General features: G+C 38.5%; 41 protein-coding genes, 1 tRNA gene and 1 riboswitch (1 of these 43 running past the window's edge). Of the genes, 29 read left to right on the top strand and 13 right to left on the bottom strand.

Annotated elements, in window-relative coordinates:
- The 8 genes from NE664_02900 to NE664_02865 all read right to left on the bottom strand — a co-directional run.
- A protein-coding gene (locus NE664_02900; protein ID MCQ4725610.1) for a thiolase family protein crosses the window boundary here: on the bottom strand, positions 1 to 300 show its start. Its footprint begins 879 nt before the window's first position; 300 of the gene's 1,179 nt are visible here — the first part of the coding sequence; the start codon lies at positions 298 to 300; its stop codon lies off the left edge, out of view.
- A 120-nt stretch (positions 301 to 420) separates the two neighbouring features.
- The gene (locus NE664_02895; protein MCQ4725609.1) at positions 421 to 1,422 is read right to left on the bottom strand and encodes a fumarylacetoacetate hydrolase family protein; all 1,002 of its coding nucleotides are present in this window, start codon (positions 1,420 to 1,422) and stop codon (positions 421 to 423) included.
- A 46-nt stretch (positions 1,423 to 1,468) separates the two neighbouring features.
- Positions 1,469 to 2,359, bottom strand: coding sequence for a DUF6282 family protein (locus NE664_02890; GenBank protein MCQ4725608.1), 891 nt, complete (start codon positions 2,357 to 2,359; stop codon positions 1,469 to 1,471).
- A 50-nt stretch (positions 2,360 to 2,409) separates the two neighbouring features.
- Positions 2,410 to 3,696 carry a TRAP transporter large permease gene (locus NE664_02885; GenBank protein MCQ4725607.1) on the bottom strand — a complete coding sequence of 429 codons (1,287 nt, stop codon included), beginning with the start codon at positions 3,694 to 3,696 and terminating at the stop codon, positions 2,410 to 2,412.
- 5 nt (positions 3,697 to 3,701) lie between these two features.
- On the bottom strand, positions 3,702 to 4,199 hold the full coding sequence (locus NE664_02880) for a TRAP transporter small permease (GenBank protein ID MCQ4725606.1): 498 nt from the start codon (positions 4,197 to 4,199) through the stop codon (positions 3,702 to 3,704).
- Positions 4,200 to 4,234: 35 nt separating this feature from the next.
- Entirely contained in the window at positions 4,235 to 5,308 is a 1,074-nt protein-coding gene (locus NE664_02875) for a TRAP transporter substrate-binding protein (protein MCQ4725605.1), read from the bottom strand.
- A 495-nt stretch (positions 5,309 to 5,803) separates the two neighbouring features.
- The gene (locus NE664_02870; GenBank protein MCQ4725604.1) at positions 5,804 to 7,159 is read right to left on the bottom strand and encodes a hypothetical protein; all 1,356 of its coding nucleotides are present in this window, start codon (positions 7,157 to 7,159) and stop codon (positions 5,804 to 5,806) included.
- Positions 7,160 to 7,899: 740 nt separating this feature from the next.
- On the bottom strand, positions 7,900 to 9,918 hold the full coding sequence (locus NE664_02865; protein ID MCQ4725603.1) for a sigma 54-interacting transcriptional regulator: 2,019 nt from the start codon (positions 9,916 to 9,918) through the stop codon (positions 7,900 to 7,902).
- A gap of 903 nt (positions 9,919 to 10,821) precedes the next feature.
- Between NE664_02865 and rfbF the strand changes: the two genes are divergently transcribed.
- The 8 genes from rfbF (at position 10,822) to NE664_02825 (ending at position 23,005) form a co-directional block, all read left to right on the top strand.
- Positions 10,822 to 11,595 carry a glucose-1-phosphate cytidylyltransferase gene (gene rfbF / locus NE664_02860; GenBank protein MCQ4725602.1) on the top strand — a complete coding sequence of 258 codons (774 nt, stop codon included), beginning with the start codon at positions 10,822 to 10,824 and terminating at the stop codon, positions 11,593 to 11,595.
- Positions 11,580 to 12,665 (top strand): CDP-glucose 4,6-dehydratase, encoded by a 1,086-nt coding sequence (gene rfbG / locus NE664_02855; GenBank protein MCQ4725601.1) that lies wholly within the window; start codon positions 11,580 to 11,582, stop codon positions 12,663 to 12,665. Before rfbF ends, rfbG begins: the two co-directional genes overlap by 16 nt.
- Positions 12,658 to 13,995, top strand: coding sequence for a lipopolysaccharide biosynthesis protein RfbH (gene rfbH, locus NE664_02850; GenBank protein ID MCQ4725600.1), 1,338 nt, complete (start codon positions 12,658 to 12,660; stop codon positions 13,993 to 13,995). Before rfbG ends, rfbH begins: the two co-directional genes overlap by 8 nt.
- 296 nt (positions 13,996 to 14,291) lie before the next feature.
- Complete coding sequence (locus tag NE664_02845) at positions 14,292 to 15,209, top strand: NAD(P)-dependent oxidoreductase (protein ID MCQ4725599.1); 918 nt, start codon at positions 14,292 to 14,294, stop codon at positions 15,207 to 15,209.
- Positions 15,210 to 15,211: 2 nt separating this feature from the next.
- Complete coding sequence (locus tag NE664_02840) at positions 15,212 to 16,144, top strand: glycosyltransferase family 2 protein (GenBank protein MCQ4725598.1); 933 nt, start codon at positions 15,212 to 15,214, stop codon at positions 16,142 to 16,144.
- 1,566 nt (positions 16,145 to 17,710) lie between these two features.
- A complete protein-coding gene (locus NE664_02835; protein ID MCQ4725597.1) occupies positions 17,711 to 18,934 on the top strand; it encodes a YfhO family protein in 1,224 nt (407 codons plus the stop codon).
- A gap of 937 nt (positions 18,935 to 19,871) precedes the next feature.
- Positions 19,872 to 21,557: a dihydroxy-acid dehydratase gene (locus NE664_02830; GenBank protein ID MCQ4725596.1), complete on the top strand. Its 1,686-nt coding sequence runs from the start codon at positions 19,872 to 19,874 to the stop codon at positions 21,555 to 21,557.
- Between the two features lie 23 nt (positions 21,558 to 21,580).
- Positions 21,581 to 23,005, top strand: a complete 1,425-nt coding sequence (locus NE664_02825; GenBank protein ID MCQ4725595.1) for an SLC13 family permease — start codon at positions 21,581 to 21,583, stop codon at positions 23,003 to 23,005.
- Between the two features lie 273 nt (positions 23,006 to 23,278).
- Here NE664_02825 and NE664_02820 read toward each other — a convergent pair whose 3' ends face one another.
- Positions 23,279 to 23,950: a GntR family transcriptional regulator gene (locus tag NE664_02820; protein ID MCQ4725594.1), complete on the bottom strand. Its 672-nt coding sequence runs from the start codon at positions 23,948 to 23,950 to the stop codon at positions 23,279 to 23,281.
- A gap of 247 nt (positions 23,951 to 24,197) precedes the next feature.
- Positions 24,198 to 24,270, bottom strand: a tRNA-Pro gene (locus tag NE664_02815).
- Positions 24,271 to 24,624: 354 nt separating this feature from the next.
- On the opposite strand from NE664_02815, the gene NE664_02810 reads away from it, so the two are divergent.
- The 4 genes from NE664_02810 (at position 24,625) to NE664_02795 (ending at position 29,477) form a co-directional block, all read left to right on the top strand.
- Positions 24,625 to 25,278: a DUF4397 domain-containing protein gene (locus NE664_02810; GenBank protein MCQ4725593.1), complete on the top strand. Its 654-nt coding sequence runs from the start codon at positions 24,625 to 24,627 to the stop codon at positions 25,276 to 25,278.
- Between the two features lie 329 nt (positions 25,279 to 25,607).
- Entirely contained in the window at positions 25,608 to 26,894 is a 1,287-nt protein-coding gene (locus NE664_02805; GenBank protein ID MCQ4725592.1) for a glycosyl hydrolase family 18 protein, read from the top strand.
- A gap of 65 nt (positions 26,895 to 26,959) precedes the next feature.
- Complete coding sequence (locus NE664_02800; GenBank protein MCQ4725591.1) at positions 26,960 to 27,700, top strand: SDR family oxidoreductase; 741 nt, start codon at positions 26,960 to 26,962, stop codon at positions 27,698 to 27,700.
- A gap of 1,009 nt (positions 27,701 to 28,709) precedes the next feature.
- The gene (locus tag NE664_02795; GenBank protein MCQ4725590.1) at positions 28,710 to 29,477 is read left to right on the top strand and encodes a glycoside hydrolase family 25 protein; all 768 of its coding nucleotides are present in this window, start codon (positions 28,710 to 28,712) and stop codon (positions 29,475 to 29,477) included.
- Positions 29,478 to 29,931: 454 nt separating this feature from the next.
- On the opposite strand, the gene NE664_02790 is transcribed toward NE664_02795, so the two are convergent.
- The gene (locus NE664_02790; GenBank protein ID MCQ4725589.1) at positions 29,932 to 30,510 is read right to left on the bottom strand and encodes a TetR/AcrR family transcriptional regulator; all 579 of its coding nucleotides are present in this window, start codon (positions 30,508 to 30,510) and stop codon (positions 29,932 to 29,934) included.
- Between the two features lie 177 nt (positions 30,511 to 30,687).
- Between NE664_02790 and NE664_02785 the strand changes: the two genes are divergently transcribed.
- The 3 genes from NE664_02785 to aspS all read left to right on the top strand — a co-directional run bounded on the left by NE664_02785 (position 30,688) and on the right by aspS (position 37,021).
- A complete protein-coding gene (locus NE664_02785; protein ID MCQ4725588.1) occupies positions 30,688 to 32,886 on the top strand; it encodes an MMPL family transporter in 2,199 nt (732 codons plus the stop codon).
- Positions 32,873 to 35,002, top strand: coding sequence for a hypothetical protein (locus NE664_02780; protein MCQ4725587.1), 2,130 nt, complete (start codon positions 32,873 to 32,875; stop codon positions 35,000 to 35,002). The genes NE664_02785 and NE664_02780 overlap by 14 nt, the downstream gene beginning before the upstream one ends.
- A gap of 207 nt (positions 35,003 to 35,209) precedes the next feature.
- Entirely contained in the window at positions 35,210 to 37,021 is a 1,812-nt protein-coding gene (gene aspS / locus NE664_02775) for an aspartate--tRNA ligase (GenBank protein ID MCQ4725586.1), read from the top strand.
- Between the two features lie 559 nt (positions 37,022 to 37,580).
- On the opposite strand, the gene NE664_02770 is transcribed toward aspS, so the two are convergent.
- On the bottom strand, positions 37,581 to 38,396 hold the full coding sequence (locus tag NE664_02770) for an AraC family transcriptional regulator (protein ID MCQ4725585.1): 816 nt from the start codon (positions 38,394 to 38,396) through the stop codon (positions 37,581 to 37,583).
- Positions 38,397 to 38,556: 160 nt separating this feature from the next.
- On the opposite strand from NE664_02770, the gene NE664_02765 reads away from it, so the two are divergent.
- The 11 genes from NE664_02765 (at position 38,557) to NE664_02715 (ending at position 51,021) form a co-directional block, all read left to right on the top strand.
- Positions 38,557 to 40,140, top strand: a complete 1,584-nt coding sequence (locus NE664_02765; GenBank protein MCQ4725584.1) for an FAD-binding oxidoreductase — start codon at positions 38,557 to 38,559, stop codon at positions 40,138 to 40,140.
- The gene (locus NE664_02760) at positions 40,137 to 40,916 is read left to right on the top strand and encodes an electron transfer flavoprotein subunit beta/FixA family protein (protein MCQ4725583.1); all 780 of its coding nucleotides are present in this window, start codon (positions 40,137 to 40,139) and stop codon (positions 40,914 to 40,916) included. The genes NE664_02765 and NE664_02760 overlap by 4 nt, the downstream gene beginning before the upstream one ends.
- Complete coding sequence (locus tag NE664_02755) at positions 40,917 to 42,092, top strand: electron transfer flavoprotein subunit alpha (GenBank protein ID MCQ4725582.1); 1,176 nt, start codon at positions 40,917 to 40,919, stop codon at positions 42,090 to 42,092.
- A gap of 220 nt (positions 42,093 to 42,312) precedes the next feature.
- On the top strand, positions 42,313 to 42,678 hold the full coding sequence (locus NE664_02750; protein MCQ4725581.1) for a regulatory YrvL family protein: 366 nt from the start codon (positions 42,313 to 42,315) through the stop codon (positions 42,676 to 42,678).
- Between the two features lie 277 nt (positions 42,679 to 42,955).
- On the top strand, positions 42,956 to 43,894 hold the full coding sequence (locus tag NE664_02745) for a leucine-rich repeat domain-containing protein (GenBank protein MCQ4725580.1): 939 nt from the start codon (positions 42,956 to 42,958) through the stop codon (positions 43,892 to 43,894).
- Positions 43,895 to 43,906: 12 nt separating this feature from the next.
- On the top strand, positions 43,907 to 45,352 hold the full coding sequence (locus NE664_02740; protein MCQ4725579.1) for a VWA-like domain-containing protein: 1,446 nt from the start codon (positions 43,907 to 43,909) through the stop codon (positions 45,350 to 45,352).
- Positions 45,349 to 46,887: a MoxR family ATPase gene (locus NE664_02735; GenBank protein MCQ4725578.1), complete on the top strand. Its 1,539-nt coding sequence runs from the start codon at positions 45,349 to 45,351 to the stop codon at positions 46,885 to 46,887. The genes NE664_02740 and NE664_02735 overlap by 4 nt, the downstream gene beginning before the upstream one ends.
- 1 nt (position 46,888) lies before the next feature.
- The gene (locus NE664_02730; GenBank protein ID MCQ4725577.1) at positions 46,889 to 47,254 is read left to right on the top strand and encodes an ACT domain-containing protein; all 366 of its coding nucleotides are present in this window, start codon (positions 46,889 to 46,891) and stop codon (positions 47,252 to 47,254) included.
- A gap of 546 nt (positions 47,255 to 47,800) precedes the next feature.
- Positions 47,801 to 48,853 (top strand): rod shape-determining protein MreB, encoded by a 1,053-nt coding sequence (gene mreB, locus NE664_02725; GenBank protein MCQ4725576.1) that lies wholly within the window; start codon positions 47,801 to 47,803, stop codon positions 48,851 to 48,853.
- A 264-nt stretch (positions 48,854 to 49,117) separates the two neighbouring features.
- Positions 49,118 to 49,223, top strand: a riboswitch (SAM riboswitch).
- 178 nt (positions 49,224 to 49,401) lie between these two features.
- Positions 49,402 to 50,541, top strand: a complete 1,140-nt coding sequence (metK, locus tag NE664_02720) for a methionine adenosyltransferase (GenBank protein ID MCQ4725575.1) — start codon at positions 49,402 to 49,404, stop codon at positions 50,539 to 50,541.
- Between the two features lie 51 nt (positions 50,542 to 50,592).
- A complete protein-coding gene (locus NE664_02715; GenBank protein MCQ4725574.1) occupies positions 50,593 to 51,021 on the top strand; it encodes a GNAT family N-acetyltransferase in 429 nt (142 codons plus the stop codon).
- A gap of 824 nt (positions 51,022 to 51,845) precedes the next feature.
- On the opposite strand, the gene pepF is transcribed toward NE664_02715, so the two are convergent.
- Entirely contained in the window at positions 51,846 to 53,645 is a 1,800-nt protein-coding gene (pepF, locus tag NE664_02710; protein ID MCQ4725573.1) for an oligoendopeptidase F, read from the bottom strand.
- Between the two features lie 153 nt (positions 53,646 to 53,798).
- Between pepF and glgA the strand changes: the two genes are divergently transcribed.
- The 3 genes from glgA (at position 53,799) to NE664_02695 (ending at position 57,368) form a co-directional block, all read left to right on the top strand.
- Positions 53,799 to 55,238, top strand: coding sequence for a glycogen synthase GlgA (glgA, locus tag NE664_02705; protein MCQ4725572.1), 1,440 nt, complete (start codon positions 53,799 to 53,801; stop codon positions 55,236 to 55,238).
- 151 nt (positions 55,239 to 55,389) lie between these two features.
- Complete coding sequence (locus tag NE664_02700; protein MCQ4725571.1) at positions 55,390 to 56,646, top strand: DUF5711 family protein; 1,257 nt, start codon at positions 55,390 to 55,392, stop codon at positions 56,644 to 56,646.
- Between the two features lie 23 nt (positions 56,647 to 56,669).
- A complete protein-coding gene (locus NE664_02695; GenBank protein ID MCQ4725570.1) occupies positions 56,670 to 57,368 on the top strand; it encodes a CvpA family protein in 699 nt (232 codons plus the stop codon).
- The last annotated feature ends 303 nt before the right edge of the window (positions 57,369 to 57,671 follow it).

Here is a 57,671-nt window from a genome sequence, read left to right as displayed (position 1 = left end):
TGCCATGGCTCCAAACGCAACTGCATTTGCTCCGGAGCCACATTCGCGATCCACCTTTATTGCCGGTACTTCCATAGGAAGTCCAGCCGCAAGAGCCGATGCGCGGGCGATATTCTGCCAATCGCTGTTAAGTATGTTGCCGAATATTACATCATCTATTGTATGCGGGTCAATTCCCGCTCTTTTTACAGCTTCTTTTATAGCAACAGCGCCAAGATCGGCGGCAGTTATAGAGGAGAGCGCTCCCCCGACTTTACCGACCGGCGTTCTTGCCATTGATACGATTACCGCTTCTCTCATTTCTTCTCCTTACGATATGTATTATGCATTTTATCAAATATGCGGCAGCCGTATCCAATAGAGTATATACGATACGGCAAAGCCGATATTATGCCGTTAATCTAAACATTATTTGCCGCTTTATATTGCTTTAATATGGTTTTTCATTGTTCCTATGTGCTCAATATACGACTCCAAAACTTTTCCATTGTAGGATCTAAGATCGGCGTTGTCAAATTCTTTTTCATTAAACGAAATAACTGTTCCGCATGAGCAGAGATCTCCTGCCTTTAATGTATGCGCCCGGCTTAGATATGGGATCATATAATCCACCCTGAAAAGCATTTCGTCTGTAGAACCTTCCTGCATTTTTTTGTCGTCCAGATATGCCTCCATGCGTTGGTTAAACGCATCGTCTATTGAAAGCTCGTCAACGGTGACAAGCCAAGGACCCATAGGCGCAAATGTATCAAAGCATTTGTAACGCCCCGGATACATAACTTTTTCCTGATGTCCTTCTCCGTTTACGCATATGAGCCATTCGCGTTCAATGCGCAGTGTAAAAGCGGTAATATCGTTATGGCATGTAAAACCGTATATGTAATCGCGGGCTTTTGCTTCAGGTATATTTTTTCCTCCCTTGCCGATAACAAACACCATTTCAACCTCCGTGCCGACAATGCCTATATCGGGAATTTCAATATCGTCGTATGCGCCGCAAAGGCATGAATTATATTTGCTGAAATAAAGAGGATGCGCCGGGCCTTCCGGCTTGATGCAGCGTTCAAATTCAAACTTATTGTTTATAGCCATTGAAAAAATCTTTTCAGGATTGGGAACAGGCGCACGAAAATGGATATCTTCGCAGTTATATAAAATACGTTCGCCGCAAGGGCCTTTCGCTTGCGGATTTGCCTCAATATACGCCATAGCAAGCCTGAGTTCATTTTTGCCGTCTTCACCACATTCAATCATTGGAATCATTTCAGACGGAACAATTATATCGGCGCGTTTCTGAGGATTGGACACGCCCCTGTTTACAAGATAAGCCGCATATGCATAATTGCAGTCTGCTACCTGACCGTTTGGCATAAGCACGCCTATACGGTTAATTTCTCCTACGTTAAAACTGCATAATTTCATAATAAATCTCCTCCGTTTATTTGATTTTTTAATAATATTTAAATGTTTATTTATTGTTTAATCCTAAAAGCCATCCCGGGTTGACAACGCCGATTTGATGAATAAAATCTTTATCAACCCCGTATTTTTCTGCAAGGAACTCCGCAAAATGAAGCAGTCCTTCCACAGGTTTGATATTTCCGTTTTGACCATAGTCCGAATCTATTACTATTTGTTCTGCCGGTATATTTTTAAGTATTTCCCCAACTATGTTGAGATCCCCGTCGGCAAAATTTGATATAGGGTCAATATCGCAGGCGTTAAGTTCGATCATCGCTCCATTCGTTCCCCATTTAATCATCTGCTCAAGAGAGGCGTCGACAAGGCAGAAGGGGTGATTTACAAGTATCCTTTTTATGCCTTTATTAACTGCCTCTTCAATTAAAGCGTCTATTTCAGCCGGAGAACCGTGACCCGTAGCAAGTATAACGTCAGATTTATGTGCAATATAATCTAAAATATCAATTACTTCCGGTTTGAGCCGGCCGTTTTCATCAAGATAATATATCGGCTTTTCCGGAACGCTCTCCTTTCCGCCGCCTACAAATGTACGGCCCTCATACTGTCTGATATGGCGCTTAGCCGAAACGGTAGGCATGCACACGATTTTCACACCCATACCGCACGCCGCGTCTACGGCTTTAAGGTTTAGCCCGCCTTGGGCATTATTAAGCACAATTTCGCCGTAAATTTTAAGCTTTTCCTCTCCCAAATGTTTCTGGACAAGTTCGGCGCTCATCATTGTAGGGAAGTAGTGGTCTTTAATCACCAGCCCTTTAAATCCGTATTTAATTGCCTCTTCATATACTTCCCACGAATCGACGGATCGTCTGGAAATCGACGGCCCCGCATGTATATGCAGATCGCATAATCCCTGTAAAGCAGTTTCCAAGCTCATTTTTTACCTCCTTTGGCGATAAATAACGCCATTGTATTCCTTGAATAGTTTTAAACCGAACCGTAAAGCAGATTTGGCAGAAACGTAGTTAAAATAGGCGTATATGCCAATATCAGCGTCCCTATAAGTCCTGCCAGCACAAACTTCCATATACCTTTATTCAATTTGCTAAGTTCTATATCCGCCACTTTGGAAGTCGTGAACAGCAGCATACCGACGGGAGGCGTTGCAAGAGCTATAGTAAGCATTATTATGATAATAATTCCAAAGTGGACAGGATCGTACCCCATTGCCTCGCCTAAAGGAGCAAGTACTGGAATTAATATTAATTGCGCCGCAAAAGCTTCCATTACACAGCCTACAGCAAAAAGCAAAAGTATTATAAGAAGCATTACAAGGTTTCCGTTTGTAGTAATTGATAAAATTCCTTCAACAAGCCTTGTAGGAACGTTATCATAAGCAAGCGACCACGCAAGAATATTGCCCATCGAAATAATAAGCATTATACCGGCGGTAACTATGCCGCTGCTTGCAAATATTTCCACAAAGTCTTTAATTTTAAGCTTTTTATTTATAAAGCCGAGTATTGTTGCCGCAAGGCACGCAACGGCCCCTGATTCAGTGGCTGTAAACAAGCCGCCCATAACGCCGCCTACAATGATTATCGGCACGCATAAAGCCGGAAGCCCTTTTATAAGAGCGCGGACAGCGTCTTTTCCCGAAAAATGCTCGCGATATTTAGGGTAGTTCCTTTTTTTCGCCGTGAAATATACAACGGCCATAAAGCACAGGCCTAAAAATATTCCTGGTACAATACCGGCCACAAACATCCTTTTTACGGATATCCCCGTAAGCACGGAATAGATAACAAAATCTATACTCGGAGGTATAATAACGCCCAGTATAGCCGAACTTGCTATCGTACAGCCCGCAAATTCCTTGTCGTAACCGCTGGACACCATTGCAGGAACCATGATGGAGCAAAGTATTACGGCAACGGCGTTTGAAGAACCCAGTATTGCGGCCAGAACCATTCCGACAATTATAACGGCATATGCAAGCCCGCCTTTTTTAAATCCGATGAACTCCTGAGCCACATCTACTATGGATTGTGTAACGCCTCCTTTGTTCATTATCTGTCCCGCGCATACAAAAAACGCTATACAAGTGTAACTGAACGTATTTATTCCGTAGAACATCTTCTGCGATAAAATATTTGCAATTCCGTCGTATCCTATCGAAAACAGATGGGCAAAACCGGTAAGCCCCATTATGAATGCAAACGGGCAGCCAACTATTACTAACACTATAAATGTAATTATCGGTAAGAATACCAAAACCGTCACACCTCCTCTTTGGCTTTGCCTGGAAAGCAGTCTTTGATAAGCTTAGGCAATAATTCAAAGTTAAAAAGTATCATTAAAAACATACTTAACGGTATGCATACAAACGGTACAAACATAGAGCACCTTAACGTAGTTGATTTCCTCATAAAAATAGCAGGCGACAATCCATACTGTAGTGATGTAACGAAAATATACGCAATAAATGCCAGGCACACTAAATGTACGGCTAATGCTACAGCGTTTTTAGCCCGTTTCGGAAGCATTTTGACAAACAAATCCAAAAATACGAGATCCATATGCCTGTAGCTGACAGCGACTCCTAGGAACGTACACCATATGAGAATATAGCTGTCAAGTTCTTCGGTCCAATTAAACGCACTTCCGATAATATATCTCTGTCCTACCGATATAATCGTGGTGATAATCATAATCCCCATAAGTACCACGATAGTATATTTGATCGCTTTTTCAAGGCTATCTCCGATTTTCTCCATTCCCGCGCCTCCTTCCTCTTTAATGCCACAAACAGCTACATATTCTTTACATATTCAACATAGTTTTTGATTGTGTCGCTTCTTGAAATATAGTCTTCATATATCCCGTTGCATGCATCGATAAATTTCTGTTTTTCGTCGTCCTTGATATAGTTAATTTCAAGCCCCCTGTCAATACATGTCTGAACAGCGTCATTTTCTATCTGCCCGCATTGATCCATTGCGTAATTCATAGCTTCTGACGAACACTCTGCTATAAGCGCCTGATCTTCGGCGCTTAAACTGTTGTACCAGTCAAGATTGAACGAGAGCGCCGACGGGAATGAGTAAAAATCTATTACGGATACATATTTAAGAACTTCGTCGTGGCTGTTTGTTACTATAGAAATAAAGTTGATCTCCTCGCCGTCAATAACGCCGGACTGAAGGCCTGAATATATCTCGCTGTACGCAACGGGAGTGCTTGTCATTCCAATAGCCGAGGCAACGTTGCTGAGCAGTGTTGAAGGCACAATACGCATTTTTATGCCTTTAAGATCCTCCATGGAAGTGATAGGGCGTATTTTGTTTGCAAACTGACGGCTGCCTATCTCCACAACGTCCGTAATCTTTACATTTAATTCTTCAACCTCTTTATAAAGCGCCCGGGCCTCATCGCTTTGAAGCGCCGTTTTCTCCTGTTCGTAACTGTCGTATAAGAATGGCAGCTGAAGTGCGTCCAGCGTATCGGTATAATCGGAAAACGTACTTGTGGATATGCAGGCCGCCTGAATTGAGCCGTTCATTACCTGCTGTAAAAGTTCATCCTCGTCGCCAAGCATGCCATTGGACTTATAATCGACTTTGATCCTTCCTCCGCTTTTTTCCTCAATAAGTTCATTGAATTTTAAAGAAAGAATTCCATCCGGCAAATCGTCGTTCCCTTCATGCCCCATAATAATCTTAATTTCCGCCTCTGAACCTTCTTCAGCCGATCCGGACGTTTCTCCTGAACTTTCCGTGTTTCCAGCAGTGTCTGCGGCAGGCTTATTTGTTACGGCGCCGCACCCTGTAAGGGATATTGCCATTACTGTTAAAGCCATAGCCAATGTCCTGTGAGTTTTTTTCATAAAATTCTACCTCCTGTTTAATTCAAATTTTGCCGGCCTAAACAGCCTGTTTGATAAAAATGAAAACTGCCGTGTAAAAAAATAAATTTGCCTGACAGTTATTCATTTATTTGGCCTGCTTAAATATATAGCAAGAAGCATGCCAAACTAAATTTATAATTTTTTTGGTAAATATGCCTATTAATAATCATTTGTATTTATATAATCTGTATATAAAAAAGCATGTATATATTTTAAAACTAATCGCTTTTTTGAGTCATATATTGAATCGCATGACTCATTTGAGTCAGTTTATTCCGAGTTAATGCCGAGGCGTTATTTAGTATTGGATTTTTATATACAATAAATATCATTGCCATATGTATTCTGTGGCAGTAATTTCGTCATCCGTATTTATTAAAATAATAAATTAGACAACATATTAAGACTGCTTTGATTATTTTTTATGACAATATCTTAAAATACCAAAGCCGGATCAGACAGATCCGGCTTAGATTAGGAAAACAAAAATAATATTAACATTTCTGCTGAAACATAATAAATAACGGCAAATAAAAGATTCACTTTAAAGCAAATATGTATTGGCTTTTCTTTGAGCCCGTTCGATAATGTCAGTATCAGCCCTGCAAATGGGGAAACCATATAAGATATACAGCAGCCAAGGCTCATTGAAAGCCCCATCTGAAGATTTGAAAAAGGCAGTTCCATACCAGCCATAATAGGCCCAATCATTAAAACGGACACAAACGGATGTATTCCTATTAAAGACAAGAAAACAATAGTAAGCGGCAATGACCAGACGGCTCCTGTCTGAAACAGCATCGGATATGAATTTCCGATCCGTATCATGATATTTTCAATTCCCGTATATGAAATTGCTGCCGAAAACACACCCATTGAAAGAAAAAAAGCGGCAAGATCCCCGTTTGACGGAAGTTTTTTGTTCCACCATTCAACGGGCGCCTCTTTTAACGGGCTGTTTCCTTTTTGAAAAATAATCCACATAACAGCCGATAAAATTGTGACTATTAACAGCCTCCCTATAGACGTACTGAATCCTATCTTCTCCAATATGCCTATTCCGATAACTATTATTGCCATTACAAGCGCAAGCTCGCCTATTTTCCTTATCGCTTTTATATCAATCTTTTTGCCTGAAACGTCGGAGCTTAGTTTTTTTCCGTGACATGGAAACCATGATACAAAGGCTCCCAGCAAAATACCGAAAACTGCGAGAGAAAAAGCAGGCGCAAAATATTCCTGCCATCCAATTTCAAATACCTGCATACTCATCAATACGGTTACCGTTCCCGGCGCCCATAAAAATAATGTGCAGTACCCGCATGTTACGGCGCTTATTATAAAGTCGTTTCCTTTATCCATTTTTCCCCGAACAGCCGGCAGGACAGCCGTAAGTATAACCAATACGGAACCAAGGCTCATTACGCTTGCAAGTATGTGCGAGATAATCATAAGCAGACAGTACAAAAACCATACGCTGCCGGTTCCCGAACCAAGACAGTCTGATACGGCTTTCTCATATCCGCCCCTCCCGATAGCCAATGATACAGCCTGTACCGAAATAAGTATAACGACTGTTTTTAACATTGAATTAAAACCATATTCCCATTGGCTTAAAGGAGCCTTTGCCGCTAAAAGGATAACAGCCCCAAGTATAAAAAATATCCATGCCGGGGCCTTGAACGTCTTTCCTATGTACGGTAGGTTAAGCGCAAGAACAACAGCTCCTGCCGCCGCCGTTATCCAGGATGCCGAATATCCCGTTAACGCTTCAACAAGATATAAAATTACCAGCAAAACCATAGCTGTGTTTGAAACAGTTTTTCTCATTTTAAATAGTTCCCCTCCAATAAAATTTATTATTATGAATAGCTTCAGTTTACAGGGTCGCATACGCCCCACAAGGAAAAATTTTACGCATTTCCGTGTTGCATATGCTTGTCATAGGAGCCGCTATGCCGGCAAATATGCGCCTTGAACCGCAAAAAATTTTTCCATTGTGATGTCGGAGAATTTTAGCGGACGTTAGCGGCGCAAGAGCAAGGTAAAGACGGGCAGGCGCAGCGGTTACTACGGCAAGCGGCTTTAACACAGCTATTGTGCCGCTAACGTCCGTTAAACCGTGTGCGCTCTTGTAAACTGAAGCTAAACATAAACTCAATATCAAAAAGCAATTTACTCATTTTCCATTTTCGGCTTTTAATAAAACTGCCTTAACAGAACATGATTTATTTGATATCGGCCAATCACTAAACAGTTTGCTAACATTCTATATAGCAAAAAACATGCCAAAATCTTAATCGAATTACTGATAGTTTCTGTAACTTTGAGTACATATTTCTTGGAATTTATATAAACTTATTAAATCCGGCGCAGATAAAACAATATCATTCATGCGAGTTATAATCTTGTTGTTTTTTGGCAAAATAAAAAAGCAGTTGCGGCTAAGTCGGCGGCTCGCTGCCGCGACATGCTTTTTCTGCTTTTCATATCGCTTATATAAAAATTTTCCGATTATAGTGTGTTATTTTGTAAATCGAAGCTGAATTACGTTAAAATATTTACAAAATTTATCTTAATTTAATATTGTATTTTTTCAATTTCCTTACTACTGTAGATTGGCTTGTGTTTAAGTATTCGGCAATTTCTCTTGTCGTCCTACAATGCTGGGCGGCCTCCCTATATGAAATTTCTTCGGGATTTACGGCCGTTCCTTTTCCTAAATTGTCATCAGGGAGGGGATATTTTAAAACTTCTTTGTTATTTACAAGCTTTTTATCAATGTACGGGCATACTTTTAAAATTTCTGCTTCTGAAATACGTTCATTCTCTATGTACAGCATAAGCCTTTGCACCATATTTTCAAGTTCACGCACATTTCCCGGCCATTCGTATTTTGTAAGCAGGTTGATAGCGCTGTCGGAAAAATGCTTATGCATGTTAAACTGATTGTTATAAATATCGACAAAATGCTCTATAAAAGGCCGAATATCTTCTTTACGGTTTTTAAGGGCGGGAAGATGGATATTGATAACGTTTAACCGATAGTAAAGATCTTCTCTGAAAGTTCCGTTATTGACCATATCAAATAAGTCTTTGTTTGTAGCGGCTATAACCCTTACGTTTACTTTGACAGCCGTGTTGCTTCCTATTCGCATAACTTCACAGCTTTGAAGGACTCGCAGCAGTTTTACCTGATTTTCCAGTGAAAGTTCGCCTATTTCGTCAAGGAACAGGGTGCCGTTATCGGCGGATTCAAAGTATCCGGCTTTGCCGCCTTTTAAAGCGCCTGTGAATGCGCCATACTCATAGCCGAAAAATTCTGATTCAAATAGCGAATCTGATATTGCGGCGCAGTTTATTTTTATAAATTTATCAGATTTTCTCATTGAAAGCTGTTGTATCAGATTGGCTATTACTTCCTTTCCGCTTCCGGAGCTTCCTGTTATAAGCACAGTAGTGTCATATGGGGCTATGTGCCGAACAATGTTATTAATTTCCTTCATTGAGGGGCTGTTAATGACAAGGTTCTTATATACTATGTTGTCTGAATGTCCCGTGTCGGATATTATACAAATTTTGTTTTTATCGCTGTACCTTTTTGTAAAAACTTCTTTAAGGAGGGGATATTCGTGAAGCAAACCCTCACAAAACGCTACGTGGCCGTTTATATATCCGCGGTAATAAAGCAGATTTATGTCTTTTCCGATACCTTCTGCATCAAGGCCCGCCTCCGAAACGGACGCGGCGGGATCCGTAAAATATATAGTGCCGTACTCCCTTGTTATAAGCACGCTGAGAGCCTCGTGACCCGGCGCATGCTCGCAGTCGATTGTATAGTCAATCAGCTGTCCGTTCAAAAAGCCTGAAAGTTTGTAATAAGCGGCTAGAGGATCCTGCATATCTATTATATAGTATTCATCGGCGGCATTAAGTTTTTTTATAAGCATGGCGTCGTCTTTAGAATCTATTATTGCGATAAGTTTTCCGTCTGTTCCGAGTTTTTTCTTTACTGCAAACAATGTGAGAAGGCCTGTATTTGACGCTGCTCCTATTACAAGCGTTGTAATGCCGCTTTTGCAGTTAAGGGCAGATTCATAGCATTGTCCGGCCTCGGTTATAATCGAATGGTGTATGTGGTGCGGTATATCGTCGGGCGATACAGTGTACATACATCTTTCGGAAAGAATCGCATATCCGTCTATTTCAAGCTGGCCGGTTTTCATATTAATACTTTTGATGTTATTTATAACAAGAGGTATAAATTTGCTTGAAATAAGTATTGAAATGCCTGTTCCTTTATTAAGTTTTCCGTAAGCGGGATGGCCGGTTCCAATCTCGTCAACTTTCCCGTATAGCGTGCCGCCTGTGCTGGTAACGGGATTATGTAGCTTGCCGCGCATTTTTACAATGCTCATTATTTTGTTTGCGATGCTTAGGGGGTTATCATGCGTTTCCTTTCTAAGCTGTTTAAAGCTTGCGGCATTAAGGTTCATTATGCTTACGCGCACGAGCATTTCATTTTTCATTATAGGAAGCTGAGCGCTGAGTTTCCATGCAGTTGAAGGGAAGGAACCTTTTGGATCCAAGCTTCGGTTTTCGCCGTAATTTTTAATAGTTTTATACATATACGTTTTCAATGTAAATAATCGATTTTTATAATAATTAAGTGATATTGAAAATAATTATAACATTTATTTAGGATAAAAGTAAAGTATGATATGATGTTTGAGAATGTAAACAACAGAACGGTATCTTAACTGAATGAAGCGTTTTTTATTGAATTGTATTATTGCAGGTTTTATGTTTTATTAGGATTTATAGGGGGATATAACCGGTATTTTGTTAATATATAAGAAGCTGAAGAAATAAGTTTATTTCGGAAAATACTTCCCGATCGTAATTTTGTTTTAAACTTATAACAAGGGTATTGGTTATAGAGAATGGCAAAATTTTCTGTAGATGCAGATTTAAAAATTTTAATTTTGAAGGATTTTAATCGACTGAGTATGTAGGATAAAAGTTAAGGATATGTATATTTATCAAGATGTAAAGTAAGCTTTATATATGTTTGGGTATCTTAAATAATTTTAAAAAGCTTGATAGCATACATATTCTCGTGTATAATTTATTATAACAAAAATTTACAAAATATGGTTACTTGTGACGGGAAATATGTTTAAATATTTGTTATATTGTTTTTGTAATCAGTGTAAAAAACATATAGACAAAGCTTTATTGTCAGGCGAAAGTATTTAATATTAAAATAGAACGGATATTATTTTTTTTGATTTGTAAATATGATCAATATTTAAGTTCGGTATGCAGCAGTTCTTAATTTGATAAGATAGGATATATGATTTGATTATTGACAAAAAGGCGTTTACATGGGGATCAAAGCTTTGAATTGAGATTTATTTTAATGAAATAAAGGAATAAGGATTGGACATTATATTTTATAGTAATTAAAAAATTTAATGGGGGAGTTATTAATGAAAGTAGTTATTTTAGCCGGCGGATTCGGAACTCGTATTTCTGAGGAAAGCCATTTAAAGCCGAAGCCCATGATTGAGATCGGAGGCAAGCCGATATTATGGCATATCATGAAGGGATATTCCCACTATGGATTTAATGATTTTATAATTTGTGCGGGATATAAGCAGCATATTATTAAAGAATGGTTTGCCAATTATTTTCTTCATAACAGCGATATTACATTCGATTTCAGCAATGAAAACAATATGATAGTGCATGAAAAGTTTTCTGAGCCATGGAGAGTTACTGTTGTTGACACAGGTCTCAATACGATGACAGGCGGCCGTATTAAAAGGGTAAGTAAATTTATCGGAAATGAAACATTTATGCTTACTTACGGAGATGGAGTTTCTGATGTAAATATAAGCGAACTTGTTAAATTTCATAAAGAACATAAAAAACTTGCGACAATCACTGCTGTGAATTTGGGTCAAAAGTTTGGAGTTTTGGAAATAGGCGAAAATAATGAAATAGAAGCGTTCCGTGAAAAAGACGATAGCGACGGGAGCATGATTAACGCCGGATTTATGGTTCTTGAACCGGAAGTATTCGGCTATATAGAAGGCGACGAAACTGTGTTTGAGAAAAAACCGCTTGAAAAACTTGCTGAGAATAAACAGCTTATGGCATATAAGCACAAAGGATATTGGAAATGCATGGATACGCAGAGAGATAAAATGCAGCTTGAAGAACTTATTAAAAATGGGGAGGCTCCATGGATAAAATGGTAACGGACTTAAATTTTTATAAGGGAAAAAGAGTTTTAGTAACAGGGCATACGGGATTTAAAGGCGCATGGATGTGCAAAGTGTTGTCTATGGCCAAGGCCCATGTTACAGGATTCAGCCTTGAACCAAATACGGAGCCTTCTTTATTTGAAGCTTTAAAAACAGATGAAAATGTAGATTCAATAATAGGAGACATAAGGGATTACAATAGTTTAAAAAGCGTTTTTGAAAAGAAACGGCCTGAAATTATTTTTCATTTGGCGGCTCAGCCGATTGTTAGGGAAAGTTATAAAAATCCGTTGTACACATACCAAACAAATGTAATGGGAACTGTTAATTTACTGGAGTGTGTCCGTACAATGCCGGAACGGCCAAAATCTGTAGTTGTTATTACTACAGATAAAGTTTATATGAACAAAGAGTGGGAATGGGGATACAGAGAGTATGAACCGCTGGACGGATTTGATCCTTATTCCAACAGCAAATCATGCTGCGAACTTGCCGTGCACAGCTATGTGAATTCATTTTTCAGCGGTGAAAAATTGGCAGTATCTACTGCAAGAGCTGGAAATGTCATAGGCGGCGGGGATTTTGCGGCTGATCGAATTATTCCTGACTGTGTAAGGGCCGCATACAACGGAAGGAATGTTGAAGTTAGGAACCGCTATTCCATAAGGCCATACCAGCATGTGCTTGAGCCTGTATTTGCATATCTGATGATTGCGGAAAAGCAATACAACGACTATTCTTATGCAGGATACTATAATATTGGGCCTGACGAGTATGATTGTGTGTCAACAGGGAAGCTTGTAGGCCTTTTTTGTGAAAAGTGGGGAAATGATTTACAATGGACGGCCGCTGAATCAAAAGGGCCGCATGAAGCCAATTTTCTGAAATTGGATTGTTCAAAGCTAAAGAAAGTTTTTGGCTGGGCTCCTTCTTGGAATATTGAAAAAGCAGTGGAGAAATCAGTTGATTGGTATAAATGTTATCATGAAAATATGGACGTTGATTTATTGACGGAAAATCAGATAAAAGAGTTTTACGCTTGTTTGGAGGAAAAAAATGTTTGAAAATATGACGGAAACACAAGCCCGAAGTGAAATTTTAAAGTATGTTGGCGAATATTGCGATAAATATCATAAAAAAGAAGGATTTAAGGAAGGACAGAGAATTCCTTATGCATCCAGGGTATACGACAAGGCTGAAATGATTAATCTTGTCGACAGTTCTCTTGAATTTTGGCTTACGTCCGGAAGATATACGGATGAATTTGAAAAAAAGTTGGCGGAGTATCTTGGAGTAAAATATTGCAGTCTTGTAAATTCCGGTTCCAGCGCTAATTTGAATGCTTTCATGGCGCTTACGTCCCCATTGTTGGGAGAACGTTCCGTTAATCGCGGGGATGAAGTTATTACTGTTGCGGCAGGATTTCCAACTACAGCGACTCCGATTATTCAATACGGGGCTGTCCCTGTTTTTGTTGACGTTACGATACCGCAGTATAATATTGATGTTTCTATGCTTGAAAAAGCCGTATCAGATAAAACAAAGGCAGTTATGGTGGCTCATACTTTAGGAAATCCTTTTAATTTAAAAGCCGTTAAGGAGTTTTGTGATAAATATAACTTGTGGCTGATAGAGGATAATTGCGATGCGCTCGGATCGAAATATATGCTGGACGGGAAGGAAATGTTTACAGGAACTGTTGGTGACATCGGAACGTCAAGCTTTTATCCGCCGCACCATATGACCATGGGAGAAGGGGGCGCCGTCTATACAAACAATCCTCTTCTCAATAAAATAATCAGATCCTTAAGGGATTGGGGACGGGACTGTTCATGCCCATCAGGGGTTGACAATTTTTGCGGGCATAGGTTTGACAGACAGTACGGAGAGCTTCCGTTGGGATATGACCATAAATATGTTTATTCACATTTTGGTTATAATTTAAAAGCAACGGATTTGCAGGCGGCTGTTGGATGTGCGCAGCTTGAAAAGTTCCCTTCGTTTGTCGAAAGAAGGAAGCATAATTTTAACAGGCTTAAAAATGCGCTTAAAGGTGTGGACGACAAGCTGATTCTGCCTGAACCGTGCGAGAACTCAGACCCAAGCTGGTTCGGATTTTTAATTACATGTAAAAATGGTACAGACAGAAATGAAGTTGTTTCATATATTGAAGCAAAAGGCGTTCAGACCAGAATGCTTTTTGCGGGAAACTTAATTAAGCACCCTTGTTTTGATCAAATGAGGAAAAGCGGAGAAGGGTACAGGGTTATTGGCAGTCTGCCTAACACTGACAGGATTATGAAAGATACATTTTGGGTTGGCGTTTATCCCGGTATGGACGATGAAATGATAGATTACATGGCAAAGGTAATTTGTGAAGCGGTGAGCAAGTGAGACGGCGTATTATTGATAAGCTGAATTTTAAAAATCAAAGAGGATTTTTTAAATATATTGCGCAGTTTGTAAAATTTGGCATTGTCGGAGTATCTAATACGGTTATTTGATACGAAACGTGTTATTTATTTTATATTTTTTTGAAATAATTAATATTGATTATAAGATAGTGCGGATAATTAACTTGCTTTTTCTTATTTCGATTAATTTTGTTTTAAATAAATGCTGGATTTTATGAAAAAAGACTGACGATTTGCTGATGTGATGTATTTAACAAAAGTAAATAGGAGGCTGGAATGAGAATACTCGTAACAGGTGCAACAAGTTTTATAGGCAGAAATCTTGTTGCTGAATTAACGGGAAACGGACATGATGTTACTGCAGTTGTGAGAAAAAAATCAAGTAAGGCGGAATTCTTAAAGAAAAATAAAAATATTTCAATAATCGAAGCCAATATGGACGAGTATTATACTATTTCTAATATGTGCAATACGGATATTGATGCGGTAGTGCATTTGTCATGGGATGGAACTTCTATTTCTGATAGAGATAATGAATTTATTCAAAAAGAGAATTTTGAAAATTCTGTATGTCTTTTGAAAGAGGTTATTAAGTTAAATTGCAAAAAGTTTATATTTATTGGTTCACAGTTTGAATATGGAGTATGCAATGATGAAATAACAGAAGAAACTGCCTGTAATCCCGTTATATGGTATGGCCGTGAAAAGTTGCATTTTTGCCGTTATGCTATGAAATATTGTGATGAGAATAAAATTTCATTTATAGAGACACGAATTTTTAGTGTCTATGGTTACGGTGATAATGAAAATAAGTTGATAAATAGTTTGATTTCAAAAATGTACAATAATGAAACCTGCAATTTAACATTAGGAATACAAAAATGGGATTATTTATATATTAAGGATGCAGTATGTGCAATAAGATTGCTTCTGGAGAAAAAATGCTCCGATGGAATATATAATCTCGGAAGCGGCGACACAAGGACTTTAAAAAGCTTTATAGAAGAAATTAAGTCATGCCTTAATTCAAAAAGCGAATTAAATTATGGAGCTATACCATATCCTAAGTCTGGCATGGAGACGTTTGTGCCTAATATAAAAAAGATACAACATGAAATAGGTTGGAAGGCAGAAATTCCTTTTTCTCAAGGTATACAGTATATAATTAGTCAAAAGTTAAAAAATGGGGATTAATAATGAAGAAAATAAGTGTATTAGTACCAACATATAATGAAGAAGAAAATGTCGTACCGTTGTGTAAGGCTATTATAGAACAGTTTGAATGTAATTTGCCTGATTATGACTATGAGTTAGTATTTATAGATAATGATTCTAAAGATAATACTCGTGCTTTGATAAGGGGTTTATGCGCAAATAATACTAGAATTAAAGCTATATTTAATGCTAAGAATTTTGGGCAGTTTAATTCCCCGTATTATGGTATGTGTCAAACTACAGGAGATTGTACAATACTTATGTGCGCCGATTTTCAAGATCCGGTTGAAATGATACCGCTATTAGTAAATGAATGGGAAAAAGGATATAGAATTGTAAGTTGTATAAAGACGAAAAGCAGAGAAAATCCTATAATGTATTTTTTGCGTTCGTGTTATTATAAAACTATCAAAAAAATGAGTGATATTGAGCAAATAGAACATTTTACGGGATTTGGGCTGTATGATAAAAGCTTTATTGCTACACTCAAAGAACTTAAGGATCCAACGCCTTTTCTTAGGGGCATTGTAGCTGAATTAGGTTTTAAAAGGAAGGATATACAGTATACTCAAGCAAAGCGCAGAGCCGGAAAGACAAGCAACAATTTTTATAGACTGTATGATGCCGCTATGCTTTCATTTACATCTTACACTAAAATCGGGCTTAGGATTGCAACATTTGCCGGATTTATTATGTCAGGTTTAAGTGCAGTAGCTGCGGTTGTTTATTTGATTTTAAAACTGTTGTATTGGAATAGTTTTAGCGCTGGTATTGCTCCGGCCGTAATAGGCGTTTTCCTTATTGGTTCTCTGCAATTATTTTTTACAGGGTTGCTGGGAGAATATATTATGGCAATGAATGTGAGAATTATGAACAGGCCTCTTGTTGTTGAGGAAGAAAGGATTAATTTTTAAATTAATATTTAAATCGAAATATATGGTACATGTAAGTGCGTCACAAGAAAGAATAAAAGGAAATTATGTTTGTTTGGAGAAGAGTAGATGGAAACAAGTAAAGTTAAAAATAGGATTATACAAAATATTGGTTTACTTTTGTTATTTTTTGCTATACCGTTTTTAATATATATTGGTACAGTTATGAACGGCAATATAATTGTATCGGGTGACGGGATGCAATTTTCTTCATATAAAGTCTATGCAAACCAGATGATGTTAAAAGGGATATTGCCTTATTGGTGTAAATATATGCAAAATGGGATCCCGTTTTTAACAGATCAGAGTTTTGGCGTGCTATATCCTATAGGGTATTTATTTGCTCAGTTGCCGATAGAGTATTTCGTATTGTTTTATTATTGTTTCCATATCATGGTTGCCGGATTTTTTATGTATCATTATTTAAAGGAATTAGGATGCAGTAGTCCGACAGCATTGATTTTTGCACTGATATTTTCTAATTCAATCTGTCTTGGCGGATACAGAAAAGATCATGTTGGAATTATTTCTACCGTTGTTTGGATACCTTCGATATTTTATTTTATTCAAAGGTATGTTAACGGAAAGGGAATGACAAATCTTTTAGCGGCGTCAATTTTTATGGCATTGCAGTTTTTGGCAGGATTTGCCCAGATTGCTTTATACTCTGATATTATAGCCGGACTGTACCTTTTATTTCATATGATATGTAGGAAAATGAATATAATAGATGCAGTTAAGGATCTTATAATTTGGGGAATTTCTTATATTGCATTAATTCTTTTCCAATTATTGCCGATGCTGTCAGTTATGACATACTATAGTTCGGTAGGAGCCGCTGATACTCCGTATGAGACTTTTATAACGTATTCCATATCCTTCAGAAAGCTTTTAATGATGATTTATCCTAAAATATTTGGAGCGGATGTATATATGCCGTATGGCTATATGTATTCCTCTGAAATGGATATAGAATTATTTATTGGTATGACTTTGGTAATATTATGCATATTAGCATTAATATTTTTATGGAAAAAAGTAACGGTTAAAATTATAGGCGGATTATCATTGTTAGTATTTTTATATGCCGCAAATGCTCATATTCCTTTTTTAAGTCAAATAATTTTTAGGATTCCTTTGCTGGGGTCGTTTAGGGTTCCCAGCCGTATATTGTTTTTGTTTATATTTTTTATGATTGTTTTAGCGGCGCTAATGGCAGAAAAATTTAAAAACAGTGATAAAAAAGGCAGCATATTAAAAGCGTCTGTGGTTATATATATAATTTTTATTTTACTTGCCTGCATAAGCAGTATAGTTATAAATGCAGGAATGTTTACGCCCGAACTTAAAATATTCTATGATGAAAACGATATATTTTTAACCCCTATATTGTTAGCAGGCATTTCGCTTTTATTTATGGCAATATATGCTTATTGTAAGAAAATAAAAGTATTTTATATATATTTAGTTTCGGTATTGTGTATTACGCTTTTTCAGACAACACCGTATTACACTTTATATTCAAAAACGACTGGAAAAGAATATGATATGGAAGCAAAGGATGAGCTGAAAGCCGCTGCTGGAAGCGGAAACTTATGGTTTCCGTCTGAAACTCAAAATTCTTATTTTCAAAGCAAGATTGGATTTAATAAGTCAATTATTTTAGAAATACCTACAATTAACTGTTATATTGCAATGAATAACCCGGCTCTATATAGGCTGATGAATAATAATGAATATGCATTTCTGAATTATTCAGGGCTGTACACTTGGTTCCCTATGGGGTGTACAAATCTAATAGCGCAAAATAATATTATATCTATGCTTGGCGTAACTGTTATTTCCGATTCAGAGGGACTGGTTCCCGATGACGGAGGAAGTTATTTTATAGGGGAGCAGGGCAGGCAGATTTATAGTAAAGAAAGTATTGATGTTTTAGATATGGATGGAGAGCTTTTCTTGTATTATGACGAGATACAGCTTAAAGATAATACTTACTATAAAATCAGTTTTGATGCTGTGAGCAATGAAAACGATCCAAGCATATACATGGATTTTTACGGAAACCAATATGATAGCCCGGCTCAAAATTACAAAATTAGGATAGAAGAAGGGGAAAATAGCTATACATGCTATATATTTTCCGGAAATTTAAGTGCAGACGAACAGGAGTATTTTAGGATTGTAGGAACTCCAGATTCAAATATTCAAATAAAAAACCTAGTAATAACAGAAATGGATACTTCATATAAACCAGGCGTCTATACAAAAATATTTGAAGAAAACGGATATAGTTACTACCGAAATAATCTTGCTTTGGATAAAATGTATTTTACTGAAGCAGTAAAAAATGTTAGCTCTGAAAATGAACTGTTTTCTGGCGCCGTTTCATATGATTTTAGTAAGAATTCATATGTTTTAGGGATTGAGGATAGGGAAAATTTAGATATTGGAGAGATAAGCGAGTTTACTGATGAGGAAAATTCGTTTAAAGCAAAGGTCACGCTTGAAAATGAAGGATTTTTAAACTTTATACAGAATTATTTTCCGGGATGGAAGGTTTATATTGATGGAGAAGAGGCAGAGTTATATGTGGTAAATGGTTTAATCCAAGGCGTTTTTGTTCCGGCTGGAGAACATATAGTTGAATTTTCTTATGTACCTCAATATTTTTATATTGGCAGCGCCGTAAGCCTTATAAGCTTTGCCGCAATTATTGCGGTTATAGTTATCAGCCATAAACGGGAGCAAAAAGGTAGTGAAGGTGTTTAAGGAAAATTTTCCAAAGGCCGTATAGATGGAATGTCAAAATTATTTGTTGAATTTGAGATTTGATTTTAATTAAAGAATAGCTGCCCATTAATATTTAACCGGCGATTATGTTATAAAATTGCCGGTTAAATACTGAAAAATGCTGAGGTTTTGAGAAACTATACAGAAAATAATCTTTTAGTTTTATTGTTATATGTTATAATATTAAAGGCATTATAATTTGAAGTATTATTTTATGAAGAATATGGATTTTAGCTTAAAAATTAACTTTATATTTTTTATTGTTAGGCATATGATTTTCAGCATAAAAAATGAATATTTTTGACAAATGGCTATATCAAATTTAATTACCTCATGCTGTCTAATTAGTAATCGAAGTATGAGTAAATTTGTATGCAAAAGTTATTTTTACGCCCTTATTTAGGGTGTTTTTTTATTGAGTTTAATTCTTATCTTAGAAAAATTTATTTTGGATTAACAGGAATATATATTTTTTTATGGTTATGTTTATTAGAATATAGATAATTTATAGTGATCAGGAATTTGAATTTTATCGTAAGATTAAAGCCCATCAAGATATTGTTGTGCTGCCGATTTAAGCCATGAGCATTTAACCAGTACCTGCCTTGAAAATTGTAAGCAACTCTCCGTGAATGTAAGGTAAAATGACAATGGGAACCAGAAAGAATAAGACTAAGAATGAAAGACTAAAGGTTAGAAGCTGATATTTAATTTTTATATATTTATGCTAAAAAAATAAAACATTTATATTTCAACTTTACTTATATAGATATGTTTTTATTAGCAATAGATTTTATAAATTCAACTCATATGTTATTTAATATGTATATTGACGGCAAAAATAAAATATATTAATATATTAGTTGATTAAAATGTCTTATACGGATGCTTTTTAGAAAAAGGGGGTTTAATAATCATGCTTAACAGCCAAAATGTAAGGAGGGCAGGGCCGGAAACAGATCCTTTATGGATTGGAACGGGAAAAACAGTTAAGGATCTTGCAAAAGCTCAGATATTAATTGAGTCAACAGCCGGTGACAGTCATCCGGGAAGCAGGCACTTACATTCTGTTGCGGAAACTGTGAAAAATTCGGTTTATGCTTCGCAGGCGTCGCCTTCAGTATATACGGTTACTGATATGTGCGACGGGGTTGCCACCGGGCATGCCGGTATGAATTATTCGCTGATTTCAAGGGAAATAATTGCCGGAATGACAGAGATACATGCAATGTCCTCCGGCTTTGACGGTGTTGTTACTATTTCAACTTGCGATAAAGCTACGCCAGGGCATTTAATGGCGATTGCAAGGCTTGATTTGCCTGCCATACATATTTGCGGCGGTTCAATGGCGCCGGGACCGTCATTTATTTCGGCCGATACATGTTATGAAACAAATTTAAGGGTTACGGAAGGTAAAATGACAACGGCGGAAGAATGGTACTACAAACAGAACGCGTGTCCGAGCAGCGGCGCATGCCAGTATATGGGAACAGCAAGCACGATGCAGTGCCTTAGTGAAGTATTGGGGATTTCCCTGCCGGGAAATGCGGTAATACCTGCAAACGGTAATATATTAATGCAGATTGCTGCAGATGCCGGCGAAAAGATTGTTCGTCTTGTTAAAGAGGATTTGAGGCCCAGCAGGATACTAACTAGAAAAGCTTTTGAAAACGCAATAAAAGTACATGCGGCTATCGGAGGTTCAACAAATGCCGTTTTGCACCTTCCGGCAATAGCTAAGGAGCTGGGTATTGAAATTACGCTTGACGACTTTGAACGGCTTACAGATGGAATTCCGCTGTTAACAAGTATATTGACTGCCGGGAAATGGCCGACTCAATTCTTTTGGTATGCAGGGGGAATTCCGAGAATAATGCTGGAACTTAAAGATAAGCTCGATTTAAATCTGCCTACCGTAACGGGCATGACTGTTGGAGAAAACCTCGAATATCTTGAAAAAACAGGATTTTTTCGCCGCGGCAGTGAATATTTGGGTAACTACGGCATGAAAACTTCGGATATAATTAAAAGCGTTGACGACCCTATAGATACGGACAGCGGCGTTACTGTTCTTAAAGGAAACATTGCGCTTAAAGGGGCAATAATAAAGCATTGTGCCCTTGATAAAAGAATGTACCGTTTTGAAGGACTTGCAAGGGTATTTGACAATGAAGAATCCGCTGAAGAAGCAATTTATAACGGAGATATTAACCCCGGCGAGGTAGTTGTTGTGCGCTATGTGGGAAAAAAGGCGGCCGGCATGCCCGAAATGCTTAAAGCTACCGATGCTGTTTGCAACAAAGAGGAACTTAACAACAGCTGTGCGCTTATAACAGACGGCAGATTTTCAGGAGCTACAAGGGGACCTTCGGTAGGATATATTCTTCCTGAAGCCGCCGAAGGCGGGGAAATAGCATATATAGATGATGATGATATAATTGAAATAGACATTTATAGAAAAAGTATAAATATAGTTGGAATCAACGGAAGAAGATGTGGACATGAAGTGGTGGAAGCTGAACTTGCAAACAGGAAGCTTACAAGGAAAATAAAAGCGTTTAAGCATAAAGGTGTGCTGAAGTATCTTAATGCGGATGACTGAAATGGTATTAAGGAGGTTGTTTTATGGGTTTAGCAGGATTTTTGGCGGTTATAGCAATTTCTATTATATTACTTCTTATTCTTATAATCAAAGTTGATCTTCATCCTATTATTTCACTGTTTGTTGCGGCGCTTTTTGCAGGGCTTGCTTTAAATATGGGGATAGAGGGAACTATTGAACGGATAAATATCGGTTTTGGTTCGACAGTGCAGGATATAGCTTTGGCTATTATACTTGGTTCCACAATAGCAATGGCTATACAGGATACTGGAGCGGCAAAATCTATCGCAAATTTTTTTATTAAACTGCTTAAAGGAAAAAACTTGGAACTGGCCCCGGCATTAACGGCTTTTATAATATCTATTCCCGTTTTCAGTGATATTTCAATGATACTCACGGCGCCTATAGCAAATGTTATTGCAAAAAGGAAAAGAATGTCAATGTCTACAGTGACTTCATATACACAGCTTGGTCTAAACCTTACGCATGCAATGGTGCCGCCTACGCCCGGAATACTCGCCGTAACGCTTTTGTTGGGAGCAAATCTCGGAATGATGATAATGTGGTCTGCGATAGTAGCTTTTGCTGCTTTTATGATAACATGGGCCGTTACAAAAAGATGGACGGAAAAAGAATATATACCTCCTCGCGCCGACATGTCTGAAGGCATAGATGAAGCCAAATCTGATAGCATTGACGAACTTATTGTGCATGAAAAAGGGCTTCCAAATGCATTTATATCACTTTTGCCGATACTAATACCGGTTGTACTTATGTCTGTAGGGTCTGCTATACAGCTCAAGTCTGTAGAAGGATCTGTAGTTTATAAATTTGCCGGAATAATTTCAGATAAGGTTATAGCCCTAAGCTTAGGAGCCGTTTCAAATGTAATTATAGGATATATATACAAAGAAAACATATTAAGGGCCAATAGGGAAATACATCACAATGGAGAATGTAGGTTCAGAAGCATATTGCTAAACAAGTGGGTTGCCCGAGGAGTTGCGGCGTCACTTCTGCCTTTGCTAATTACCGGAATGGGAGGAGCTTTTAGCTCTATTATAAAGGCGGCTCCTCAGATAGAACTTCTTAAAGAAACTTTGGGGACTGTGATGGCAAACGGCACAATAATGGCAGTATTTATACCATGGCTAATTGGTGTAATAATGATGACGGCAGTCGGCTCCATGACAACAGCCGGTATGACGGCGGCGGCCATAATGGCCGCTATGGGACAAACGGCAGTTTCGCCGCTTGTTACATGTATAGCTATAGGAGCTGGAACAATGATGGTTGATCATGTAAACGACAGCGGTTTTTGGACGACTTGTCAGTTCTTTAACCTTAATGTAAAACAAGGTGTTAAATATATTACTATTATAAATGCCGTGTCGTCAATATCGGGGCTTATTGTACTTACTGTATTGGCAGCGATTGGTATTATATAGCAAGCTCAAAGTTGCAGCGATTCGTATATAGACTGTATAAAATATTAAAATTTTTTATATAGGACATTATTAAGATTTTTTAACATGAGTCAGAATAAGAAAAGAATTTTTGCAAAATAAGCTGGGGTTAAGGCAGTTATAATTTTGTTCTTTACTGACTTTGATTTATGAGAGCTGTAAACGGCATGAAATTCAAGTACGAACGTAGTATTCAATCCATTAAATATAAAAAAGCCGCGTCATATTATCAGTCGCGGCTTTTTTAATTAAATTCTAAACGAAATAGTCCGGGTATTTTGCTTTAAGATCCTCGGCTGTGCGCAGGCTGAGATCGTGATGAGTGTCAATTACTTTTTTCAAACCGCCGGCGTCGTTGTTTTCAAGGCATCTGATAATTTCTTTGTGCTCAGCCAAAGATGTGGAGAATACGGTCTTTGAATTATAAAAATCAAGCATATGGAACCTTGTCGTATGTATATACTGGTTCTGGATTAATTCCCATGAACGTTCATGTCCGGCCATGGCAAAAAGTTCCTTATGAAAAAGGTGATCGTTTTTTACATAATCTTTCTGATTGTTTTCTTTAACTGCCAGTTCCTGCAAAATGATATATCTTTCAAGTCTGCCTTTTATATCTTCTTTTCTTTTTGCCAAAATTGATAAGATTGTACATTCAAGTATGTGGCGTATATATATTATTTCGCGGATTAGTTCTGCATCAATTAATGAAACAAAGGTACCGCTTTGAGGATATATATCAATGAATTTTGAATGTTTAAGGAATAAGAGGGCTTCGCGTATTGGAGTACGGCTGACTTTAAGTTCTTTGGCAAGTTCTGTGTCAAGAATTGATTCCCCGGGTTTAAACTCTAAAAATAAGATTTTGTCAAGGATAATGTCCAAAACCTCTTGTTTAGACAAGCTGTTTCGGCCTGTGTGTGCCATTTTTATACCTCTTTCCTGTTAGTTTTTACTGAATTATTATTTAGTTATAATATCATAAATTTGATGTTTTTGTCCATAATATTAAGATAATTTAATTGTATGGTAAAAAATGGGGTTTTCATAAATCAATTTATTACATAAAAAAATCTTTGCTTATTAGGGGGTAGCAAAAATAGGGATAATTTTTTAAAAAAACAGATGAACAATAAAAAGGCCTTGTTTTTGATAAAACAAGGCCTTTTTACAATCGAGGTAACAGGACTTGAACCTGCGGCCTCTGCGTCCCGAACGCAGCGCTCTACCACCTGAGCCACACCTCGATAAGCTACATATACTATTTTAATACAAAAATCTGATATGTCAACTAAAATTTTCTTATTTGATAAATATTTTTTTTATTTTAAATATGTAGCGTACAAAAATATGTGTGATTTTATAATTCGGATTGCTGATTTGCCGTTTTAGGAAATATTATATTGGAGACTGATTTTATTATTTAATATTTAATTGATTTAAATTTACTTTCGTTTAGTTATATTGCGGCATTTCCGGCATATTAAAATTTATACTTATATTTTTTTAGTTAGTATTCCAAGACAATTTTGCCTATTGTATTTGCAGGAACGTTTTTTGATTTGCCGTCATATATTAAAATTACAAAGGAGGTTGAAAAAATGAGGTATCCAGATAAGATTGAAATTGAAGGCTGCAAGCCTAATTTTGATAAGGCGTATCTGCGTTTTTTGCATGCGCTGCCTAACGATCCGCCGTTAAATGTAGATGTATATATTAATGGGAAACTTATTGTTAAAAATTTAAAATTTGAGGATTTTACAGAATATATTACGCTAAAAGCAGGTTCTTATATAATTCAAGTTTTTCCGACGGGCAACCATTTGGAACAGCTTGTAGACATGCGTATTGTATTGGAAAAAGAAGAAATTGCAACTGCGGCCATTGTGGGCACCGTAAGCGAAGTACAGGTTGAAATTTTCTCGGACGGTCCTATGCCAATTGACCCGGAATGTGCGTTTATGCGGTTTATAAATCTTTCTCCTGACAGCGGCGGCGTTAATATATATATTGATGACACGCCTGTTGTTTACGATTTGAATTTTATGGAAGTAACAAGCTATCTTTCGCTTATTCCCGGAAGGCATACAATGAAAGTTGAGCTTGACAGCACGAAGGAAATAGTTGTTTCCCATCCCAATATGGTGCTTAAAGGAGGGAATTACTATACAACTTATGTTGTAGGATTTGCATATGGAAGGCCTTATATAGAGGTTTTAATTCCGCTTGAAGGAACAAGTTATCTCAGATTTTAATAAGGAATGATTAAAAAGAGTGCATTGTACAGAAACGAATTTAAATAAAAAATAAATTCGAAGCCTAAAAACACTTATAAACGACAGGATATACGGCATTATTATTTTTGTTTTGAAATTACGGATGCACAGACAGAGTTTTGAATTTTATATACCTATGTTAAAATATGGTATCTATTGTTATAAAATTATGCGACGCCGCTTTCGGCGCAGATTGTTGTTATTACATGCCGCGTTTTATGCATGAGGTTTAAAGCGCGGCTTTATTGCGTTTAATAAACATTTATTTTAATATTTAAACATAAAATTTGTTTAAGGGGGTGTGATATATGATTATACATGTTGTAAAACCCGGGGAAACGCTTTTTTCCATAAGCGAAGAATATAATCTCAGCGGCGAGTATATACAAAATATTAATCAGCTGCCTAATCCCAATAACCTTGTTGTTGGGCAGACAATTATAATTGCAAGGCCTAATATAGTTCATGTTGTAAAGCATGGGGATGATTTATGGAGCATATCGAAAACGTACAATGTATCTGTCACAACGCTTTTAAGGAACAATCCTTATTTAAGTTCGCGTCTTATGGTAACCGGAGATATAATTGTTATAGAATTTGAGGATGTTCCAATAGGCACGACGAAAGTAAACGGATATGTATATTCAAATGTTAATCAAACTTATTTAAAAAGCGTCCTGCCATACCTTACATATGTCACTATATTTACTTATGGAATAAATGATGACGGGACGCTCATCGGCACTGACGATACGGATATAATTTCCGCTGCAAAGCTTATGGGAACAGCTCCGCTTATGCATTTATCTACTCTTGATAAAAACGGTATATTCAGCAGTGACCTTGCAAGCCTTATTCTTAACAGTTATGAGCTTCAGGATATACTGATAGAAAATATACTTATTACTTTGGAAACAAAAGGTTATCACGGGTTAGATATAGATTTTGAGTTTGTTCCGGCGTCAGACAGACAAAATTATGTGAACTTTGTGGCTAAACTTACAAACAGGCTCAATATACGCGGATACATTGTTATTGCGGCGCTTGCCCCCAAAACAAGTTCCAACCAGCAGGGGCCTTCATATGTCGGCCATGACTATTTGGGAATCGGCGCGGCGGCCAATTATTCTTTTGTTATGACGTATGAATGGGGATATACATATGGCCCGCCGATGGCCGTAGCTCCGATTAATAAAGTGAGGGAAGTGCTTGATTATGCCATAACGGAAATTCCTGCTGATCAAATACTTATGGGAGTGCCAACATACGGATATTTATGGACATTGCCGTATGTCAAGGGAGAGTCGAAGGCAACTTCTCTTTCAAACGTAATGGCTGTGGAAATAGCGGCGGAATATGGCGCACAGATAGAATATGACGAAACAGCTCAATCTCCATTTTATAATTTTACCGATGTCAACGGAACGTTCTGCGAGGTATGGTTTGAAGATGCAAGAAGCATAGAAGCAAAGCTTAAACTTATTGACGAATATGGTTTTGCCGGGGCGGGGTATTGGAATATGGATAGACCGTTTCCTCAAAATCTGATGGTTTTGAACCTTCTTTATAAAATACTCCAAGTTCCGCTTGCCTAAAATATCGAAAAATGTTACATTATTATATGTAAACATAAGAATGGGATATTGGAAGGAGCGATTTCATGAATTTAAAGGGAAAAACAGCGCTTGTAACAGGTTCGTCCCGAGGCATAGGAAAGGCGGTTGCTTTTGCTTTTGCCAAAGAAGGGTGCAATATTGTGCTTAATGCTTCCGTAAGTTCTGACGAACTTCTTAAAGCCCAGGAAGAATTAAAGGCAATGGGATGTTATTCATATTCATATCTCGCTGATGTTTCGGATTATCAAAGCTGCAAAGAAATGTTTGCGAATATAACAAATATATACGGCAATGTTGATATACTTGTAAATAATGCCGGCATATCGCATGTTGGGATTTTTACCGATATGGTTCCCGAAGAGTGGGATAAATTAATAAATGTAAATATAAAATCATGTATAAATTGCACGCATTTGGCTTTGCCTAAGATGATTAGCCGAAAAAGCGGCACAATTATAAATATATCGTCGATATGGGGAGAACGCGGGGCGTCGTGCGAGGCCGTTTATTCGGCTACAAAAGGAGCCGTAAATTCTTTTACAAAAGCTATGGCAAAAGAAGTGGGGCCAAGCGGAATAAGGGTAAACGCTATTGCGGCCGGAGTGATAGATACAAAAATGAACGAATTTCTTAATCCGGAAGAAAAAGAGATTTTAACTAATGAAATTTCGCTGATGCGTTTCGGAAAAACAAATGAAGTAGCGGATTTGGCCGTTTACCTTGCAAGCGACAGGGCTTCTTTTGTTACCGGTCAGGTAATTTCTGCCGACGGATGTATGGTTTAATGTAAAAAGGATGTATTGATGCGGTTTATGGATTGGGTAAATACTCAATTGCGTTTATGGAATATAATAGAATATAGCTGTTAACCGGTAATTTTTAAATTATATTTGGAATTGTTGGAATGGATAAAGAATATCGGTATATTTTTAAGCCGGAAACAATTTAAAGGCCTACATTGTTAATGGGGCCTTTTTTTTGACAGAAGAGATTAAAAACAAAGGAAACTCTTATAAGTTCTAAATTTAATGAGTTTATATGTAATTATACAAAAGAGTTGCGGCATCACAGCAAATGGAAGAGTCTTAATACCGGCTTATATTGAAAAATATACAGATATGTGAATTTAATATTTGAAATACATAGCTTTTTATTTGTTGTGGAACAGTATAGTATTTAATTTTTGCTTGATTTCCATGGATTTTATCGGTTTAAGGTTTGCCGAAGGCCGTTTGCATAAGCAATGCGTCAGAGCTTTTAACAAGATGATTGACAATAAGCGATGAAAAACGGCGGCATTATTTATTAATGATATAATTATTTACAAAGAAAACTATAGAGATTAAAAAACGGCAAGACAATTTATTTTGATAAAGAAATAAATTGTCTTTTTGTTTTGAATGAATTAATCGGGTGCAATTGTAAATATAAAACGGATGTTGTTATATGCCGCGCCGTTATCGCGCTTACATTGTATTTTTATGTCCATGCATAAGAAACGGAACGGGCATAGTGAAAAGTTTGACAATCATGAGTTACAACAGAATATAAAATAATTGGATGCAAAAAATACAGAGTTTGGTTATTGTAAAATAAGAGTTGCCAATTAATATTGAAATAGGGATATATGGGTAATTTAAAAACTTATGATAGGATTATCAAAGAGTCGGCCTGTTTTATGCATGAAAAAGTACGCTTTTTTTATACTGCCGGCAGTGAATATTTTGTGTTATTTTGTAACGTATACGATTGTTGTTCATATACTATAGCAAGTCCGATTAAAGGGGGCGTTTTATGATAACAGGCATAGATGTAAGCAGATGGCAAAACACTGTAAATTGGAGGGGTGTTAAGAACCAAGGAATTCGGTTTGCAATGATAAGAGCCGGATACGGCAACGCAAACGAGGATCCGTATTTCAGGCGTAATGCCGTTGGGGCCGCTGATGCGGGTATTGACATAGGCGCATATTATTATTGTTCTGCGGCAAATGTATTTGAAGCTTCTTCACAGGCCGAATATTTTTTGAATTTAATAAAGGGATATAAATTCACATATCCTATAGCTTTGGACATTGAGGACAGTGTACAAGCATCGCTTAGCCGTGAACGGATTACGGATATTGCATCGGCGTTTTTAGAAAAAATTGAAGCAGCCGGGTATTATGCAATTTTATATGCAAGCAAATACTGGCTGGAAAACAAACTTATTATGAACGGCAGATTAAAGAGGTTTGACGTATGGCTTGCGCAGTATACTTCCGGAGATTACACATATAAAGGGAATGTAGGCATGTGGCAGTATACGGATAAGGGAGCCGTAAACGGAATATACGGCTATGTAGATATGGACAGGGCCTATAAGGATTATGCCGCGATTATAAAGGAAAACGGACTGAATAACTTAGGAGGGACGCACGTGGAAGAAAAAGATATGACTTTGGAGGAAGCTAAAAAAATTATTCAGGAAAAATGCGGTTTTGACGATAACACAATGATGTATTTATCTTTTTACCGTTACAGTGAAAGTATGATACTACGGCTTGCAAAAGCCATGGTTTGAACAAAAGGAAGTTTTAGGCTATACCACTGAGCTTCCATAGTAATTATGATAATACCTCCGGACAATAAGTGGATTGGGCCGGAGGTATTTACTTTTTTACGGCAGAATGGATTATTGGATTTATTATTGAAAAATCATAGGAACTGACTTTAAAAGCGGAATTAAATAACACAAAAACAATTATATTCATGACGGTTAAAAAATCTTTTCCGTGTTGAGGGATAAAATGGACGCAACGGAAAAGATTAAAATATAAATAACATTTTTACATGGAAGTATTAATATTTTACGGTTCAAAAATACTCATACATTTAGATGAGCCTGATTTAAAACCGCCGCATACTGCCGTACAGTATGTTATTAAATAAATGCATGTCTGCCGTAATAGAAGAAACGGCTTTAGTTTCTAAGGTTAAAGCAGTACGGCAATTTTATTGGGGCGGACTTAATTGTGTCATTCCAACGCTTTCGCTGTCGAATATAATATTTTATCTGAAAGCTTGATAATTTCATTCATGCCTATTGAATTAAAATCTGAAAGCCATTCTTTCATAATTCCTATAATTCCGTAAGCCATATAATTTAAAAGGTAATTAATCGTTTCGGCAGAAGCGTTTATTTTAAATCTTTCTTCAATAAGAGTTTTTCCATTGGTTATTATAAGGTTTTTAAGCTTTATTGAAAAATCGGTAGACGCTTTGTTTAAAAAGAGTATCCTGCATATGTCCGCATTTTCGCTGATATATGCCGCAAGCGGCTCGATTACAGGCAGCAGGCTTCTTTTGTCCGTTTTTTGGCGGTATGTGTCTATCACGCGCTGAAAATCGTCTAAAACATCGGTTTCAATTTTATTTAAAAGATCGTATATATCTGTGTAGTGGAGATAAAACGTGCCGCGGTTCAGATCCATCCTGTCAGTTATGTCTTTTACTGATATGTCCTTAAAATCTTTTTCTTTCATAAGCTCGCTTAAACCTTGTTTCAGAAGCTTTTTTGTACGGCGGACGCGCCTGTCTTCCTTTGGTGTATCCATAAGTAACATCCTTTCTTATACAGTTAAAGAGAATTTACAAATTAAATAAACTATTTGCGGTTTAATGTTCAGTAATCAATAAATAAACATTAAGCTGGTTATTGATTATGATATTTATTAGTATTATAATACACAATGTAATAAAAATCAACTCTTTGTTTATTAATGGAGGAAAAGATGAATAAATTACATTTTGATGGAATAGTTAACTTTATAGTCGATAAAAGCCATGTAATTGAAAAAGTATTTTTTGTTGCAGTGGCGTTGAGTATATTCTTTTATCCGTTTGTGGAAGTAAATTACGATCTCAGCAAATATCTTCCCGAAAGCGCCCCTTCCAAACAGGCTTTGGATCTTATGGAAGAAGAATTCGGGTATCCCGGTATGGCAAGAATCATGGTTGAGGACGTATCAATTTATGAAGCAAAAAACATAAGAGAAAAAATATCAAATCTAGATCAAGTTGATATGGTGATCGGCCCGGATACTATTACGGACGTTTATATGTCGGGGGATTTTATAAACTATAATAACCTTGATGAATTTTATAAAGACGGCGACGCCGTTATGGAAGTTATATTTAAAGGCGGGGAAGCGGACGCTAAAACGCATGAAGCGCTTGATGAAATTTATAAAATCGTTGGGGAAAACGGACATTACACCGGATCGGCAGTAAGCAAAAAATCAATGCAGGCAAGCGTTACAAGGGAACTTACTATTGCAATAATTATATCGTTTATAATTATATTTATAATACTTGCCCTTACCACAACGTCATGGTTTGAGCCTGTGCTTTTTATTTCCGTTATGGCGATAGCCATTATTATAAATATGGGGAGCAATATTGTTTTCGGAACAATTTCATTTTTCACTTTCAGTACGGCGGCTATACTCCAGCTGGCCGTTTCTATGGACTATTCCATATTTCTTTTGGATAATTTTACTTTTTACAGGGAAAAAGGAATCGAACCGGAAAAAGCAATGAAGAAAGCTTTGACGTCGTCGGCTTCTTCGGTGCTTGCAAGCGGAGCGACTACAATCGTAGGGTTTATAGTGCTCGCTCTTATGGATTTTACAATTGGGCGCGATATTGGATTCGTACTTGCAAAGGGAGTTGTTATAAGCCTTATAACTGTGCTTTTCCTTATGCCGGCTCTTATACTGAGAAATTATGAGAGGGTGCAGAAATACCACCATAAATCGTTCATGCCTTCTACAAAAGGCGTTGGGACGGCCATGTACAGGATAAGGAAATTTGTTATAGCCGCCGCTGTTATATTGGCTGTGCCTTCGTATATAGGGCAGGATATGAATTACTTTAAATACGGCGACGAAGCTATCGGCGCGGGCCCGGGAACTACATATGATACGGACAGTAGGCTTATTGAAGAAAAATTCGGAAAAAGCAATATTGCTGTCGGGATAATACCGAATACTTCCATTATCGATGAAAGGAATTTGACTGAGGAATTGGAAAATTTGGACTTTGTAAATTACGCTATTTCCCTTGGAGGGACGCTGCCTGAGGGCATACCGATTGATTTCCTGCCCGAAAAGCTCACTGGGGAACTCCATACTGATAATTATGCGAGGATCCTTATATCGCTGAATACGACTCAAGAGAGCGATTATGCATTTGAGTGTATGGAAAAGGTACAAAGCGCTATCGAAAAGTATTATAAAGACGGGTATGCCTTGGGAACGACGTCCAGTACAATGGATATAAAGGATATACTCAGAAGCGATTATGAAAATGTAAGCCTTATTTCGCTTTTGGGCGTTGCCATGGTGGTTATGATTACGTTTGGTTCCGTTTTGCTTCCGATACTTGTAATTATACCTATAGAATTAGCTATATTCATTAATATGACAATACCATATATTATCGGAAGCACAATACCGTATATGGGCTATATTATAGTAAGCTGTGTGCAGATAGGGGCTACGATAGACTATTCAATACTGGTTACAAATAATTATATTAAAGCTCGTAATGATATGGATAAGGTTGAAGCAAGCAAAGCGGCGGTTTCAAGAAGCGCGCTTTCCGTAATTACGTCCGGTTCCATACTTACGGTTGTCGGATACGGGCTTTACTTTACCTCCAGCGTGCAGGGAATATCCCAGCTTGGCCGTCTTGTAGGAAGAGGGGCCGTATTAAGCGTAATACTCGTGCTTTCGCTCCTGCCGGCGCTTCTTTGTGCATTTGACAAAATTATCAAAAAACCTACAGATGTGCCTAGGGCAAGCAAATTAAGGAGGCTTAGGAACATGAGGGAAAACCATGAATTAAAACTGTTTGGGAAATATAAAAATGACGGTATGAACGTTATATCGGCAGACAGCAAGGAGGGTACTGCAAATGAAAACGCTTAAAAGAAAGCTGGCTTTATTGGCGGCAGTTTCTGTCGCATTATCGTCGCCTTTTCAATATGCATACGGCGCGCCTGCCGCTGCAAAAAGCGACGAAACGCTTTATGTTAACCTCGATCCGTATGGAAAAATAGGGAATGTAAGCGTTGTTAAAGGATATTATTTAAACGAGGCAGACTCTGTAACTGATTACGGCAATTATGAAGAAGTTATAAATATGAGCAATTATGCAAAGCCTCAAATCGAAGGCGAGAAAGTTTCGTTCAATTTTGACGGTAAGGAGAACAGGTTTTACTTTGAGGGAAAACTTAAAGAAAATACCGTTGAACTTCCGTGGAATATTGACGTTTCATATAAGCTTAACGGCGTTGAAAAAAACGCCGATCAGCTTGCCGGAGAAAAGGGTCTTGTCGAAATTAACATAGATATACTGCCAAACGAAAAAACAAGCGAGTATTTTAAAAACAATATGATACTCCAAATCGGCACAATGGTTAATATGGACGATAATTTAAGCGTAGAAGCCGAAGGGGCGCAAGTACAGACTATCGGAAATATAAAAGCGGTTGTGTTTATGGTTATGCCGAAAGAGGAACAGCATTATACAATCAGGATTGGTTCGGACGATTTCTCTTTCGACGGGCTTTTTATGATGATGATGCCCGGTACTCTGTCTCAAATAGAGGATATAAGGAAACTGAGGGAGGACAAAGAGAAAATAGAGGATTCTGCCGACGCTTTAAGCGACGGGCTAGACGTTATACTTTCGACAATGGAAAACTTGCAGTCAGGTCTCAGGGAAACTGCCGACGGCCTGAAAGATCTTGAAACCGCAAGAGGGACAATAAGTTCTTCCAAAGATGAAATATATGACGAAGCGGACATCGCGCTTAACGCCCTTGCAGGCATATCCGAAGCCTCGGAGCCTTTTGTCGAACATCTTGAAAATACAAAAAAACTGCTTAATGAAACAAACGACAGTTTAAATAAAATTACAAATACAGCAAAGGACTTTAAGCCTATTATTTCGGATGCCCAGGAAGCTGTTGAAGGGCTTTGTTCGGACATTGAAGGGTTAAAAACAATGGTTGAAGAAATGAACGGAAACTCTGAAAGCAGAGCGGCCCTTACGGAGCAGACGAGAAATGACCTTGACGCTTTAAGGGATGTGCTTATGGATTTGAGTTATTCCCTCGGCGGAAATTCCCTTGGTTCAATGCCTTCAATAGGAGGATTAACGCAAATGCCCGATACAGGCGGGGCAGATCCGAAGCTTGATATGATAATTGCAATGGTAAATGCCAAAATATCTGAAATTAACGGCGTTTTAAACTCGTTGGGTTCGGCAGGCGGCTCGATATCTGCCGAAACGGGCGACACATTAACGTATTTAGGGGATTTGGCTTCAGAATGTGAAGCGCTTGTCGGAGATATTGACGAGGCTCTTATGCTTTTTGACGACTATATGAATTCTGCCGAAACACACAGCAATGATATAACCCTTTTGGCAGATGACATGAACAAACTGCTTGAAAGCTTAAATAACTCACTTTCCCTTGCAAAAGGCCTGATTGATGACAGCGCGGCGCTTATGGATACGCTTAATAAGTATGAACAGGATGCGGAACAGTCGGCGGCAGACGCAAAAGAACTTGTAAACCGTGCGATTGAAGGCATTGATACAACGCATAAACTCTTGTCTACAACAAAAGCCGTAGCACAGGAAAGCGGGGAAAGTCTGGATTCCGGAACAAAAGCTCTACTAAGCGGGACGATAAATGCCATTTCAACGTCTCTTGAAGGTCTGGCACAAACAGGGACAATCAGGAATGCAAAAGATACCATAAAAGATACGATTGATAATGAATGGGATGAATACAGCGAGGACAAAATGGGATTTTTAAATATGGACGAAACTCTGGAACCCATTTCATTTACGTCTGAATTGAATCCCTCGCCCGAAAGCGTGCAGATTGTTTTAAGGACGGAAGAAATAACAGTTGACGATGACGACGGCGTTGATGTAGACGAAACATTTAAAGCCGATGGGAATTTCATCACAAGGATCGGAAATATATTTAAACAGATTTGGCTTAAAATAAAAGCGGTTTTTTCATAGAATTATTTGCTTGAACAAAGTATGTACAACTAAATGGACTGCTTGGAAATAAAAGCAGTATTGAATATGATTTTCCGTATATTAGTTATAATTTATAAAATATGATTGTATTTTTAATTTAGAGTATATTAAATATTGAAGTTTAAGCGCTTTTCTGATACTATAATTGATAGTTTAAAATACAAAGTATGTGAGGAGATTATATAAATGGGAGAATCAATGGCAGGCTTAAAAAGGAGCCATATGTGTTGCGATGTTAATGAAAGCCATATAGGCGGCGAAGTTACGGTAATGGGTTGGGTTCAGAAAAGACGCGACCTTGGCCAGCTTATATTTATCGCGCTCAGGGACAGGACGGGCATTGTTCAGGCCGTAGTCGATCAGACTGCAGAAAGCGGGCTGTTTGCTAAAGCCGAGTCAATCAGGAGCGAGTATGTCGTTGCCGTTAAAGGGATTGTGGCGGCAAGGACTGAAGAAAATATAAACCCGTCTATGAAAACCGGAAAAATAGAAATTATCGCAAAAGAATTGAGGATATTATCGGAATCCGAAACGCCGCCGTTCCCTATTGAGGAGAACAGCCAGACAAAAGACGATTTAAGGCTTAAATACAGGTATATAGATTTGAGAAGGCCGGATATATTCAGGAATATACAGCTTCGCCATAATGTTGTGCAGATTGTAAGGGAATTCCTTAACAGTGAAAAATTTTTGGAAATTGAAACGCCTATCCTTACAAAAAGCACGCCCGAAGGAGCAAGGGATTATCTTGTGCCGAGCCGCGTACACCCGGGGAATTTCTATGCCCTTCCGCAAAGCCCGCAGCTTTTTAAACAGCTCCTTATGGTCAGCGGTATGGATAGGTACTACCAGATTGCAAAATGTTTCCGCGATGAGGATTTGAGGGCCGACCGCCAGCCTGAATTCACTCAAATTGATATGGAACTTTCGTTTGTGGAAGTTGACGATATAATTGATATTAACGAAAGGCTTATACAGAAGGTATTTAAAGACGCTCTTAACGTAGATATTAAAATACCGTTTAAGAGGATGACGTATGCCGAGGGCATGGAACGCTTTGGATCTGACAAGCCGGATCTGCGTTTTGGGTTTGAGCTTAAAAATATATCAGGTATTGTTGAGGATACGGAATTTGCCGTTTTTAAAAACGCTCTTGAAAACGGAGGCAGTGTGCGTGCAATCAATGCTGAAGGATGCGGGCATTTTCCGAGAAAGCAAATCGACAGCCTTGTGGAGTTTGTTAAAACATATAAAGCAAAGGGCCTTGCATGGATTGTAATTAACGACGACGGTTCAATCAAAAGTCAGATCGCGAAATTTTTTACTGACGACAAAATGTCTGAAATTGTCAGTGCTATGAACGGCAAGCCCGGGGATTTAATATTAATTTGCGCCGATAAGGATAAAATCGTTTTTGATTCGCTGGGAGCTCTTCGTATAGAAATAGCAAGACGGCTGGATCTTTTAAAATCTGACGAATATAATTTCCTTTGGATTACGGAATTCCCTATGCTTGAATGGGATGATGAGGAGAACAGGTTTGTTGCGGTACATCATCCGTTTACGGCGCCAATGGACGAAGATATTGAGCTTATCGATAAAGATCCAGGAAAAGTGCGCGCAAAAGCTTATGATATGGTGCTTAACGGCGTTGAACTGGGTGGTGGAAGTATCCGTATCCACAGAAACGATATACAAAAGAAAATGTTTGAACTTCTCGGATTTACAGAGGAAGAAGCATACAGCAGGTTCAGTTTCCTCCTTGACGCTTTCAAATACGGCGTTCCGCCTCACGGAGGGCTTGCGTTTGGGCTTGACAGGATTATAATGCTTATGTCCGGGGCTTCAAGCATTAGGGACGTCATGGCGTTTCCTAAAGTTAAAGACGCATCGTGCCCGCTTACCGACGCGCCGAATGTTGTTGATGAAAAGCAGCTTGCAGAGCTCTGCATAAGTATTAACAAAGAAGAAGCCGACAAAATTAACAATGCGGAATAATAATCATGAAAGCGCCTGTATACAGGGAAAGGCCTGTGTACGGCGCTTTAAATGTGTTTGGAAGAGGAAACGTAATATTATTATAGGCAGTATCAGCGGTAATAATGACGGTATGCAAAATATTTGGCCGTAATACGGTTGTTTACCGTTTTGCAATTTATGCCTATATACCCGACGGAATAGGAATTTTTAGGCATTATGTATTAAAATGCACCAAAGCGGCGTCATGGTAAGTATGTTATTTTACGACAGACTGCATTTGAACCATGTTGGTGATAATGCGGAACCTCGCTGAATGAATTTTTAAATATATTTGATTATTTATGTTTTGTATTATCCGCAATATAAAACAGATGTCGGAGAAATTGGCAAATTAATAAAGCATATGAATTATAGCGGCATTTGTATAACAAGGTAAGCATAAAAGGAAACGGTATGGCTGATACGTTGACTATATCCGCGTTTTAGATTTAAATTTCTTTGTGCCAAAGAATATATTTTATATATAATAAAGCGCCGGCCGCCCAAAATAACGGCGGGCGCTTGTGGGGCAGACGATTTATATAAATACTGTGCCTTTATATTCGGACGAGTACTTTCCGGGAGAAGTTCCCAAGGCTTTTTTAAATGTCCTTATAAAATGCGAATTGTTTCTGAATCCCGCAAGTTCGCCGGCCATCTGCACGCTTTCGCCCTGGCGCAGAAGAGAACAGGCGCGTATAAGCCTTTGCGCAGTCAAATATTGTCCTATGCCGAGGCCCGTAGTTTTTTTGAAAATATAACAAAGGTGCTGTTTGGTTATATAAAATTCAGCGGCAATGGTTTCAAGGGTGATATTTTTTTCCGCATTTGCCGCTATATATTCCATTATAGGCGTAACCCTGTCTACATTTTTAGAATGGTACGGCTCGGCTTTTTTTGAAACATTTGAGAGTTTATTTAATTTTATTGCAAGCTCTACAAATGCAGACTGACATAAAAGATCGTCGCCGTAATCGTTTCCGCCATTGGCGGCGCGGCGGCATAAAAGTTCGATTTCGCCTAGACTTTCGTCGTCAAGTATCAGGCAGGGGTTTTTTTGGCCGAACATTTTTAAAAGATCCGTCTGAGGGGTTGAAAGCATGCGTCCGTATTCAAGCGGGAACTTTATAACATATCGCCTGTAAACAGTATCTTTTTCGACTTTGCTCCTGTGTATTTCGGCGTTATTTAAAAGCATAACCGCTCCCCGTTTCATGGCGTATGTATGAGAACCTACGCTCATTTCACCGCTTCCGTCAAGCACGACTGTTATTTCGTATGCATCGTGGAAGTGAAATTGGTTCATTTCCCATGCGTAATCTTCGTTCAGACGTATATCGAAAAAATATCTCATAATTTTAATCTCCTTAGAATTTTGACAAAAAACTTTACATATATAAAATTTTATCATAAAATCTTAATATATGCAAACTTTATGCGAATATTGCACAACATTTTATTTTGACGCTGTGGTATTGTTATTTTGTTAACACAAATATTATGGGGGGCTGTATATGGAGCTGATAAAAGAAATTTCAGCCGGATATCAGGAATACTTAAAAGACGAGTCAAGAACCGTCGGAACGGCGGAAACTATTTCTTTTCCAAAGACAGAAAATGAAGTTATAGAGATTATTAAATATTTGTATGAAAACAATACGAATATAACGATACAGGGAGCGCGGACAGGATTGGCGGCGGCGGCCGTCCCGTTTGGCGGCCATATACTTAATGTCAGCCGTATGGATAAAGTTTTGGGGTGCCGTAAAGATAAAAACGGGGATTTTTATTTCACTCTTCAACCCGGAATACCTCTTCTTGAATTAAATAAGATGATAACCCGGAAGAGTTTCAATACCAAAGATTGGAGCGAAACTTCTCTTAAAGCATACAATGATTTTTGCAGAGGCGGGGAATATTTTTTTTCGCCGGATCCGACTGAAAGCACAGCCGATATAGGAGGAATGGTTGCATGCAACGCATCGGGGGCGAGAAGCTTTATGTATGGCCCCACCAGAAAACATATAACCGCAATTAGGGTTGTTTTAGCGGACGGGCGCGTTATAAGCCTTAAAAGGGGCAGCACATTTGCAAAAGGGCGAACCGTTGATTTGGAATGTGAGGACGGAAGCAGGATTCATTTGAAACTGCCTACATATATTATGCCCGAAACAAAAAATGCTTCGGGGTATTATATAAAAGACGATATGGACGCCATTGACATTTTTATTGGTTCAGATGGAACATTGGGCGTTATCAGCGAAATAGAAATCTCAATTTTGAAACTTCCCGAAAGTATTTGGGGAGTAAGCTGCTTTTTTGAAAACGAACATATGGCCGTAAAATTTGTAGAGGCGATACGCCATAAAATAAAAGGAATTGCCGCTATAGAGTATTTTGATTCAAACGCCCTTATGCTTTTACGTCATCAAAAAAGGGCAGGCACGGCATTTTCGGCTTTGCCTGAAATACCTGAAAATTACGGATGCTGCATTTATGCGGAACTCCACGGCAAAAGCGACGAGGATAACGAAAGCAGGCTTTTTGAAATCGGGAACGCCCTTATAAAAGTCGGCGGAGACGAAACATGCACATGGGTTGCAAGGACTCAAAGCGATATAGAATGTCTGCATTTTTTCAGGCATGCAGTGCCTGAAAGCGCAAATATGATTATAGATAAAAGAAAAAAGGAAAATCCGATAATTACTAAACTGGGAGCGGATATGTCGGTTCCGGATGATTTTCTTGAAACAGTTATTTCGGTTTATAGGGAAGGGCTTGAAGAATATGCGCTTCAATCGGCGACATGGGGTCATATCGGAGATAATCATTTGCATGTAAACATATTGCCTGAGAACGAGGATGATTACTTTAACGGAAAAGAACTTTATTCAAAGTGGGCGCAAAGGATTACGAGTATGGGTGGAGCCGTAAGCGCCGAACACGGCGTCGGAAAAATAAAAGCCCCTTTTCTTGAAGTAATGTATGGGAAAAAACATATTATGGAAATGGCTGAATTAAAATACAGCCTTGATCCGAAAGGACTTTTGGGAAACGGCAACCTTTTTAAGCCTATGAAGGGGGAAGCGGGGAAATGAATATAGCGGTTTGTATGAAACAAGTGCCTTCTTCAAATGAAGTTAAAATCGATCCCGTTACAAAAACTATTGTAAGGGATGGGAAACAGTCAGTAATCAACCCATTCGATTCATCGGCGCTTGAGCTTGCAGTTCGGATAAAGGAAAGTCTTGGGGGCACGGTAACCGCCGTGAGCATGGGCATACCGGACACGGCAAGGCTTTTGAGGGACGCGCTAAGCCGCGGATGCGACAGGGCGGCGCTTTTAAGCGACAAAGCTTTTGCTGGGGCGGATACCCTTGCAACAAGCTACACTTTAAGCCTTGGAATCGAAAAACTCGGAAAATGCGATCTTATAATCTGCGGCAAAATGGCTGTGGACGGAGATACGGCGCAAATAGGGCCTGAACTAGCTGAAGCTTTGAACGTGTCGCTTGCGACAGACGTGGAGGAAATTGTTTTTATAAATGATAAAGAGATAATATGTTGGCGTGAAATTGACGGGGGAAGGCAGCTTGTAAATGTTCCTCTTCCCGCGCTTATAACTGTGGTTAAAGGCATAAGCCAGCCTAGGATGCCGTCTATTTCATCTATAAGGTTCAGCAAGACGGCGCCGCTTGATATTTATACGGCTGAAGATCTGGACGCCGACACATCAAGGACCGGGCTTGAAGGATCGCCTACGCAAGTTGTAAAAACATTTGTGCCTTTAAAAAACAGCGAATGTATTGAGCTAAAGGGGGATGCTAAAAGCCTTTCCAGGCAAATTGCTTCCATAATTAAGGAGGTAAAATAAATGGCGGGTATTCAGGTTAAAAACAATTTATGCCGCGGGTGCGGAGTGTGTGTTAACAGTTGCGTTTCCGGCGCCGTCAATATGAAGGACAGTAAAGCTGTTATTAATGATAATTGTGTTTTATGCGGTGTATGTGTCGACAGCTGCCCTTTTGGCGCTATTGAAATTGAAAAGTCAGGCGCCGCAAATGATATTTCGGGATACAGCGGCGTTTGGGTATTTGCGGAAGTAAGCAATGAAAAGGTGCTTGACGTAGCCTTTGAATTATTAGGAAAAGGACGGGAACTTGCAGACTCGAAGGGATGCAGTCTTACTGCCGTGCTCCTAAGCCACAGAAGTGAGAACATGGCTAAAGAGCTTATATATGCAGGAGCCGATGAAGTGCTTTTGTGTTCTGACGACGAACTGCACGATTATTCGCAGGAAATATGCTGCTCCATAATATGCAGGCTGATAGAAAGCCGTAAGCCGGAAATACTGCTTTTCGGTGCGACAGGTTTTGGAAGGGCTGTAGCCCCGCGAGTTGCGGCAAGGGTTAAAACAGGGCTTACGGCAGACTGCACAAGCCTTGAAATAGACAATGAAACAGGGCTTTTGCTCCAGACTAGGCCGGCTTTCGGCGGAAATTTAATGGCGACAATTATCTGCCCGGGAACAAGGCCGCAGATGGCAACGGTGCGCGCGGGAGTTATGAAACCGCTTCAGAAGGATTTGAAGCGCACGGGCGCAATTACAAAAGTCCATTTTTCAAGGGTAAAGCGTAAGGTTAAAATAATGGAACGCGAATATGTGCAGGATAACGAAAGCATTGCGAACTCCAAAATACTTATCGTAGCGGGAAGGGGCTTAGGCTCTAAAAAAAATATGAAATTAGTAAATGAATTTGCAGATTTGATAGGCGCGTCAGTCGGCGTGTCAAGGCCGCTTGTGGAAGCAGGCTGGAGCGAATATAAACATCAGGTCGGTCAAACGGGATGCTTTGTAAGCCCTAAGCTTTTGATAAGTTTCGGCGTTTCGGGGGCGATACAGCATACGGCCGGAATTTTGGGAGCGGAAAAGATTATTGCAGTTAATTCTGATCCCGACGCGCCTATATTTAATGTAAGTCATGTTAAAATCGTGGGAGATTGTGTTGAAGTTCTAAAGGAGCTGACTGAACTGTATAAAAAACAGTAAGTTTTGAAATGCGGCAGAACTGTTTTTTCTTAAACGGGTTTTCGGGAGATTTTATTAAATATTTATAAAATCTGTCATTAAAGAAGAATTACGGCGCATTTTAAATAATTTAATTTGGATTAATAATAAGCTGAATATTGATTCGTAAAATTGAAAGGCTGATAAATTGAAAAAGTTTCTGAGCGCATTTTTAAAATATCTTCCGGCGATTGCTTTGTTAATGGTTCTTATATTAATAGTATTATTTTTAATGTCTGTTTCCGGCGGAGCCGTTATGAAAATTTTCGGTTTCGAATATGATTCGGTTTGGAGTATATTTAAGTTTTTTCTTGCAACGGCCGTTATGGGCATACCTGTAGATTTGCTTACTAATTCAATACCGAAAGCGTTGGCAGACTTGAATATTATAAGCGGGTTTGGGCATGCGGTGATTTTTGTTATTTTAGACACGGCCGGAAACAGTATTGTTATGACGGTGGCCGATAAATTTATGAAAGATGTTTCTGCAACTTCTATTTCGATTATAGCCGTTTCGTTTTTATTGAGCGTTTTTTCCCTTGTCATAGATGGAAAGGGAAAGGAATGAATTATTTTGCGGACGGAAATAAAGTAGTTTCAGGATATTTCTTGTCGGCGCGTATGTTTTATAAAGAAAAAATTTGGAAGCTTGATTATGTATGCGCTGAAGGAAAGCGGACAAGTTTCTTATGCGGAGCTTGCATAGAGCGGCAAATTTAAGGATATTTTATAATTAAAGCCCGCCGGCATTTAATAATATGTTGCGGGCTTTTAAAATGTTTTGATTATTTCGGTTTTATGTGGTATAATCTACTGTAGAATTTTTATCAATGGAGAATTATTATATGTTGTGCGACTTTATTTATGAAACGGTTGAAGGCGGTATTGCTATAACTTCATATTCGGGAAATAATCCTATTGTAAATATTCCCCGGGAAATAGACGGGAAAAAAGTTTTGGAAATAGGGGATAATGCTTTCCGGGATAAAAATTTTATTGCCGAGGTAATTTTTCCGCAGGGCATTTCGGCGGTAGGAAATTATGCTTTTTGCAGATGCACGGGGCTGACTGTCATAAATCTTCCGGAGGGGATCAGGGAAGTTGGGGCGCATGCTTTTTATAACTGCCGCAATATAGAGGAAATAACTCTCCCTGACAGTCTTGTGTTTGTAGGAGACGGTTTTATAAAAAACTGTGATAAGATAAATACTGTAAATATTTCCTCGGCAGTAAAGATAAGCCCTGCCGTTATGTCCGTTTTAAGCGAGCTTAAAGAAGAATTTATTTTGAATATTAAAGATAAGAATATAAGCGTTGTATTTCCGCAGTACGACTATGATTTTTTTGTGAACGCTCCGGCTAAACACTGCACTACATACACGGTGGGGGCCGGTTTCAGGTACAGGCAGGCTATTACTGCAAAAGGGATTAATTTCCATGAATACGACGAATCATTTTCAAAGGCAGTGGCTGAAGAAAGAGATGAAACAATTTTCAGGATTATATTTTGTAGGATTTTAAATCCATATGAGTTAGGCGAATATTTCTTGGATAAATATTTGGAGTATTTGAGGGAGAACGTTGAAAAGGCCGTTTTGTATGCTGCAAAAAACAAAGATACAAAGTTTTTGGAGATTATGGCGGATAACGGGGTATTTACGGCGGAAAACATCGACATGGCGGTGTCGGCAGCCGCGGAAAGCGGCGACAGTGAAATATCGGCCTTTGTACTTGATATTAAACTTTCAGGTTTTAAAAAGAAGGTTAAAACATTTGATTTATAGATGAGGTAAAGTATGGCTTCGCAATATGACATTATTGAAAAAATTGACGGCATATGTTCTAATATACTGTTTTCCGTCAAAACAAAGCTTTATATGGATATGAAATTTTTATCTATGGCATTTGACGGGCTTAGTTTCGCTATGAGCGGCGATACGGGATGCGTAGGTACGGATGGGTATTATCTTTATTATTCGCCGGTATATTTAATGGAGGGATATAAAAGCATGCCCCAATGGCTTGAAAGAGCTTATGTACACATGATTATGCACTGTCTTTTTAAGCATCTTGTAAATATTGGGGAAAGGGATGAAAGAATTTGGAATTTATGCTGCGATATTGCCGTTGAATACGTTATCGACAGCCTTTCTGTTAGGAGCCTTCAAAGAAGGCAGAACGCTTTAAGGCGTGTGGTATATTCAGATATTAAGGGAAAACTGAAAGTTCCCACAGCAGAAGGGATATACGGCCTTATTGTCGGAAATGAGATAAAGTTTGAAAGCCTTGAAAAGCTGGAGGAAGAATTTTTTGTAGACGACCATAGTTTTTGGAGAAGATATTCGGAAACCGAGATGCCGGAAAACGGCTCCGGAAGCGATGATAAAGGCGAAAACGGAGACGACGGCGGCAGCGGTGAGGATGACGGCAAAAACGGGAATGGCAGTGGAAACGGCGACGGGAACAGTTCAAGGCTGGACCCTGAAAAGTTTAAAGACAAATGGCAGAATATAAGTCAAAAAACGGAAACCGAAATGGACACTTTCTCAAGGGGACAAAGCAGTGAAACCGGCGAACTTTCTGAATTTTTAAGGATTGAAAACCGACAAAGATATGATTACAGGGAGTTTTTAAGGAAGTTTTCGGTAAGGCGCGAAATTATGCAGCTTGATATGGACAGCTACGACTATATATATTATACTTATGGGCTTAGAGTGTATGGAAATATGCCGCTTATTGAGAGCCTGGAATACAGCGACGCCAAAAAAGTGGAAGAATTTGTTATTGTTATAGATACTTCGGCTTCTTGCGAAAGGGAACTTGTACGCATTTTTCTTGAAGAAACGTATTCTATATTAAAGGACAACGAAAGCTTTTTCAGGAAAATAAATATCCATATTATACAGTGCGACAGCCGTGTACAGGAAGACAGGATTATTGTATGCAGGGAAGATTTTGAACAGTATATGGAAAATTTTGAAATTAAGGGGCGCGGCGGTACAGATTTCAGGGCGGCGTTTGACTATGTCAATAAACTTTGCGAAGAGAAGAAAATTAACGAGCTTAAAGGCTTAATATATTTTACAGACGGGTTTGGGACATACCCGGACAAGACGCCTCCTTATGAAACGGCATTTGTATTTGTGAATGATAATTTTGACGATACGGGGGTTCCGCCGTGGGCAATAGAAATTATACTTAATAAAGATGAAATATATGAACTTGGAGGAAATAAGTTTTGAATATAAAAAGGGCGAAAGAAGAAATTAAAGACGCGATTGAAAGTTATTTATTAAAAGACGAATTCGGCGATTACATGATACCGTTGGAAAGCCAGAGGCCCGTGCTTCTGATAGGGCCTCCGGGAATAGGCAAAACGGCGGTTATGAAACAGATTTCGGAAGAAATGGGAATCGGCCTTGTAGCATATACAATAACGCATCATACAAGGCAAAGTGCGATAGGGCTCCCTTTTATTGAAGAAAAAATGTACGGCGGCAAAAAATATTCGGTAACGGAATATACCATGAGCGAGATTATTGCATCCGTATATGAAAAAATCGAAGAAACGGGCATAAAAGAAGGAATTTTATTTATTGATGAAATAAACTGCGCTTCTGAAACATTGGCGCCGGCAATGCTCCAGTTTCTACAATATAAGACTTTCGGAAGCCACAGGGTTCCTGAAGGGTGGATAATTGCAGCCGCCGGAAATCCTCCGCAGTACAATAAAAGCGTAAGGGAATTTGACGTAGTTACCCTGGACAGGGTGAAAAAAATTGAAGTTGACGTTGATTATGCCGTTTGGCGGGAATATGCTGTCTTTATGGATATACACAATGCGGTTTTATCTTACCTGGATATAAGGAAGGAGAACTTCTACAGCATTAAAAATACGGCGGACGGGAAAATATTTACAACTGCCCGCGGCTGGGAAGATCTTTCTAAAATAATATACGTTTATGAAAAGCTTAATAAAAAAGTTGATTTGGGCGTTGTTTACCAATACCTTCAGGATATGAAAATCGCAAAAGATTTTGCCGCTTATTTGGAACTTTATTATAAATATAAAGAAGAATATTCAATAAGGGATATTTTAAACGGAAACTTTAAAAAAGAATATATAGACCGTCTTAGGGTAGCGCCGTTTGATGAAAAAATAGGCGTGATAAGCCTTTTGCTGGGAGCGCTTAATATAAGTTTTAAAGAGGCTGACAAGGCAGACGTTTTTGTCACTGGGCTTCATGGCGTTTTAAAGGAAATGAAGGGAATATTTGAAGGAAACGGAGCTTTTCCGAAAGATGTTATAAGCGATATGGTTTCTTTAAGGGAGAAGAAGCTGCGGGCTAAAAAGGCGGCTTCTATCATCAACAAAAAAGACGAACATTTAGAACTTGGAATTATAAATAAACTTTCTTCATATGCCCATGAAGTTGAAAAAGCCGGAATCGTTAACTGCGGCGACGGATTTGAGTTTATAAAAAAACTTTTTGAAAATGAAGTTGAAAACAGGAGCGAAATAATTGACAGGACCTCGGAGGAACTTGAAAACGCTTTTGAATTTATGGAAAAGGCATTTGGGGAAAGTCAGGAAATGGTTATATTCGTTACTGAACTTAACAGCGGATATTACAGCATTAAATTTATTAATGACAACGGAAGTGTAAAATTCTACCAATATAATAAAAATCTTCTTTATAAACAGCAGCAGAAGGCTATCATAAATGAAATAGACGAGCTTAACAGCCTTATACACAGCAGGCAGAAAGGCGAATAATATGAAGCTCAAAGTTTTGCCGCAGGAATTTTCAATATGCCGTGTTGAAGATATCGGAGATATAGACTATAACGGCAGGTTTATTTTTATAAACAAGACGGATAAAGAAATATCGGTTGTTTGCGAAAGCGGCAAATTGCCGCAAGCGGTTGTTGAATGTAAAATCGGCTGGAAAGCTATTGTGACGGATGAAAAGCATACCAATGGAACGAAGATGGCGTCTGCTGAAATTTCCGGTATTTTAAGCGGAAGAGATATTGGCGTTTTTATTGTATCGACTTACAGCGAGGATTATATATTTGTTAAAACGGCTGATACTCCAAAAGCTATTATAACCCTTTCTGCAATGGGATACGAATTTATGTGACATAAACGGCGTTTAAAATATAGGCTGTGTTAATTCAAGCATAATGGCCTTATGTTTAACGCCGTTTTTATTTTCCAACGCGTGCATTTGGTTTAAAACGGGATTTGCATTATGTCGGTTAAGTTTTCTTATAACATGATACACTGCATAAAACTGCGCATATCAAGCCTTAAATATAAAAATTATAAGATTTAAGGCTGAAAATGCTATGCGGCTTCAAACTGAAGCAAACAGGATTTATTTAAAATGCCAGTATAACAAAACAACATTTAACTGCCCCTTAATTATGCGCGGCATAAAAACGATTCTTTACATAATTTAAAGTAAATGGCCGATGCGCCGTGATATGAAGGGCGGAATAGATATGGGCTTGCGAATCGGCAAACTTGAAGGATTGATTGTAAACGACGACATATTCTTTCTGCCGGAACGGGGTATTGCGAAAAAATTTTAAAGTTTGATATTGTATTTATTTGCTATTGGTGAAAAAGTAATGTATAATTATAACGATTGAGTTTTCGGGGGAGTTACAAAGGAGATAACAAGATGGGCATTTTTAATTTATTTGGTTTTGGTGAAAGTATAGGCATTGACCTTGGCACGGCAACTGTGCTGGTGCACATTAAGGGTCAGGGAATTGTTATAAGGGAACCTGCTGTAGTTACGATTGATAAAAATACAAATACAATACTTGCCGTCGGCGAAGACGCAAGGAAAATGATGGGAAAAACGCCGGGGAATATTGTTGCGATCAGGCCTCTCAGGGAAGGCGTTATTTCCGATTATGAAGTAACCGAAAGAATGCTTAAATATTTTATAGAAAAAGCTATCGGAAAGCATCCGTTTATGAAGCCTACTATTGCGGTATGTGTGCCGAGCGCCGTTACTGCCGTTGAAAGAAGGGCGGTTGAGGATGCGGCAAGACAGGCCGGCGCCCGGAAAGTATATATTATTGAGGAGCCTATAGCGGCGGCCATAGGAGCGGGCATTGATATTTCAAGGGCGTGCGGAAGCATGGTTGTGGATATTGGCGGAGGAACGACGGATATTGCGGTAATTTCCCTTGGGGGCACTGTTGTAAGCACTTCGCTTAAAGTTGCCGGGGATAATTTCGACGACGCTATTATCAGATATATGAGGAAAAAGCATAACGTTCTCATTGGAGAAAGAAGCGCCGAACAGTTGAAAATAAATATCGGAACGGCGTTTGAGAGGACAATGTCGGTTTCAATGGATATAAGAGGAAGGAATCTTATAACGGGACTCCCTAAAAATATAACAGTCAACAGTGAAGAAATGCTTGAAGCCCTTTCGGAATCCGTTATGGCTATAACGGAGGCGGTGCACACTGTGCTTGAAAAAACTCCGCCTGAACTTGCCGCCGACATTTCAGACAGAGGGATTGTAATGACCGGCGGCGGAAGTCTGCTTTACGGCTTAGACAAGCTTATCTCAAGCAGAACGGGCATTAATACCATTATTGCAGAGGATGCAGTCAGCTGCGTTGCAATAGGCACGGGCAAGTATATAGAGTTTATTGACGGCGGGGAAGGTTCCGACAACGGCAAAAAAGGCGCAAAGAAGAAAGAACTTGTATAATATTACTTAATAGAACGAATTTTTTATATATTTGATAAAAAGTTTTATTTTTAAAGGCAAAAAATGAAACGTATTAGTTGATTTTAAAAAAAGTGATAACAAAAACTATGATTTTTGAACTAAAAATACCGTATGGAAATAATTTATATTAAAAAATATATGGTATTTTAGATTAAAAGTTCGGTTTTTAAATTATGCCTGCAAAATGAATTATATTGACAATGCACAGATTTATTGATAGAATAGAAAAAACTTAATAAGGATTGCTTATCAAGAGTGGTTGAGGGACAGGGCCCTATGACACCCGGCAACCGGCATTTAAAAATGCATCGGTGCCAATTCCCGCGCTGAAAATGGCGAGAGATGAGTTTTTTGGATATATGCTCGCAGAATGCCATGTTCTGCGGGCTTTGTTTTTTAACGGGATTTGATATATCAGAATTTTATAACTAGACATTTATTCCCGAAACTTCTGAAATCGGTATGATACTGTTTCAGCGGATTTGAAGTTATAACATGTATTTATTAATTATTTAAGGAGGAGAAAAATGAGTAAAAGACTATTTACTTCCGAATCGGTTACAGAGGGGCATCCGGATAAAATATGCGATCAGATTTCAGACGCTATTTTGGACGCTATACTTGCGCAGGACAAAAATGCAAGGGTTGCATGCGAAACAACTGCAAACACAGGCATGATTTACGTTATGGGCGAAATAACTACGAACTGTTATGTTGATATTGAGAATATTGTGCGCGATACTGTGAGAGAAATTGGATATACAAGGGCGAAATACGGTTTTGACGCCGATTTGTGCGCTGTGCTTACGTCACTTAAAGGACAGTCGCCCGATATTGCAATGGGAGTTGACAATGAAGGCGCCGGGGATCAGGGAATGATGTTTGGATTTGCCTGCAATGAAACGGAAGAATATATGCCGATGCCTATTTCGCTTGCGCATAAGCTTACGAGAAGGCTTGCCGAGGTACGCAAAAACGGCACGCTTGAATATTTGCGTCCCGATGGGAAAAGCCAGGTTACGGTTGAATATATAGACGATAAACCTGTAAGAGTTGACACGGTTGTTATTTCAACACAGCATGCCCCCGACGTAGATCAGGAGTCTATCAGGCATGATATTATTAACGAGGTTATTAAAGCAGTTATTCCGTCGGAACTTCTTGACGAAAATACAAAATATTTTATAAATCCAACAGGCCGTTTTGTAATCGGAGGCCCGCAGGGCGACAGCGGCCTGACAGGAAGGAAAATTATTGTAGACACATACGGAGGGTATGCAAGCCATGGCGGCGGAGCTTTCTCCGGCAAGGATCCTACAAAAGTTGACCGTTCCGCCTGCTATGCGGCGCGCCATGTTGCGAAAAATATTGTTGCAAGCGGGATCGCAGACAAGTGTGAAATTGAGCTTGCGTATGCTATCGGCGTAGCGGAACCTGTAAGCATACTTGTTAATACATTCGGAAGCGGAAAAGTTCCTGATGAAAAGCTTGAGGAAATTGTTAAAAATAATTTTGATCTCACGCCGTCGGGAATTATAGCGAGGTTTGATTTGAAAAGGCCTATATATAAGCAGACTGCCGCATACGGACATTTCGGAAGGAACGATCTCGATCTTCCGTGGGAAAAGCTTGATATGATTGAAGTGTTTAAACAATATCTGAATTAAATTTTAAAATTTACGGGAGGCTCCGGTTTGAGAATAATTTGTATCAGGGATATGCCGGCGTTGATTGATAATGCGGCGGAATGGTTTGCAGACAAATGGGGCATACCTATACGGGAATATTCTGAAAGCATGCATGAAAGTATGACGGAAGCAAGCCATATACCGCAATGGTATATTGTTCTGCACAAAAATAAAATAATTGCCGGAGCCGGTGTTATAGAAAACGATTTTCACAGCCGCAAGGATTTAACGCCGAATTTATGCGCTCTTTATGTTGAAGAAGAGTTCCGTAAAAAAGGCGTCGCCAGACGTATATTGGATTTTGCAAGGAAAGATATGGCTAATTTCGGTTTTTCAGATATATACTTAATTACAGACCACACGAACTTTTATGAAAAATGCGGATGGAAGTTTCTAACAACGGCTTATGACGATGAAGGCCGCAAGGTTAGGGTGTATCAGGCATATGCAAAGCCATAAAGAATTACCTTATATAGGGAATATTGTTGTAAAATTAAATATAAAAATAATAAAAACCCGCTGTATTATAATTTGCATACGGCGGGTTTTGTTTTTGTATGATGATTAGAATTTATTCGATTAAGTTTTAATAGCGTCGGTTTCCAAAAGTTCGCGTGGTTTTAACGGGCAAAAGCGGCGTAAAAGCCGTGTTAAAGCCGTTTGCCATAGGGCTTTTGTTGCGCTTGCGCATCTTTGCTTTGTTCTTACGCCGCTTCTTGCGGTTAAAACTTTCTGATCTCAAAAATAAAAATTTTTGTTCTTCAAGGCGCATACCCACAGGAGCAGCGGTTCTATGGCAAGCGTATGCAACGCCGAAGGGCGGAAAATTTTTATTGTGAGGCTGGGCGGCCATATAAACCGAAGCTAGATTCATTGTACCAATGGTTTATACGGTTGAGGACGCCCAAAACACTTGACGCAGCTTTGACTGTGCCTGCATGCTTTTTCCTTTCTCTTAAACCGATTATGCCGTCATCAACTTTTTGACTCCACATGTGGGAATTTGTTTGTTGTTCAAGGCGTAAATGAGCAGCCGTTTTACCAAGAGGTAATGGCGCGAACCGCGGTAGAGCCGCGGCGCGCAGCGTTTTCCGAAGGAAAATTCGAGAGTTCATAGGCAAGTGTTTGCAACGCCGATGAACAGAAGAATTTACCGTATAGAGCGTATATACCCTTGTACATTGAAGCTAAAAATACTTTAGGAATATAAAGCATAAAATACTTATTTTGCAGGACTTATCTGATGCACATTGTAATTTGCATTTGATGTAAATTTATTTAGGTTAAATTTCTTTCTCCATTTGAACGAGGAGGTTTTCAAACACTTTCATTGCATTTTCAAACGGTTCGCATGTCGTCATGTCTACCCCGGCGCCTTTAAGGAGATCAATAGAATATTCGCTGTTTCCCTTTGAAAGAAAATCAAGATATTTTTCAACGGCAGGCTGGCCCTCGTTTAATATTTTCCTTGACAGGGCGATTGCGGCGCTGTAGCCTGTCGCATACTGATAAACGTAAAAAGCATTATAAAAATGAGGAATCCTTGCCCACTCCAAATCAATACGGCTGTCAATAACTATATTGTTTCCGAAATACTGTTTGTTCAAGTCGCGGTAAATGCCGCAAAGGCCGTCGCATGTGAGAGGTTCGCCTTTTTCAACCATTTCATGCGCAATTTTCTCAAATTCCGCAAACATTGTCTGACGGAAAAATGTGCTTTTAAACTGTTCAAGGAAATAGTTTATAAGATATAGGCGCGCTGTTTTATCTGTTGTCGTTTTCAGCATGTGTTCCATTAAGAGAGCTTCATTGCAGGTTGAAGCTACTTCGGCAACAAATATCTTGTGGCCGGAATAGATATAAGGCTGTTTTTTCCATGTGAAATAACTGTGAAGGGCGTGCCCCATTTCATGCGCAACGGTGAACATGCTGTTTATATTATCCGCATGGTTTAACAAAACATAGGGATGGCCAGAAAAGGTGCCCCATGAATATGCGCCTCCGCGTTTGCCTTCGTTTTCGTAAATATCAATCCAACCGCCGTCAAACCCTTCTTTTAAAGCGCCGACATATTTGTTTCCAAGAACTCCGAGCGCCTCCGTTACTTTTTCTTTTGCGTCTTCATAACTGATTTTTATATCGGCGTCTGCAACAAGAGGGGCGTAAATATCATACATATGCAGTTCTTCAACGTTAAGCAGCTTTTTTCTAATATCTACGTAACGGTGCATAAGAGGCAGATATTTATGAACCGATTTGACAAGGTTATCGTATACTTCCGTAGGTATGTTATCATCGTCAAGGGCCATTTCCAAAGCTGAGTTATAATTTCGTATCTTTGCATAAAATACGTCTTTTTTTACGCTTGAATAATATGTCTGCGCGAGCGTATTTTTTTGTTTTGCATAAGTGTCGTAAAGGGCTTCAAAAGCAGCTTTGCGCACAGATACGTTGTTATTTTCCATTAAAAGGGTATACCTCCCTTTTGTGAGGGGAATTTCTTTGCCGTTTTCCGATTTAATAGATGGGAATTTAATATCCGCATCGTTAATCATGGCAAATATATCTTGAGCTGAGTTGGAAAATTCTTCGGTTTTGGCAAGTATAGCTTCCTCTTTTGGCGAAAGGACATGGCTGTTTTTCCTGGTTATATTCTCTAAAAAGTGGGAATATAATTTCAGTCCGGGAGTTTCGGATTTAAACTTTTCAATCATGTCCGTAGGTATATTTGTAATTTCGGGAACTATAAAGGCAGTATAACTCATATATTTGACAACGAGCATTTCAGCTTTGTTGCTTTGGGATTGGTAAAAAGAATTTGTACTGTCCTGATGCAGACGCATGTTTGAATAAACATATAATTTATCAAGCACAGTTGATATTTCGTCGGAAGTTTCAAGACATTCTAAAAGATTTTGCCCGTTTTGTGAAATTCTGCCCTCAAATTCCCCAAGTTTAGGAATCTTCGATGAAATTTCATTATATGTTTTTTCCCAAAGCTCATCCGTTTGAAAAAGGTGTTCCAATTTCCATTTGTATTGTTCCTGTATTTCATCACGTTTTAATACTTTTTCCGATGACATAAATACGCTCCTTTTGAAAATATATTTGTAATTTAATTTATAAATACAGTGTATTATAAAAAAGTATATCATGTTTTTTCTTGTAATGCCAATTATTTCATAGTATTATAAATATAACAGGTGTTCAATAGTATGTTGTGGGAGGAAAAAATGATGAGCGAAAACTGTCCCCTTAAAGTGCTTTTAGTTTCAAGCGAGGTAGCGCCTTTTGCGAAATCTGGAGGTCTTGGCGACGTTGCCGGTTCGCTGCCCAAGGCCCTTAAAAAAGAAAATATTGACATAAGAGTAGTTTTGCCAAAATATAAAACAATTAAAACAGAACATTTTATCGGAGTAAAGTTTTTGGGCGATTTCAACGTTTCTCTTTCATGGCGCAATCAAAAAGCCGGGATACTTGAAAAAGCCGGAGAAGTTCCAACATATTTTATTGAAAACGATTATTATTTCGGACGCGACGGATACTATGGATACGACGACGACAACGAGCGGTTTGCTTTCTTCTGCAAGGCCGTGCTTGATATGATGAATTATATCGGTTTCTATCCCGACATAATCCACTGCAATGACTGGCAGACAGGCCCGATTCCCATGCTTTTGAATGAAAATTATAAGAAATTTGTGTTTTATAAAGATATAAAAACGCTTTTTACAATCCACAACCTTCAATATCAGGGGAGATTTGCAAGGGAAAGCATTGAGATGTTCGACGTTCCGGATTCGTGCTTTTACAATATGGAATTTTACGGGCAGATTAGTTTCATGAAAGCGGGCCTTATGTATGCCGATATGATAAGTACCGTAAGCAGGACATATGCCGAGGAAATTAAAACATTCCAGTACGGATATGGAATGGACGGAATTTTAAGATACAGAAGCGACAGGCTGTGCGGAATTTTAAACGGCATCGACTTTGAAAAAAACGATCCCGAAACCGATAGAAGGATCGAATATAATTACGGTTTGGATACCCTTGAAATAAAAAAGAAAAATAAGCGGGCGCTTCAAAAACAGCTTGGCCTTGAAGAAAGAGACGTGCCTGTTATAAGCGTAATATCGCGTTTGGCAGATCAAAAAGGGTTTGATCTTGTGGCTTGGATTTCAGAGCAGATGCTTAATTATGATATACAGTTTATTATATTGGGAACTGGGGAAAGAAGGCTTGAAGACTTTTTCAGGACTCTTGAATGGCGGTATCCGAAAAGGGTAAGCGCAAATATTCTTTTTGACGATACCCTTGCACAGAGGATATACGCGTCAAGCGATATGTTTATGATGCCATCCCTTTTTGAACCGTGCGGGCTTGGACAAATGTTCAGCCTGCGTTACGGTACTGTGCCGATAGTGAGGAAAACAGGCGGGCTTTCGGACACCGTAAGCCATTATAATGCCGAAAAAGGAGAGGGAAACGGGTTTGTATTTGAACACTATACCGCCGACGGGCTTATGTGGGCTGTAAAAGAGGCACTGTCAGTTTATGATAAAGGTTGGGACGAATGGAAACTCGTTGTCAAAAATGCAATGCTTTCGGATAATTCATGGACGAATTCGGCAAAGGAATATAAATCTTTGTACAATAAAATAAAAACTATGTAATGGATATGAAGCCTCTGTTCCTTCCGGAAATGGAGGCTTTTGCCGTATTTTAGGAATAAATTAAGAATTTCTCATGAAATAAGCATTAGACTTTTAAGCCCCTGTGTAATATAATTATCTGACCGGATACAAAAGTTTGGAGGAGATATTTTTGGGATTCCATGGAGGAGAAGATGGATACGACAGAAATTTTAAAGTTATCAAGACAGGGGATTTGGATAATTCAAATACAGAAAATGGCAAGAAAGGGAATAAAGGCAAATTTGCGGCGGCGGCCGTATTAGTTATCATAATAGGCGCCGTTTCATATTTATACAAAGACAACATTAAGGAATTTGCCGCTTACATACCGATTGTTTCGGAAACTTTCAGTAAAGACGAAGCGGAAAAGGCTGTTGAAATGGATATAGAAAGCGGAAGCAAATCGTCATTTGTGGGATATGGAAACGAATACTTATATGTGACAAAAGACGGAGTTAAATTTTTTGACGCAAATAATACTCAAAAATGGAATTACACATACACAATGTCATCGCCGGTAACTGTAAACAACGGGAATTACACGGCAGTTGCAGAGTCGCAGGGGCGTGTAATAAGAATGTATAATGAAACGGGTGAAATATACACGGTACAGCCTGACGGGGCGGTTTTCCGTTTTTCCATAAACAACAGCGGGAGTCTGGCGGCTATTATAAAGTCTGAACCGGGATATAAAATACTTGTGTATAACGAAACGGGACAGCTTTTAATGGAAAGGTTTGAACAAGATGAGGGCGTTTACCCAATAGCTTTGGATATTTCGGGCGACGGCAGAATTTTGGCCGTCAGCTATCTTGACACAACGGGAATTGAAATGGTTTCAAAGATACTTCTGTTTTACACAAATAAAGAAGACAATAAAAATACGGAATCCGGCGACTTTTTTGGCTCTATTGAAAAAGAAGGCTGTGTTGTGCCGTCTGTTAAATATATGGAAAACGGATCGTTTGCCGCAGTGGGCGACAATATAATTTTCAGCATCAATTTGCAGTGTGAAGAAGAGTGGACTGTTGATTTAAACAACGAACTTAAAGGAGTAGCGTTCGGAAACGGAAAACATATGGCGTTGGCGCTGGGGGACGAATTTGCCGGGGAAGAAGGCGTAAATTCAAATACGGTTGAAATTATAAACAGTTCGGGGAAAGTTACGGGAAGTTATGACATGGGCGTGCCGATTACATATATAAGCGCGTATGAAAACGGCGTTGTAATCGGAGGCAACAAAAATTTTGTGTGTTTGAATTACAACGGAGGAGTTCAATGGGAATATACGGCAACATATGACGTTAAAGATATAATATTAATGGATAATGCCAAAAATGTGATTTTGGTTGGAAATAATAAAGCGGAATTTATGAAAATGAATTAACGGCAGAAGTGGGTGGCATATAGTTGGAGTTTTTAAACGGTTTAGATATTTTTGTTATAATCATAATTTGTATTTTTGTTTTAACCGGCGCGCACAGAGGATTTATAAAGACATGTTTCGGTTTTCTGCCTGTTATAGCCAGCCTTATAGCGGCCAATGAACTGTATCCTGCCGTAAGCAAGTTTTTGCGGGGGACGGCTTTATATACAAATCTTTCTGAAAAAGTGGCCGAAACTTTGGATCTGAGCGGCGCGGTACAAAATTTTGTAAATCAAAGTGAAAGCGGTATTATTGAAAGCCTTAAACTGCCTGATTTTTTTAAAACGTCAATGCTTGAAAACAATAATCCCGTAGTTTATCAAATATTGGGCGTTCAAAATCTTCAGGACTATATTTCTGGGTATGTGGCGAATATATGTATAAATGTTATATCGATTATCGGAGTTTATATAGTTGTCTTTATTGCGGTTAAAATTATACTGTCGACCTTAAATCTTGTTGCAAAACTTCCCGGAATAAGCTTTTTAAATAAAACCGGCGGGGCGGCCGCGGGGATGGCGGAAGGTATTGTTTTGATGTGGATTTTAGGGATTATACTTGTATTTTTTTATTCAAGCCCCAATTTTGCACCATTTTTTGAACTGTTGGAACAAAGTAAATTAGCTTTGTTTTTATATAACAACAATTTGCTGCTATTTATGATTTTAAAAATTTTTGCATAAAATATGATATGGCCTTAAAAAAATTGATACCGGAAAATGGCGTAAATTAAGGGTTTTTAGACGCTAAATATTTTGTTTGCTGAAAAAATTAAAAAAATTTAAAAAAAGGTGTTGACATTTTCAGGGTATCATGTTAGTATATTCAAGCAGTCGTGATGAACGGCTGAAACAAAGAAACTGTACCTTGAAAACTGAATAAAGTATAAACGAGTCAAGAGATTCTGAGAGCAGAGATGTTCAAAGGATCGACAATCGAGAAAAGCAAAGTAAGTAGTAAAGCAAAAGAAGCCGAGTAAGCGGAAG

This window comes from Anaerotignum faecicola, assembly GCA_024460105.1.
GTDB lineage: Bacteria > Bacillota > Clostridia > Lachnospirales > Anaerotignaceae > JANFXS01.
Note: the sequence above shows the minus strand (reverse complement) of the source record. Positions and strands in the feature narration are given on the sequence as shown.

What these genes read in the sequence shown, in the direction of transcription:
- NE664_02785 (MCQ4725588.1), top strand. Translation starts at nt 30,688, where the DNA reads ATGAATAAATTACATTTTGATGGAATAGTTAACTTTATAGTCGATAAA.
- rfbG (MCQ4725601.1), top strand. Translation starts at nt 11,580, where the DNA reads ATGGATAAAATGGTAACGGACTTAAATTTTTATAAGGGAAAAAGAGTT.
- NE664_02840 (MCQ4725598.1), top strand. Translation starts at nt 15,212, where the DNA reads ATGAAGAAAATAAGTGTATTAGTACCAACATATAATGAAGAAGAAAAT.
- NE664_02890 (MCQ4725608.1), bottom strand. Translation starts at nt 2,359, where the DNA reads ATGAGCTTGGAAACTGCTTTACAGGGATTATGCGATCTGCATATACAT.
- NE664_02790 (MCQ4725589.1), bottom strand. Translation starts at nt 30,510, where the DNA reads ATGGATACACCAAAGGAAGACAGGCGCGTCCGCCGTACAAAAAAGCTT.
- NE664_02810 (MCQ4725593.1), top strand. Translation starts at nt 24,625, where the DNA reads ATGAGGTATCCAGATAAGATTGAAATTGAAGGCTGCAAGCCTAATTTT.
- NE664_02880 (MCQ4725606.1), bottom strand. Translation starts at nt 4,199, where the DNA reads ATGGAGAAAATCGGAGATAGCCTTGAAAAAGCGATCAAATATACTATC.
- mreB (MCQ4725576.1), top strand. Translation starts at nt 47,801, where the DNA reads ATGGGCATTTTTAATTTATTTGGTTTTGGTGAAAGTATAGGCATTGAC.
- rfbF (MCQ4725602.1), top strand. Translation starts at nt 10,822, where the DNA reads ATGAAAGTAGTTATTTTAGCCGGCGGATTCGGAACTCGTATTTCTGAG.
- NE664_02800 (MCQ4725591.1), top strand. Translation starts at nt 26,960, where the DNA reads ATGAATTTAAAGGGAAAAACAGCGCTTGTAACAGGTTCGTCCCGAGGC.
- NE664_02805 (MCQ4725592.1), top strand. Translation starts at nt 25,608, where the DNA reads ATGATTATACATGTTGTAAAACCCGGGGAAACGCTTTTTTCCATAAGC.
- NE664_02830 (MCQ4725596.1), top strand. Translation starts at nt 19,872, where the DNA reads ATGCTTAACAGCCAAAATGTAAGGAGGGCAGGGCCGGAAACAGATCCT.
- NE664_02820 (MCQ4725594.1), bottom strand. Translation starts at nt 23,950, where the DNA reads ATGGCACACACAGGCCGAAACAGCTTGTCTAAACAAGAGGTTTTGGAC.
- NE664_02895 (MCQ4725609.1), bottom strand. Translation starts at nt 1,422, where the DNA reads ATGAAATTATGCAGTTTTAACGTAGGAGAAATTAACCGTATAGGCGTG.
- NE664_02845 (MCQ4725599.1), top strand. Translation starts at nt 14,292, where the DNA reads ATGAGAATACTCGTAACAGGTGCAACAAGTTTTATAGGCAGAAATCTT.
- NE664_02740 (MCQ4725579.1), top strand. Translation starts at nt 43,907, where the DNA reads ATGGCTTCGCAATATGACATTATTGAAAAAATTGACGGCATATGTTCT.
- NE664_02715 (MCQ4725574.1), top strand. Translation starts at nt 50,593, where the DNA reads ATGCCGGCGTTGATTGATAATGCGGCGGAATGGTTTGCAGACAAATGG.
- NE664_02765 (MCQ4725584.1), top strand. Translation starts at nt 38,557, where the DNA reads ATGGAGCTGATAAAAGAAATTTCAGCCGGATATCAGGAATACTTAAAA.
- NE664_02760 (MCQ4725583.1), top strand. Translation starts at nt 40,137, where the DNA reads ATGAATATAGCGGTTTGTATGAAACAAGTGCCTTCTTCAAATGAAGTT.
- NE664_02825 (MCQ4725595.1), top strand. Translation starts at nt 21,581, where the DNA reads ATGGGTTTAGCAGGATTTTTGGCGGTTATAGCAATTTCTATTATATTA.
- NE664_02780 (MCQ4725587.1), top strand. Translation starts at nt 32,873, where the DNA reads ATGAAAACGCTTAAAAGAAAGCTGGCTTTATTGGCGGCAGTTTCTGTC.
- glgA (MCQ4725572.1), top strand. Translation starts at nt 53,799, where the DNA reads ATGAGCGAAAACTGTCCCCTTAAAGTGCTTTTAGTTTCAAGCGAGGTA.
- NE664_02875 (MCQ4725605.1), bottom strand. Translation starts at nt 5,308, where the DNA reads ATGAAAAAAACTCACAGGACATTGGCTATGGCTTTAACAGTAATGGCA.
- NE664_02745 (MCQ4725580.1), top strand. Translation starts at nt 42,956, where the DNA reads ATGTTGTGCGACTTTATTTATGAAACGGTTGAAGGCGGTATTGCTATA.
- NE664_02835 (MCQ4725597.1), top strand. Translation starts at nt 17,711, where the DNA reads ATGGAAGCAAAGGATGAGCTGAAAGCCGCTGCTGGAAGCGGAAACTTA.
- NE664_02730 (MCQ4725577.1), top strand. Translation starts at nt 46,889, where the DNA reads ATGAAGCTCAAAGTTTTGCCGCAGGAATTTTCAATATGCCGTGTTGAA.
- NE664_02795 (MCQ4725590.1), top strand. Translation starts at nt 28,710, where the DNA reads ATGATAACAGGCATAGATGTAAGCAGATGGCAAAACACTGTAAATTGG.
- NE664_02870 (MCQ4725604.1), bottom strand. Translation starts at nt 7,159, where the DNA reads ATGAGAAAAACTGTTTCAAACACAGCTATGGTTTTGCTGGTAATTTTA.
- rfbH (MCQ4725600.1), top strand. Translation starts at nt 12,658, where the DNA reads ATGTTTGAAAATATGACGGAAACACAAGCCCGAAGTGAAATTTTAAAG.
- NE664_02755 (MCQ4725582.1), top strand. Translation starts at nt 40,917, where the DNA reads ATGGCGGGTATTCAGGTTAAAAACAATTTATGCCGCGGGTGCGGAGTG.
- pepF (MCQ4725573.1), bottom strand. Translation starts at nt 53,645, where the DNA reads ATGTCATCGGAAAAAGTATTAAAACGTGATGAAATACAGGAACAATAC.
- metK (MCQ4725575.1), top strand. Translation starts at nt 49,402, where the DNA reads ATGAGTAAAAGACTATTTACTTCCGAATCGGTTACAGAGGGGCATCCG.
- aspS (MCQ4725586.1), top strand. Translation starts at nt 35,210, where the DNA reads ATGGGAGAATCAATGGCAGGCTTAAAAAGGAGCCATATGTGTTGCGAT.
- NE664_02770 (MCQ4725585.1), bottom strand. Translation starts at nt 38,396, where the DNA reads ATGAGATATTTTTTCGATATACGTCTGAACGAAGATTACGCATGGGAA.
- NE664_02750 (MCQ4725581.1), top strand. Translation starts at nt 42,313, where the DNA reads ATGGTTCTTATATTAATAGTATTATTTTTAATGTCTGTTTCCGGCGGA.